Raw genomic sequence first — 54,833 nt, 5'->3', positions numbered from 1 at the left:
CCCTTTGTTTCTATAGCCTCTATAAACTGGTTAATATGTCTATACCTATCTGGCAGTGTTATTGATGTTCCGTTTGATTGGTTTGTTGATAGCTGGTTTAATTATTTTTGGCCCAGTTGTTATTAACGCAGAGACAAAGCAGGAAAGGGTTGTCAATCTTACCGGAGGCGGTCTCTGTCAGAACAGCGCGATAACTATTATGGTAGAAGAGGTTTCCAAGCTTAAGCCAGGAGATATTCTTACCGTAGTAATAGAGACGGATAATAAGCACCTCATTAAGGCTGCCATAGCACTCGAAAAGCTCCCGGTTGTTTATGAAGAAATAACCGATATGGATCTAACCCGTTTTATAATCAAGCTAAAATAAACCGTCCTATTTATAAGCACATTCATTCTTTGCATATTAGGGGATATAGTATTTCCGCTTCATTCTCGACAGGCATCCAGCCTGTCTCCGAAGCTACGACAGCCCGCTTAACCATCCTTGGTACGCCTAGGCTGCCGAAGTCGCTCCAATACTATATCCCCCTATTTTTCAGGCCTAAACTTTTAATTTGACAATATCTTATATTTATAAGTAAAATCTGTCCCAGAAGTTTTAATTTTAGAAGCATAGAGGGGTGATGTCTATAGGGAATATGCAATAAGGGGATAGCACTTCATTCTAAAATTCATTAGCAGGAGGGGATTTATGCGATTATTGAGATTTATATCAGTCTTACTTTTTATTGTATTGCCGATGACGGTATTCGCAGCTCATCATGAGGGGATGAAGAAGGCAAAGACGATAGACGAACTCGCTGCGATGTATGATTCATCGAGCTGCAAGACCTGCCATGAGAAGATTTATCAGGATTGGGAAAAATCCACCCATTCCCGCTCAATTTTCGGAACAGGAAGGACTGCTGCAACAATTAAGACCACAATCGAAGTTGGATTAAAAGGCTGGGATTATTCGGGAGTTAAAAAGCCCGAAGATGTGAAAGTGAAACACTTGATGATATGTGCAAAGTGTCACTTGCCTCAGCTTCAGGATGCTGAAGACAGCGTTGCTCAAGAAATCGTAAAGGCAGTATACGCATATTCTGCTGGAGATGAAAAGGCAGAATCAACACTCAAGAAGCTGAGCATCAACTGCATGGTATGCCATAACCGGAATGCAATCATTCATAAATGGGTTGACGGATTCCCTGAAAAGGGCGTTGTTTACGGCTCAAAGGATGGCGTTCATGCAGACACTGCCAATCCAAAGATGAAGAAGAGCCCTATAATGGGCGAGTCCATTTTATGTGGACAGTGCCATGGACTTGGCCCTAACTTCGAACTTGAAAATCCATCCCAGTGCGGAACGCTCTATGGAAGCTATCTCTGGGCATATCAGGCAGAAGGAGGCACAGAGAAGTGTCAGGACTGCCACATGAGAAAGAGCGGTTTGGGACACAATATGCAGAGCTACAGAGACCCCGGCATGGGCAAGGCTGCTGTGAAGTTCGATGTTGAAGCCTATGGACATTACTGGAGGGACGGTGCAAAGATAGTGCCACAGGCATTTGTTAAGGTTGAAATGACCAACAAGACCGGTCACACAATTCCGGACGGCTGACCAACCCCGAACAGGCTGGTCCTGGAAGTGACCGCAAAGACACCTGATGGAAAAGAAGTTTTCAAGAAGTCAAAGATATATATGCCTGTACCTCAGCAGCTTGGCCGTGGCGACAGAATGGGCAGAGGCCCATACGAAAAGAGCGGTATGATCCGCGAGTCAGGCTTGCCTCCACATAAGACCGTAACAGAAAAGTTCGAAATCAACTTTCCGTTTGAGGATGTAAAAGAAGGCGACAAGAGTGTAAGGAAGATTCTTGCCCACGATATGACCATTGATATAGAACTCTGGTATCTGCCGTTCGGTGTGAAGGACGAAGAAAACTCCTTCCTCTGGCAGAAGGTCACAAAAAGTGTAAGCATCAGTAAAACAGGGAAGTAAGAATTCATGCGGGATAGCCTTCGCTATCCCGCATTTTTAACCAGATCGGAGAGCCTCGCAAATTCTTCGATGCTCAATGTCTCTGCCCTTCTGATAGGCTCTATTCCTGCATTAATCAGGATTTCCTTAATATCTTTTGAGATTGGTTTCAACGAATTTGATAGTGTTTTTCTTCGCTGTGCAAATGCTGTTTTCACTATTCTGAAGAATAACTTTTCATCCGCAACTATTACTTTTGGTTTTTCATATATCTCTATATGTATTACAGCAGAATCGACCTTTGGCACGGGTCTAAATGCACCTTTGGGAATAATGAATTTCAATTCTGGTTTGCCATAATACTGAACAGCAATGGAAAGAACACCATAATCTTTTGTGTTGGGCTTTCTAACAATCCTTTGCGCCACTTCCTTTTGGATTGTAAGGGTCATGGATTTAAGATTTTTTCGTGTCTCGATGAGTCTGAATATTATAGGTGTGGTTATGTAATAAGGAATATTTGCCACCACCTTGAATGGCTCAAGTTCTTCATAAGGGTATTTGAGTGCATCTCCGTGGATAAGTTCTATGTTAAATGGGTAAATGGGTAAATGGGTGAATGGGTGAGAGGATTTTATTTTTTCAATTTCTTCTTTCAGTTTAGTGTAAAGCTCTAAATCCAATTCAATAGCTATAACCTTTTTTGCGACCCCTGCAAGTATTTTGGTAAGTGTTCCAAGTCCCGGCCCGATTTCGACAACAGTATCATTATGCGTAATATCGGCAGCCTCAACAATTCTGTGTAAAATCGAGGGGTCAAAAAGGAAGTTCTGTCCCAGGTATTTTTTCGGCATAGCGAATTACATTTTATCCTGTTTTTGTGATATTTTTAAAAACATGACAAACGACGAAATCACAGAAGTTATTCAAAAGGTACACGAACTCCTTACAAAGAAAAAACTAACCATCTCTGTTGCCGAGTCCTGCACGGGCGGACTTATCAGCCATTTTCTGACAGCCCTTCCCGGCTCAAGTGCATTTTTTGATGCTGGAATAGTGACCTACTCCATTGAGTCAAAAAAGAGTATCCTCGGTGTTTCTTCCGGGACCATATCCAATTATGGAGTGGTGAGTGAGGAGACAGCAAGGGAGATGGCTGAAAAGGTAAGGATACTGACACGGACAGATTATTCCATTTCAGCCACAGGTAATCTTGGGCCAGATGCGCTTGAAGGCAAAGAAAGAGGACTCATTTATATAGCAGTAAGCAGGGAAGGGCAGACATTTTCAAGGGAACTCAGGCTGACAGGAGACAGGGAGGCGAACAAGGAAGAGGCAGCCTTGCAGACATTGATGTTTCTTGTTGAGATGATTGGCGATGACAGGAAAGATATCTGAAGATATAAAAAGAGAGATAGAAAGGCTTGTAAAGGAGCTTAACTATCATTGTTATCGCTATTATGTCCTTGACTCACCTGTCATCTCCGATGAAGAGTACGACAGGCTTTATTTTAAACTGAAGGGGCTCGAAGAAAAGTACGGTTATATCCTCCCTGACTCGCCGACACATAGAGTAGGCGCTCCACCCCTCGATAAATTTGAGAAGGTGAGGCATAAGGAGCCAATGCTCTCACTCGACAATGCCTTTTCTTACGATGAACTGAAGGAATTTGATAAAAGGGCGAAGAGGCTGAGCGGGACTCAAGAAGAGATTGAATACACAGTTGAGCCAAAATATGACGGCCTCGCCATTGAGCTTACATACAGGGATGGACTCCTTTATAAGGCATCCACAAGAGGTGATGGTTATGAAGGAGAGGATGTTACTCCGAATATCAAGACCATAAAATCAGCGCCTTTAAAGATAGAAGGGGTAAGTATTCCTGAAGAAATCGATATACGCGGCGAGGTCTATATGGACATTGAGGATTTTGAGAAGCTGAACAGGGAAAGAGAACAGAAAGGCGAACCGCTCTTTGCCAATCCGAGAAATGCTGCAGCAGGCTCGGTGAGACAGCTCGATTCATCTATAACCTCATCGCGGAAATTGCATCTCGTCTGTTATGGGATAGGGGCAATGAAGGGCATGGAATTTAAAAAACAAAGTGAACTCATAAAGTGGCTTGAAAAGGCACGATTCCCTATCCCTGCCATTATGAGGCAGGTAAAGGGAGTTGACAGCGTTATAGATGTTGCAAAAGAGATAGAGGAGAAACGAAGGACATTCCCTTTTGAGACAGACGGCGCTGTTGTCAAGGTGAATGATTTTAGTTTGCAGCGTCTTTTAGGCATTAAAACGAGGGAGCCTCGCTGGGCTATTGCCTATAAATTCCCTGCCCATCAGGGGACCACAAGGATAAGGGAAATACTGCCCAGTGTAGGCAGGACTGGCGTGATAACACCTGTTGCAATGCTTGAGCCTGTGAGGATTGGCGGCGTTACTGTTTCCCGTTCCACACTGCATAACTGGGATGAGATCGAGAGGAAGGATATAAAGGTGGGAGATTTTGTGGTGGTTGAAAGGGCAGGGGAAGTGATACCACATGTTATAACTGTGATAAAGGAAAAGAGGACAGGCAAGGAAAAAACATTTCCCATTCCCGAGAAATGTCCTGTCTGCGGCTCAAGAGTAATGAGAGAAGAAGGAGAAGTAGCTGTAAGGTGCATTGGTCTGGATTGCCCTGCACAAGTTCAGGAAAGGATAAGACATTTTGCAAGCAGGGCTGCAATGGATATCGAAGGGCTTGGCGAGAAGAATGTGGAATTGCTTTATTCAAAAGGGCTTATAGGCCATTTCATAGATATATACAAGCTGAAAAAGGACGACCTCCTTCAGCTTCCGAGATTTGCAGAAAAGTCCGCCCAGAATCTCATCGATGCCATTGAAAAAAGCAAACACGCTACCTTGTCTAAATTCCTCTATGCCCTCGGCATAGTGCACGTGGGAGAGTACGCTGCAAAGCTTCTATCTGAGAACTTTGAAAGGCTTGAAGGCCTTTATAATATAAAACCAGAGCGAATTATGGAGATAAGGCAGATGGGCGAAAAGATTGCCCAATCAGTGGCAAACTTTTTTAATGACCCTGAGAATCTGAGAACCATCGAGAGATTAAAGGCACTTGGACTCAAGATAACAAACCCTGATTTCAAAGGCAGGAAGAAGGAAAAAAGACCCCTTGATGGCCTTACTTTTGTGATAACAGGTTCGCTGCCTAAACCGAGGAAAGAGGTTGAGGACATGATAGAAAACCTCGGGGGTCACACATCATCCTCTGTTTCGAGGAGTACGGATTATCTCGTGGTTGGAGAGGAGCCAGGCTCAAAACTCCAGAAGGCCCGATCCCTTGGAGTAAAAACTGTTTCCCATGAGGAGTTATTAAAGATCATAGAGGAGAGGAAAAAGTGAGGGTACTATCTCGCAACCGAATACGATTTTACCTTTATCTTTACAATATAATTCTTAAACTCGATTTTTAGCCGCGAATTATACCAGACCGGCTTTGAATTCGAGGGCTGGTTCTGCTGATTGATTTCTTCCGTACTTTCATTATTGCTTTTTGCTGGTACGTCATAAAAGATCTTCAACTCTTCTCCATCATTAAGCTCGATGGTCTGCTGTACCGGCAGCAATGTTTTTTTGCTGATGAGTAATTTCCTGTAAGAGTTTTTTAATTCATATGCGTCTTCTTTTTCCTGCAATGTGTAATCTTTTATATTCCACCAGAAGAAGCTGTTTTTAAGGCCATCGATGAGTATTGTGCTTTTGTTTTTGTCTAATTTCGGCTTGCTCTTGATAATGCCGTTGTCTTCGCTTACTTCGCCTACAAGAAAGCCAAGATAATAGAGCCTGAGATTGAGTTTGTCTTCTGAAACATTCAATGATGCATCACCGCTCATTGTGCTGTCGTTTTTCTCATACTCAACTGATAAAACCGCCTCTATGGATTTGATGTTCTTAAGCTCTGAAAGGGCATTCTCAACGGGAATTCCCTCATAAGAGGGCAATTCCACATGTTTCGGAGCGCAAGAGACGGTAAAAAGTAGAAGGAGTAATGGAGTAATGGAGTAATGGAGTAATGATTTTATACGATGTGCAAATACTCCAACACTCCAATACTCCAACACTCCAGTGTTTTTAAATCCTGATATTCTCAATAACCTCTTCCACATCTTTGACTCCTATGATATTCAGCCCAAAATTATCTTTTAGTCTCTCTGCGTTGCCTTTAGGGATTATCGCCTTTTTAAAGCCTATCTTTGCAGCCTCTTTGAGCCGTGCATCTCCCTGCGCAACAGCCCTCACTTCACCTGATAATCCAACTTCGCCGAAGAGAAATGTTTTTGCATCTATGGGCACTTCCCTGAATGACGATACAATGGCCGAGATTATGCCTATATCTGCTGCAGGCTCGAGTATTTTCAAGCCTCCCACAATATTGATGAATACATCCATTCCGCCAAGATGTATTCCTGCCTTTTTTTCGAGGACTGCTATCAATAGATTCACCCTGTTGAAATCAACTCCCATGCTTGTCCTTCTCGGCATACCGAAGGTTGTTGGAGAGACGAGTGCCTGCAATTCGACCAATAAAGGCCGTGTGCCTTCCATGGTTGCAATCACTGTTGAGCCGGATACACCCAATGGCCTCTCTGACATGAACAACTCAGATGGGTTGGTTATCTCTATGAGTCCCTCATCCGTCATCTCAAAGACGCCGATCTCATTTGTCGAACCAAATCTGTTTTTAATTGTCCTTAATATTCGATAAGGATGCCCCCTGTCTCCTTCGAAATACAAGACCGTGTCAACTAAATGCTCCAATACCCTCGGCCCTGCAATTGCACCTTCCTTGGTTACATGGCCTATCAGGAATACAGGTATTTCCGATCTTTTTGCAAAGAACATGAGCTTTGCTGCAGACTCCCTGATCTGGCCAACGGAGCCGGGTGCTGATGTGAGTTCTTCTGTATAAATGGTTTGTATGGAGTCGACAACCACTGCCGACGGCCTTAAATCCTCGGCAGTCCTGATGATATTTTCGACCAGTGTTTCAGGCAGAAGCATAATATTGTCAGAGTCTATGGAAAGACGCTCTGCACGTAATTTTATCTGCTCAGGAGACTCCTCGCCAGAGACATATAAAACAGTCCGGAGTCCTGAGTCCGGTGTTTGGAGTTTAGTATCTGATATTTGACTCTTGGCTATTTCCGCTACTGCCTGAAGCAGCAGCGTGGATTTCCCGATGCCCGGATCGCCGCCTATGAGGATTATTGCACCGTTTACAAGCCCTCCTCCCAATACCCTGTCGAATTCATTTATTCCGACGGCGGTTCTCTTTTCCTTGCCTCCAATTATCCTGCTTAATGGCTGAGGCTCGGAGGCTCCGAAGGATTTCAAGGTCTTTGGACTCTGCTTTTCTTCGGCAAAGCTGTTCCATGCGCCGCAATCAGGGCATTTGCCGAGCCATTTTGGGCTCGCATATCCGCATGCCTGACATTGAAAAACTGTTTTGATCTTAGACATGAAGCAGCCTCATACCCTTGCCGATGCTATAGGCATTCTTTATGGCAATATCCACAAACTTCTTCGCCTTTCTGGTAGCCTCTATAACAGATATGCCTTTTGCGAGGCAGGCAGTTATTGCAGCAGAAAATGCACACCCTGTCCCGTGATATTCGCCTTTTATCTTTTTGCCCCTTAGACGATGAAATTTTTCTCCGTCATATATTAAATCTAATGTTTCTCCATCGCTTCTGACTTCTGACTTCTGACTTCTGACTTCTTCGAAATGCCCGCCTGTTATTATTACTGTTTCAGTGCCCAATTTTTTTAATTCCATAGCAGCCATTTCCATATCCTTTTCATCCATTATGTTTATGCCGGAAATGGCAGTTGCCTCGTAGATATTCGGTGTTATGACTTTTGCGAGAGGGAATAGGTCTTCCTTGAGTGCATCGAGGACGCCGTTTTCCATCAGGCTCGTGCCTGTGGATGATATGGTTACAGGGTCTATGATCAAATTCTCAAGTTCGTAGCCTTTTATAATTTTTGCCACTGCCTTTACAGCATCTATGGAAAAGAGCATTCCCGTCTTAATGGCATCGGGTCTAATGTCACTAACGAGAGTATTAAGCTGCTCCTCAAGGAATTTCCCGTCAACTTTCAAAATTGCATTCATCTCATATGTGTTCTGTGCTGTAAGTGCAGAGACTGCTGAAAGGCCGTAAACGCCGAAGTAGTTGAAAACCCTGATATCTGCCTGCAATCCTGCCCCTCCTGTTGGGTCAGAGCCTGCTATGGTAAGGGCTGTCTTCATGAAATGTATTATATCAGGCATGAGAGAATGTTGACAAATCTATATGATTTCTATTATCTTATACACTCTTAATTCATCGAATTCAATAGTTAAGGGAAGGCGTATAGATGAAGACGACGAAGTTTGCAAAAAAGGAAGACATTAATCGTAAATGGTATGTTGTCGATGCAAAAGACCAGATCCTCGGCAGGCTGAGCTGCCAGATTGCATCATACCTCCGCGGCAAGCATAAGCCTGTATTTACTCCAAATGTGGATACAGGGGATTTTGTGATTGTTGTCAATGCGGATAAGGTTAAGGTTACAGGCAAAAAGATGACAGATAAAATGTATTACAGGCATAGCGGCTATATCGGAAGCATAAAGGAAAAGGCGCTTAAGGACAGGATGAAAGAAGAGCCTGAAAATGTAATAATGGATGCAGTGTGGGGGATGCTCCCGAAGAACAGGCTCGGCAGGGCAATGATCAAGAAATTAAAGGTATATCGCGGCTCTGAACACGGCCATGCTGCACAGAAACCTGAATTAATACAAATTACAAAATAAGGAGTAAAGATGGCTGCACTACAGTACAACTCAACAGGCAGAAGAAAGAGGTCAATAGCACGGGTTACACTGGTTCCCGGCAAAGGCAAGATTACCGTAAACAACAGGGAATTCGAAAACTACTTCCCGAGGGAAACTCTGAGGATGATTATAAGGCAGCCGTTTCAGGTTGCAGGCGTAATCGGCAAATACGATGTGGAAGCCAGTGTTGAGGGCGGCGGTTTGAGCGGCCAGGCAGGCGCATTAAGGCATGGCATTGCAAGGGCATTGGTTATGGTTGACGCTGATCTGAAGACAAAGCTCAAGAAAGAGGGGCTTCTGACAAGAGACCCGAGAGAGGTTGAGAGAAAGAAGTACGGATTGAAGGGCGCGAGAAGAAGGTTCCAATTCTCCAAGAGATAATAGATACGGTTTGCTCATTGTTAATATAACCGAAAGCCCGTTCCCTGAACGGGCTTTGTTTTTAGCACAAATTATTTATAGGGTTGCAACGAAAAACATGGATAGCAGGTATGCGCTCAAAGCCGCACCCTTTTCGGCACACCTGCTATCCAGTATTAGAAAGTTTCTTTGCGGATTATGAAAAGGCTTATTAATTAAGCAGGTGAAACTATGATAAAAGCAGCGATTTGCGGCGGCAGCGGGTATACGGGTGCTGAGCTTTTGCGTATCCTTTCGGGACATCCTGAAGTCGAGATAACTGCCGTTACATCTGAAAAATCAGCAGGCAAGAAGGTTACAGACCTTTTTCCGCATCTTCACAAGTATTCTTACCTTATTTACGAGCCATTGGATAAAGAAAAAATCCTGAATAAGGCAGATGTATTTTTTATGGCACTGCCTCATGCAGCGTCTCAGGAGGCGGTGGATTATTTCTTTAAGAAGGGCAAAAAGGTTATAGACCTCTCTGCCGATTACCGTTTGTCAGATCCGGCAGTTTATGAGGAATGGTATAAGACAACCCATAATTATGCCGATACATTAAAAAATGCTGTTTACGGCCTTCCTGAGCTTCATCGTGAGAAGATCAAACAGTCAAGTCTTATTGCCAATCCAGGCTGCTATCCGACAAGTGCTATTTTAGGATTATACCCTGCGATGAAAGAAGGCATTATCGATATTGAGAATATTATCGTCGATTCCAAATCAGGTACATCCGGCGCAGGGAGAAAGGCTGATACGGCATTTTCCTATTGTGAGGTGAACGAAGGTTTTAAGGCATACGGTATTGCCGTACACCGCCACACGCCCGAGATAGAGCAGGAATTATCAGCAATTGCAGGCAAAAAGATAACCATAAACTTTACACCCCATCTTGTTCCTATGGACAGGGGGATAATCTCAACTATATATGGGAAGATGCTTAAAAAGATTGATACTGCGGATATTCTTGACGTTTACAAAAAATATTATGATGCAGAGCCTTTTGTTAATGTCCTCGATGAGGGCATTTATCCGAATGCAAAGAATGTCCGCGGCAGTAACTTCGTTGAGATAGGGCTTAAGGTGAACAAGCGCACAAATACGCTGATTATTGTCTCTGCAATAGACAACCTTGTTAAAGGCGCATCAGGACAGGCAGTGCAGAACATGAATATTATAATGGGATTTAAAGAGACCACTGCTCTTGAGTCATTGGCGGTGTTTCCATGAAAGCCATGAAAACGATGGAAAAAGGTACAATATTCCAACCCAAAGGTTTTCTTTTTTCTGCTGTTGAGGCGGCTATCAAGAAGCCCGGCAGGAAAGACCTCGCCCTTATATTTTCCGAAAGAGAGGCTGTTATTTCAGGCATGTTCACAAAAAACAATGTTAAGGCTGCGCCTGTGAAACTCGATATGAAGCGGATTGAATCAGGCAAAGGGCAGGCCATTATCGTAAACAGCGGCAATGCCAATGCATGCACCGGCAAACAGGGAATGAAGGATGCTGTAGAGATGGCAGAAATGACCGCTAAAACACTCGGCGTGAAGACAGACAGGGTCTATGTCTGCTCAACAGGTGTTATAGGTACGCCTATGCCTATGGAACGTATTCGTTCTAAGATCACCGAGCTTGTAGATAATCTCGGAAGGAGAACAATCGATGATGTGGCTGCTGCCATTATGACAACTGATACATTTCCAAAGGCAATAAGCAAAGTGATAAAGATTGACGGCAAGGTAATTACCATTTCAGGCGTATGCAAAGGTGCAGGCATGATATGCCCTAATATGGCGACAATGCTCTGCTTTATCGTGACCGATGCCAATATAGATAAATCAGCCCTTGATAAGGCCTTAAAAAATGCCGTGCAGAAGTCATTCAACAGGATAACTATTGACGGCGACATGTCTACGAATGATACTGTCCTGATTATGGCAAACGGCCTGTCCGGCAATGCCTTAATCAAGAAGAAGTCAAAGGAATTCAATAAATTTGCAGATGCGGTTTCCGATATAACATATGAACTGAGCAAGATGATAGTAAAGGACGGAGAGGGTGCAACAAAGCTTGTGGAAATAGAGGTGAAAAACGCAAAGAATGAAAGAGATGCTGAAAAAGGCGCCTTTGCTATTGCAAATTCTTTGCTTGTGAAGACCGCAATATACGGCAATGATGCAAACTGGGGACGGATAATGGCAGCGCTTGGATACTCAGGGATTGCAATTAAAGAAGGAATGACCGATATATTTTTGAATGGGCTTAAAATAGTCAGTAAGGGTATGGGAACTGGCAAGGATAAAGAGGCGAATGAAAAACTGAAAAATAAAGAGATTAAGATAGTTGTGGACCTTCATCTCCGTAGAGGCGCAGCAAAGGTGCTTACATGCGATCTGACAGAGGATTATGTAAAGATAAATGCGGAGTACAGGACATAAAAACAATGAAGAGTTATGAGTTATGAGAATTTTTGAGTTAAAAAATGAGGCATTGAAATCAGAAAATGGAGAGCATATCCTTGGCTTTAAAGAGACCGGAAGCCATGCCTGTTATATGATATACGGGATTTTAAAGCCGGGAGAAAAAGGAAGGGTGATAAAGCCCGGAGAGGGACATGAGGAAATTGTTCTTGCGATGAAGGGCGATATCGCAGTAACGGGACACTATGCAGGAACTTTGAAGGAAGGCGCTGCCCTTCATATTACAGGAGAGTATGAATGCTTTTTGGAGAATAAAGGCATTTCTGAGGCCATCTATATAATCGCCGGTGGACATTCCGAAGGGAGGCATCACTGAAAGCTTGCAATAGTTTCCTCTTGATAAAATACCCCTCGGTAAGCGATTATAAACAAGAGTTAAAAACGGCGCAAACCTTCTTATTTAACCGGATTCTCTGTCAATCGTTTTTGCCTCACAACTTTTTCAAGGGGTTATAATGTTGTGTTTTGAGTCTGCATTGCCGGAGCTTGTAATTAAAGGTAAAAGAATAAAGGTGCCTATCATTCAAGGCGGGATGGGAGTTGGAGTATCATTGTACCCACTCGCGAGCGCTGTTGCAAAGGAGGGCGGTCTCGGTATTGTTTCAAGTGCCTGTCTTGACAGGCTTGTTTCAAAGAGAACCGGCAAAAAAATACAATTCATACGAGGCTGCATACGAGGAGGTTTCCCTCGCAAAGGGCAGAAGGCGGTTTTGCCGGCATCAATATAATGGGTGCCCTGGTAAGGGATTACAATGATTCGGTCAAGGGAGCGCTTGATGCCGGAGCCGATGCCATTATTTCCGGCGCTGGCTTGCCGCTCACCCTTCCTGCTATTCAGCCGCCCAGGGATACCGCCCTTATACCTATAGTATCTTCTGCAAGGGCGCTTGAGATAATATGCAAAAAATGGGAGAGATTGGGCTACATGCCTGATGCAGTAGTGCTCGAAGGACCTCTTGCCGGAGGACATCTTGGATTTAAAATTGACCAGATAGATATCGAACCCAACAAGCTCGAAAACCTTTTGCCTCCGGTTAAAGACATGGCAAAGAAGTACGGAGATTTTCCCGTCATAGTTGCCGGAGGGATTTACACGTATGATGATATATCAAGATTTATAAAAATGGGGGCTGACGGCGTCCAGATGGGCACAAGATTTCTCGCTACAGAGGAAAGCAGCGCGTCGGGTGAATATAAGCAGGCTGTGATTGCGGCAAAGGAGGAGGATATTGTAGTTGCACACGATCCGGGCTCGCCGTGCGGACTCCCGTTCAGGGTGATAAAGCAATCTCCCATGTATGTCTCTTCACTTAAAAGGCTGAGACCTCCCAAATGCGACAAAGGCTATGTGCTTCTCAAGGATAAAGAAGGTAAGTTTACCATCTGCCCTGCAAAGGAAAGCAATGAGCATCACTTCTGCATCTGCAACGGTCTTCTGAGTTCAGCCGGTTATAACCGTGACAGGGAAGAACCGCTTTATACCGTTGGGACAAATGCATCAAGGATTGACAGGATAGTTTCCGTAAAGGCGTTGATGGATGAATTAACTGGCAAGGCGCCGGCTGCAGTTGTCTAAAAAGCAGGAAGCCTATTTTGCAACGACTTTAATGAACTTCCTTTTCCCTGCCTTGATCAGGTAATTTCCCCTTTTGAAGCCCTTTTGATGGTCTGTGATTTTCTGGTCATCAACGCTTACCGCCCCCTGTTTAATCAGCCTCATTGCTTCGCCGGTGCTCGGCGTGATGCCTGACAGTTTCATGATCTTTGGAAGCCACATCTCCTCCTCATCATCCCATTGAAGTTCAAAGACAGGTATTTCATCGGGAACGCCCTTTTCTTTAAAGATATGGTCGAATTCTTCCTTTGCATGTATTGCCGCTTCTTTGCCCCAATATCTCTCCACAATCTCAATTGCAAGGTTTTCCTTGGCCTTCTTAGGATGGACTTCCCCTGACTTTAACCCTTCCTTAAGGTTATTGAGTTCTTCAATACTGATATGGCTCAACAATTCATAGTATTTGATCATTAACTCATCGCTAATGGACATTAGCTTGCCATACATATCCTTCGGAGATTCCGATATTCCTATATAATTGCCGAGGCTTTTTGACATCTTTTTTACGCCGTCAAGCCCTTCAAGCAATGGCATTATAATTAGAGATTGCGGCTCCTGACCATATTCCTGTTGCAACTCCCTTCCCATCAAGAGATTGAACCTCTGGTCTGTGCCTCCAAGCTCTACATCTATATTGAGCACAACAGAGTCGTAACCCTGAAGCAGCGGATACATGAATTCGTGTATGCCTATCGGGCTATGGCCTGTAAACCTCTGCTTGAAGTCTTCTCGTTCGAGCATTCTTGCGACGGTTTGTTTTGCCTGAAGCCTGACTATATCCATAGCAGTAAGGTTCATAAGCCACTCGCTGTTGAATTTTATCTGTGTCTTTTGCGGGTCAAGGATTTTAAATACCTGCTCTTTGTATGTCTCTGCGTTTTTCAATACATCTTCTCTTGTCAATGGTTTTCTTGTCTCTGATTTGCCTGTGGGGTCGCCGATCATGCCTGTGAAATCGCCGATGAGGAAGATGACCACATGCCCCAGTTCCTGAAGCTGCCGCATCTTTTCAAGAAGCACTGTATGTCCTAAATGTATGTCAGGGGCTGTAGGGTCAAAGCCTGCCTTGATCTTTAAAGGCCGGTTTTCCTTGAAGGACTTCTCCAGTTTGTGGAGAAGCTCTTTTTCGAGGAGGATCTCGACAGTGCCTCTTTTTATTATCTCGAACTGTTTTTCCGGCGAAAGCATAACAAATATGATAAAACAGGCACGGGATTATAGGCAAGGGTAAATCTGCATCCTCTGATGCCTGCTCATCTTAAAATCGAATGGAACAAAAGGGTTTTTATTGCCGCTTTTGCGCATACCCTGACAGCTTCATAGCCTGCTCTATTTCGCCGAGAATGGCGGGGTCGTCAATGGTCGACGGCATGGAATATGCTTCTCCGTCAGCTATTTTCCTCATGATTCCCCTGAGTATTTTGCCAGAGCGGGTCTTCGGCAGCCGGGCAACAATACATGTCTCTTTATAACATGCGATGGGGCCTATGGTGTTGCGAACCATACGGACAAGTTCTTTTTTGATCTCGTCATGGTCTTTGGAAACACCGGCCTTAAGGACTACAAGACCGAGCGGAAGTTGTCCTTTAAGACTGTCATGCACTCCGATGACAGCGCATTCGGCTACGTCCGGATGCGTGGCGACCACTTCTTCCATCTCTCCGGTCGAAAGTCTGTGTCCGGCTACATTAATTACATCGTCAACACGCCCCATGATATAGACATAGCTGTCTTCGTCTATGAAACCGCCGTCGCTGGTGAAATAATATCCCGGGAAAGGAGAAAGATATGACTGGACAAATCTATCGTCCGCATTCCACAGCACAGGCAATGTGCCGGGCGGTAAGGGAAGTTTTATGACAACGAGTCCTTCTTGTTTGCTTGCAAGGCATTTGCCGCTGCTGTCGAGTATTCGCACATCAAAGCCGGGCACCGGTTTTGTGGATGAGCCGGGCTTTACGGGAAAAGGCTCTATACCCATGCAATTTGCCGTAATAGGCCAGCCTGTCTCTGTCTGCCACCAGTGGTCGATGACCGGTTTTTTGAGCAGGTTGTGAGCCCAGTGATAAGTGTCGGGGTCAAGACGCTCTCCGGCGAGGAATAGATATTTGAAGTCTGAGAGGTCATGCTTTTTCATATATTCTCCGGAGGGGTCTTCTTTTTTTTATGGCCGGAGGGCTGTAGGAGCGGTGAAGAGAGTTTTAACGCTGTGCTGTGATATTACCCTCCAGAATGCTCCGGGATCGGGAGTGCCTACAGATTTCCCTTCATAAAGGATCGTGGTGCACCCTGTCAGAAGAGGGCCGTAAACTATGTACGAATGTCCTACCACCCATCCTACATCGGATGCAGCCCAGTAAACATCTCCGGGTTTTGTGTCGTAGATGTGCTCGAGACTCCAGCGCAGGGCTACAGCGTGGCCTCCGTTGTCTCTAACAACACCTTTGGGTTTGTCGGTCGTGCCGGAGGTGTAAAGTATGTAAAGCGGATCTGTCGCTTTAACCGGTTCGCAATCAGCAGGCATGGCATTTTTTAACAGTTCTTCCCAATCAATGTCCCTGCCGTCAATTAGGGGCGCTTTTACAAGGCTCCTCTGGTAAATGATGCATTTTTGCGGCTTATGCTCCGCAAGCTCTATGGCTTTGTCCAGAAGCGGCTTGTATTCAATAAGCCTTTTGACTTCTACAGCGCCGGAGGCTGAGATTACGACTTTCGGCTTAGCGTCGTCTATCCTTATTGCAAGCTCATGTGAAGCGAAGCCTCCGAATACTACCGAATGCACGGCTCCGAGACGGGCGCAGGCAAGCATTGCCACGACTGCCTGAGGTATCATCGGCATATAGATGACAACTGTATCGCCTCTGCCTACGCCGAGGTTTCTCAGTACGCCGGCAAAACGCGCTGTCATATCCCTCAGTTCTTTATAAGTGAATTTTTGTATGGTGTTAGTCACAGGGCTGTCGTATATCAATGCCACCTGATTTGCCCTGCCGCCTTCTACGTGCCTGTCTAAGGCGTTGTAGCAGGTGTTAAGTTCGCCGCCTGAGAACCAGCGGTAAAAAGGAGGATTGGTGTCGTCAAGAACTCTGTCCCATTTCTTATACCACGATATCGCTTCTGCGGCCTCCCCCCCCAGAAGCCTGCCGGATCGTTTATGCTTTTTTGAAAAAATTCCTCGTACCTCCTCATCAAAGCTCTCCTTGATCAATTTGCTTTTATGATTTATTTATCTGTGTGCATTTCACCATATCGAGCTTTTGAAATCTCATGCATCCGTTGCACGATATGCAGTCTGCTTTTTCCTTGCCTTCTTTAAATTTGTTCGGCAGATCAGGCTCCCTGATGAGTGGCCTGGATATGGATATGAGGTCAGCATCACCTTTCTGTAATATGTCTTCTGCCACGGATTTTGAGCGGATTCCACCCACAAGGATTACAGGTATGTTCAATGTCTTTTTGAATAGTCTTGAATTCTCTCTAAAGTATGCCTCCTGCTCTGTCTGCAAGATATTGGGCTGTGCTGTCTTCGGTGCAGACTCATACATGCCGCCGCTCACCTCAATGGCATCTATACCAAGCTCTTCAAGCCTTTTTGCAATCCTGACACTTTCTTCAGGCTTTAATCCACTTTCAATAAAATCATCGGCATTGATTTTTATTAATATGGGGTAATTATCTCCCACCTCTTTTCTCATTGCTTTATAAACTTCTTCGAGGAAATGGAATCTCCTCTCCTCGTCTCCTCCCCAGTAGTCATTCCTTCTGTTGGTATGGGGCGAAAGGAATTCGCTCACAAGATAGCCATGCGCTCCGTGTATCTGTACACCGTCAAATCCTGCATACATCGCCCTTCGTGCAGCATCTCCGAATGCTTCGATGACTTCCCATATCTCTTCATTGGTCATTTCCCTCGGCGTAATCTTTATTGACGGGTCATGGATCTCGGATGGTGCGATGGGCTGCAGACCTCCGAGCAAAGCAGGGAAACACTGCCTGCCTCCATGAACAAGTTGGATTACTATTTTGCCGTCAAGTTTATGGACGGCCTCTGTCAGGCGCTTTAATTTGTCTATGTAATAATCGTTATGTATGCATATCATCTGTGGCACAGAACGGCCTGAGATATGGACCAATGCATTGCCTGTAATTATAAGCCCCACGCCGCCTTTTGCAAGTTCTTTATAGAATTCGATGAGGGCATCCGTAACAAAGCCGTCCACATCAGCCCTTTTTTCATAAGTTGCAGAGCGGACAAGACGGTTTTTAAGCTCTATTCCTGCAAGATTAAATAGTTCGAATAACATATTTACACCTCCCATCACCTTAATGATATCATTTTACCATTTGATTAAATGTTTTTGTCAGTAACAGAGGTTATCTGACAAGGCTTTTAACAATTCTCTCCAACGATTTCATTTCTTCATAGATAACGCTCAGGAGAAAGAGAGCAAGGGTTTGAAAATCGCCTTTATTTGTTTTTTTGCAATGCAGTTATATACTCAGCCCGTCTTATCGGCGGGATAATTACAGGACAGTAACCGTTCTTTAAGGATAAAATATTTAACAAAAGCCTTCCGATTCTGCCGTTGCCGTCTGTAAATGGATGAATTGACTCAAACTCAGCGTGCAGATCAGTTGCCCATTCAAGGATATGTTTACCTTTTACATCACTGTTCAGGTTCTCAATATGTTTTTCATTAGTTCAGGAACTTTCTGGTAATCAGGAGGCAGATAATCGGTTCCGGTGATAATAACATTCCTCTGTCTGTATCTGCCTGCATTCTCAGAATCTATCTGCTGAAAAAAGAGTCTGTGCAAAAATAAGACATCTTCTTCGGATATAGGCTTATCCAGCAGAGAGTAAATATGGTCATAAGCCTTTGCATGACCTATGGCCTCGTAATGCTCCCTCAATGATTTTCCGCCAATTGTTATTTCGTCTTCGATGATAACCTTTGTCTCAGACTCGGTAAGAGTATTCCCTTCAATCGCATTGGATGAGTATGTCATCCCTATGCGGTAATAGTCTTTGAGTTGTTTGACAACATGGTCGGGAAAAGGACGATAGCCGTCGAGGATGGATTTGAGAGAATCGATTTTATTCAAAACATCCTTATTTTCAGCGAAATGCGATTTCATGTTTTCTGTGTTCCACTTTAGATTGCGTTATATATTCTTCAAAGATATTTTAGATTTTGCATTGCTTTTTTTAGCATAAGATTTTTTTGTTCTTTTATAAAGCTCAATTGAGTTTCTGGAAGTTGATAAATATCTTTGTTTGCCTCTTTAAATTCAGACATGCCGGTCGTTCTTGCGGCTGCGGTAACTTCGCCCCAACTAATAAAATATTCGTCAAAATAATCAATAGGGAATTTACTAAGTTTTGAAACGTCATCTCTAGTAGGCATTCGTCCAAGTTGTTTAGATATATTCTTAACTTCAAGTTGAAGCATTTTTTTTGCTTACCTCGTACTTTTGTTTTTTCAACCTTTCAACAGGGCTGTTTTTTGCTTTGGGAGTGCCGCCATTCTTTCTGAACGGATTTAGACCAAGGTTTAGTTCCTTATGTCTTTCAGATGCAATTTTGCAGTAATACTCTGAAAGTTCAATACCAATATAGCGCCTGTTTAATATCTGTGCAGTTAATGTTGTACTTCCTACCCCATTGAAAGGATCAAGAACTATTTCATTTTCATGTGTAAACAATGATATTAAACGATACATGAAGTTCGGCGGAAGCTGGCAAGGATGATCAACTCTCCGACTGTTATGTTTTAACCGGTGAATATCCCACCAAAGATTTGATGCTATTTCAGTATCATTATGTTTTAATCGTTTTCTAATTTTCATGCAGGTAGGCCTAATACAATAATTTTCTGACAAGGTTTCAAGTGCTTTCCTTTCAAGAAAGGAATGGGTTTGACGTGCAAACCCTGGCATTGGTCTTGGCTTGCCTTTTGAAAAACAAAGTATTGAATAATGGGCAGGCATTATCATTCGTACAGGCATGCTCAACCCTTCCCAAACTATCCAGTCTTGGTAATCCATTATGGTTTTTAGATGCTTAAAATGCCGTATACACCATTGAGGTATATTTATCACTGCAAGCGTCCTGCCGGGTTTCAATATTCTTGCTAATGAACTCAGCCATTTATCGCACCACTTAAAGTAAGCTTGAATATCAATCCCATCGTTCCAGTTTTCATATTTTTTGTTAAGGTTATATGGAGGGTCTGCAAAACAAAAATCAATGCTATTGTCAGGAATATTGTCTAATTCTTCTAAACAATCTCCATTTATAAGGGAAGAATGCTCTGGATATTGATTTTCGATGATAGGATATTTCTTGTAATTGTGTTTTGTATGCAAGACCGGTTTGTAATAATTTCTTTGGTCATAGACATTTACAGCTTCATATTCTGACAAACCGAATAAATCTTGCAATCTTCTTACGATATCATAAGGATAAGATGAAAAACTTACCGTTATGTCGCGCCATACATCTGACATTAACGTGCCAAATTCATGATAGAGATGTTTTTTGCCGCCGTAATCTTTTGTGGTTCTATGACAAGAAGGACAATAAGTATAGGCAATTCTTGTTTTTGTATGTCTCAAACTCCCTTTGTAACGGGTAAAAATGAGCAAGGCAGCGTGGCTTTGAATTAACCCCCTTCTTTTGAATAAGAGTGTTCAAGCTTAACTGCTATCCAAAGCTTGAGATGAAGATGATTATTATTTAGCTCCGAACAAAAATCGGATGCAAGCACAGGGGAGGTTAAAATCGCAATAACAGAATCCTGACTTGCCATGCTGGAAAAGTAGTGAATGTCTTCATACAAATCACTTCTGTTTGGAATTTCCTCAAGAGTTTTGAAGAAAGGCAAAATAATAAACTCCACATTTGCTCGATGTGGTGAACAGTCTCTAAGTCTACCAACTATTTTTTCCTCTTTCAAAGGAATCGTATTTTCGCTTGAATGAGCCATGCCGCACCTAATTTTTGTCAATGCTTTTAAGGAATGCTAAAAGCCTATCGAGTTCGCTATCTTCGAAAGTAACAGTACAATCGCTGAACTGGCATATGGTTTTTAAGGCCGATGCTCGCTCAAAATTGCCTGCTCCATCAATGACATAAGCTATTCTATGTCCATATTTGTGAAGTAGTCTTTGTCTTGCTTGAGCCTGTCCTGCTTTTCTTTCAATGGTGCTATTGGTTGTTACCTGAAAGCTAATTTCAATAGCACAGTACTTGCCTTTGGGAGAAGAAGCCACAATATCGAATGAGAGCGAGGTTCTATCATTCTGACTGATTTTTGGAATCTGTTTTTTAGAAAAATCCCAAGAAGGAAGCATATCTTTGAGGTAATCAACGACATATTTTTGAGCTAAATTCCCCAATGCATTTGCGGTAGCACCACCGGTAATTCTGCTAACCCAAATGTAACGTTGCCTGACAAAAGAATCCAATTCCTTTTTATGTCCGATTAAGGTTCCGATCATGCATTTTTCCATAATGTCTGGCGGTAGATTTACCGCAATAGCTGCGCCGCCGAATAAAATCAAATTGATTACATCTTCCATCATTGGAGAAAGCGCTTCATTTTTTTGATAGGCCCTTGCCGTCAACCTTTAAGTGGGGATTGCTCCAAGTCTTTGCATTCTGGAGCGTTTGAAATTTATAACTATGATTTGCGCCATTCCATATGAATTCCATTGTTAAATCAAGGAATATTGACGGTAATTCTTTCTTAAAACGCATAAGCTTCTCACCGCCTATATCGGAAAGAACAACAAGATGCTTTAAGAACAGATTAGCCTGCAACTTCTTTGAAGCAGAAAGCACATTTTTCCAAGCAAAGGGCGTGGCATCGGCAATGTTTAGTAAACTTATGAATTTATCTTGAGTCTCAATAAGTTTGGGGATTATGCTTGAATTACGCTCTATTTCAGCTATTCTTTCAGGCCAGAATTTGAGAGCATTAGCTTCTAAGTCTTTTAAATTTCGCATTTATAACCATCTCCCTATTTTATATTTACTATACCATAATCCCTGCTGCGTCTTTTCAGATATACTCCTAAAAAACTATTCCCTAATTAGTCCTGAGCCTTACTGCCAGTTTTATTGCCTCTATCATGCTCGATGGATTGGCAATTCCTTCCCATGCAATATCGTAGGCAGTTCCGTGGTCAGGAGAAGTCCTGATTATTGGCAAGCCAATTGTAACATTAACGGCTTTGTCAAAGGCTATCATCTTAAGAGGGATTAGCCCCTGGTCATGATACATGCATACAATTATATCAAATTCGCCATTATATGCCCTGTGAAATAGGGTGTCTGCCGGATATGGGCCAGAGGCAGAAATGCCTGATGCCTGTGCTTCATTAACAGCCGGAATAATTTCTTTTATCTCCTCATCTCCGAATATGCCTGCCTCTCCGGCATGGGGATTCAATCCTGCAACAGCAATTCTGGGATTATCAATGCCCATCATATCGCACGCCTTTTTAGCGAGCATGATTGTTTGTAAGACCTTTTCCCTTTTTATTAAATCAGGAACATTTCTTAATGCTGTATGGATTGTTACGAGGATTAGTTTTAATTTATCGCTGTAAAACATCATTGCATAGTCTTTTGTGGTTGTTAGCTCTGCCAGCATTTCGGTATGTCCGGGCCATATAAAACCAGCCATTTTCAATGATTCTTTTGAAATAGGTGCTGTCACAATTGCATCAACTTCTTTATTCAATGCAAGCTCAACAGCCTTCTTTATGTAGCTTACGCAAGCCCTGCCGCCTTCGGCAGTGGGTTTGCATCGCTGAAAGTTCCTGTCTTTGATTTCGCCGGTATTTATTATTTTGAGACTATTCAGGTCTACCGGTATGTTCAGTTTCTCAACTGCCTCCTCAAGAACAGCGATGTCCCCGATGATAATAGGTTCGCGTAATCCCGCGATTTCATGCGACATGATCGCTTTCAATACTATCTCAGGGCCTATGCCTGCCGGGTCTCCGATGGTTACAGCGATTTTTTTGAGGGTGGTCATCCTACTGCTGTAGAACACTCACCCCTTCGGGTGGTGAGAATTCAAAAAGTTTATCCTTCAGTTCGGTATTGATTTTTACATCCTTTAAATAGATATCAATTCTGTTGGATAAAGTATCGATAATGGTGAGAGATTCTATCGGAAATTCTTCGCTGGATGTGGTGATTTCCACAGAAACTATATTGCCCATAGGTTTTTTAGGTTTCAGCAAAAGTCGGCGATCAGCTTTTGTCGAAACATCGAATTCGTTTTTTATATTTCCGAAACCGCCCAAAAGGGCTATGGGAGCCTGCCCATAGGTCGCCCTGTCGAATTTTGCCTTGAATGCCTGCTTTTCTTTTTTCTGGTAAATTATTATATCGTCGCCAGTGATATACACAATCTGGGGCTTGTCTCCCTTGTATTCCCATCTCATCTTTGGAGACTTTATAAGAAATTGTCCTTTGTAAGTATCGGTTCTTTTCAGGTCTTTTATATAGCTTTTCTGGATGAAACTCCCCTTGATGTCTTTTATATTCTCGTAAGCCTTCTGGATTCTTATTACCTCATCATCAGATTGTGAGGCAAAAGCAATAGAAGATGAAAGACAAAAGATAGAGAATATCCAAATAACGAGAGTTTCTAACAGAAATACTTTGTCAGGCAGGGCATTGTATTGTAGCGGTTTTTTTCGCCGCCCGCGAAGACAGGAGTCTGAGCAGGCGGAAACCTCGGAGAAAGGCTTGGATGCCTTTCGAGAATGAGCGGAAATACTATACCCTGCCATGACTACCCTCATCTTCTTCCCAGAAAATCCCTCGGCTTTCCCGCGCCCTTTGGAGGCCCTACGAGGCCGTCTTCCTCAAGGAGTTCCATCATCCTTGCTGCCCTGTTGTAGCCGATCTTGAATCTTCTCTGTATCGAGGATATGGAAACCTCCCCGACAGACTCTGCAAATTCTATTACCCGTTGATACATCTCGTCCCTTTCTCCTGAGATGTCTATTCCCTTTTCCTGTTCATCTGCGACAATAATATTCTCAAAGGATGAGTAGTCAGGGGTCCCCTGCGATTTCACGAATTCTGTTACTAATTTAACCTCAACGTCGCTTACATATGCACCGTGAATTCGCATGATTTTAACGCCAGGTAACATAAAGAGCATGTCCCCCATCCCCAGAAGCTGCTCTGCTCCCTGTGCATCGAGGATAGTCCTTGAGTCTATTTTTGATGTCACCTGGAAGGATATCCTCGCTGGGAAGTTTGCCTTTATGAGCCCTGTAATGACATCGACCGACGGCCTCTGCGTAGCGAGAATAAGATGAATACCCGATGCCCTTGCCATCTGTGCGAGCCTTGCAATGGCATTTTCAACATCGCTTGGCGCTGTGAACATGAGGTCTGCGAGCTCATCTATAAATACCACGATATATGGAAGCCTTTCTGATTGAGATGCCTGCCTGTTGTAATCTTCTATATTCCTTGCACCCTTTTTAGCAAGGAGCCTGTATCTCCTCTCCATCTCAAAAACAACCTTTTTCAATGCATCCGAAGCCTCTTTGGGACTCGTTATCACCGGCGCAATTAGATGGGGTATATCGCTGTACGCCGACAATTCGAGGAGCTTCGGGTCGACCATCAACATCCTGATCTCATCCGGCGTGGCCTTATAAAGAAGGCTCATTATCATGGCATTTATGGAAACGCTTTTACCTGAGCCTGTTGCACCTGCTACTAATAGATGCGGCATCCTTGCAAGGTCTGTAATCACCGGATTTCCGAATATGTCTTTTCCGAGGGCGAGTGTAAGAAGGGAAGGACTTCTCTGGAAAATTTCTGATGAAATTATCTCTTTGAGGGAGACTACTGCTCGCTCATTATTCGGGACTTCTATGCCGATGGTCGCCTTTCCTGCAATGGGATATACCCTGATGCTCGGCGCACGGAGGGCGAGGGCAAGGTCGTCTGATAAAGAGACTATCCTGTTTATCTTTACTCCAGCAGCAGGTTCGAATTCATACATTGTTACCACGGGACCTGGATGGGCCTGCTTTATTTTTCCATTGACACCGAAGTCAGAGAGCTTCTTTTCAAGGCCCGATGCTGCTGCATTGAGCTCTTCCTTTGTCGGCCCTGATACACCGTCTGCATCTTTCAGGAAATCAATGGATGGAATGTTGTAACCGCCAGTGGTTTCCCGTACCGGCTTTTCCCTCGGAGGTTTTTGTTTCGAAGGGGTTTTAACTGGTATCGCCCTATTGTGAGGTTCGCTGATGATGATACCAGAATCGTAATCTTCATCGATCTTTGCATCCGCTGATTCCTCTTCGCTTGTTTTCCGCTTTTTCCTGTCCGCAAGATAAGAAAAGATCGAGACAGGACTCATGAGGATTATGGAAACAATAATGATGGCGATGCTCAGTATATATGCACCGATGCTCGAAAGCAGGCCTTCGAAGATGCCGGATAAAAAGAGGCCTATGAGTCCACCCGGAGGGTCGATTTTCAGTGCTGTGGTTTTGGATAAAAGGTGCAGGAGCATCGATAAGGAAGGCAGGAAAAGAAATGCGCCGAGCATATGAATCCTGTTTCTTTCTTTTCCCATAATCTTCCTGACTCCATAAATTATGAGAAAGGCGGGTATTAAAAGGCCAGAAAAGCCTATGGTCGAAAATATGATATCGGAGAGGTATGCACCCACAATGCCGCCGTAATTCTTTGGCGGTGTATTGGAAAATGTGAGCAGCGACCTGTCCCATTTGTGGTACGTAAAGAGGGAGAGGGCGAGGTATAGTCCTCCAAGGACTGCAATAACGCCTGCTATCTCCTGCAGCCGACTGCTTCTGTTAGTAGAAACGATGCCAATCTCTTTCTGCATTTTTCAAATTTTACCATTTTCTACAGATAGTAAAAAAGTATAACCGTGCCGAAGATAATACGGTATATCGCAAAGGAGTTGAAGGTATGCCTTGTAACGAATCCTAAAAACGCCTTTATAACAAGCAGTGCAGAGAAGAAGGAGATAAAAAAGCCGGTCGCAAAAACAGGCATATCGCTTAAGTTTAGATTATGAATGCTTTTTAATAGATCGTACGATGTTGCAGCAAACATTGTCGGTATTGCTAAAAAGAAGGAAAACTCGGTGGCCGTTTTCCGATCCAGACCAAAACACATGGCGCCCATTATTGTAGCACCTGCCCTTGAGACACCGGGAAAGAGGGACAATGCCTGTGCCAGACCTATGCCCAGTGCCCGTTTAAGAGATACTTCATCTATATCCATGACAACAGGGTTTCTGACAATCCTTTCGATGACAAGCATAGCAATACCGCCGGATATGAGTGCGAAGGCAACGGTTAGAGGATTAAACAAGTAATGCTTTATAAGGGAGTGTGTCAGAAGCCCAAAAAATGCAGCAGGCAGAAATGCTATGAAAAGATTTAATAAAAATTTGTTTGACTTTTCCGTGCCGATCCCCTTTATGGACGATAATACCCGCTCACGATACATCCATACCACGGCAAGGATCGCTCCGAGCTGTATGAATACCTCAAAGGTCTTTGCCTTATCACCGGTGAAATCAAGTATATCCCCTGCAAGGATCAGATGGCCTGTTGAAGACACAGGTAAAAATTCGGTAATGCCCTCTACTATACCCAGTATTATCGCCTTAAATATCAAATTTATCATTTTCAGCGAGGGCCTTGAGGTCTGCTGTTATCTCCTTTGAGAATGGGTTCAGCTCCCATGCCTTTTTAATGACATCGATTGCCTTGTCCTTAACACCCATCTCGAGGAAGGTCTTGCCCATGCTGTAATATGCATGGGCATTATTGGGATTTATTTTAAGGATTCCCTTATATATCTCTATTGCCTGTTCAGGCTGCCCCACTTTTCTGTATGCCTCTGCAAGGCTCTGCATTATCGACGTATCCGAAGGATTCTTTTTATATGCCTTAACGAGTATCTCCAGTGCCTTCTCGTTTTCATTTTTTGCCAGATACATCTCTCCCATCAAATGCCCCAATGTGGAAACATCCTGTCTGACATCGGATACGGCGTCCTTCAATATGTTCTCTGCCCTATCTGTCTCTCCTGCCTTGTTATAAAGCTTGCTCAGCGTAATAAGCCTGTCGGTGTTTGAAGAACTTATATTGTGGGCGGCCTCATAATACTTGATTGCAGACTGTACATCACCCATGTCTTCATATATCTCCCCGATGGCATCGTATGCCTTTACAAAAAGGGGTTTTTTAGCGATGGCATTTTTGAAGGATTCGATTGCTTTGTCTGTCTCTCCTTTGGCAAGGTACAACTGACCAAAGTTGTAAATGATTGTTGGAGACTCGGGCGCTATTTCCGATGCCTTTTTAAGTTCATTTTCCGCCGACTGCAAGTCCCTGCCCTCCAAATATTGCTGGAAATTTTTCAGGTGCGTCTCGATGGAAGAGGGCTTGAACTTTTTGCTTAACACTCCTGCTATTTTATCTTCAAGCGTGGCCATGACAAAAGGCTTTATGATATACCCAGCTCCTCCTTCTTCTGCAGCCCTTGCCACTGTATGTCTTCTTGCCTCTGCCGTGACGAATATGAAAATTATATTGCTGTATTTTTTATTTTCTCGTACGGTTTTGAATAATTCAAGCCCTGTCATTTCAGGCATGTTAATGTCGCAGATAACGAGGTCTATCTTTGATGTTTGAATAATAGTGAAGGCCTCTTTCCCATCCACAGCAGTGATAATGTTTTTAAAGCCCATCCTCGTCAGCATGTTGCTTACTGTTTTGCGCATGGACGATTCATCATCAACAACAAGACAGTTTATATGAAGATATTCCATGGGGATTGCTATCAGTGTATTCCCTCCTTTAGAGTCTCTGGCAGGGTAAAAACAAACCTCGCTCCACGGTCTTCGGAATCTTCAACCCATATATCTCCACCGTGTGCATTCACCACGAGTTTACAGAATGTCAATCCAAGCCCTGTACTTGTCTTTCTCTGTTTGGTCTCTCCTTCCACCTGGAAGAATTTGTCAAATATTTTCTCTTTAAGGTCATCAGGAACGCCCTTGCCCTGATCGGCTATGCTGACCCTTGTCTCTTTTTGGCTGTCATGGTATTGAATGTTCAACCTGATTTTCCCTCCATCAGGAGAATGTTCTATGGCGTTTCTCAAAAGATTTGTTACTACCCTCCCTATGAGGTTTTCATCGATATAACAGATGTGGGAACTCCCCTCGAATGCAAGCTCGATATTCCTGCGTGACAGCACATTCTTGAGGGATGTTATCTCCCTTTTGACCAGGGTGTAAATGTCTGTTTCCTCCCTGTATATCATTATTTTCCCTTCTTCCAGCTTCAGTACGTCGAGGATGTTCATGACCATGTTCTGCATTTTGTAAACATCTTCTGTAGCAAGATTGACATACTCAAACTGCTGTGGTGTGAGCGGCTCATAATTCAACATGTCCAGGTTAGCCATGATTGTGGTGATCGGGCCTTTGAGGTCATGCACGATAAAACCTACAAGGTTTGTCCTTAGTTCATCCAGTTTCATGAGCCGTTTGTTTGTCTCTTCGAGTTTTCTTACCTTTCTTTCCAGCACATCCTTTGTTTGTGCAGCATAGATGTAAGGCGCCAGATGTTCCACGATATCTATTGCCGTAGCCTCTTGTTTTTTTGTAAAAGACTTTCCATCTTCGGAATCCGTGAGGTTTATTACGCCAAGCTTTTTGTCCAGATACTTTATGGGAATACTGACCGAGAACTCGGAAGAATATTGCGAAGAGTCAAGGGGCGTGAAAAACGATCGTCTCTTTTCATCAGAATAGAATGGCGTGTCGTCTATCAATGCACGGGTGGAGATGGTGACATCGCAGAGTTTTCTCTTAAGGCCTATAATCTCATGGTTTGTGGCTGCCTTTACTTCCAGTGTCAGGTCGTCAGGGTTGATTATCATTATGGAACATCTCTTTACACGAAGGCATTTTGCTAAAATATTGACCACGTCCTGCAGTTTTTCATCGAATGAAATATCCTGCCGCAGGAGGGTCTTGCCGATTTTGTATTTTTCGCACAGGTCGTATGACATGACGGTATTAATTATATCACAAGATAAAAGAATTATTTAGCTGTCAGGACACCCTTTAGATCATAGTCAAAGGCATCCATTATCTCGACAGTCACAAGGTCTCCAACTATTAGTGCTGATTGCTGACTACTGATTGCTGACTGCTCTATAATTACCACCCCATCTATCTCCGGGGCATGGGAATAAAGCCGTGCAATAGCTATATTGCCATCTATTTCATCTACAATAGCCTCGTATCTTCTGCCGATAAGTTCTTTGTTTTTTTCAAGGGATATGGCTGCCTGCCTTCTCATGATCTCATCAAGCCTTCTCATTTTAACCTTTTCAGGGACATGTCCCTTCAGTTTCGACGAAGATGTGCCTTCTTCCTTCGAATACGTAAAGACACCGAGCCTGTCGAATCTTATCTCTTCGATGAAGTCAACGAGGCCATGAAAATCATCTTCTGTCTCGCCCGGAAATCCCACTATGAATGTTGTTCTTAAGGCAACACCGGGAATTGTTTTCCGTATATTTCGTATCAGCTTGATATATTCTTTTCTTGTCCCTCTTCTTCCCATTAATCTCAAAATCTTGTCTTCGGAGTGCTGGAGAGGAATATCGAGGTATTTCTGAATCTTATCTTCTTTTGCTATAAGCTCCAGTAATTCGTCGGTTATCTCTGTTGGATAAAGATACAGAAGTCTGATGCGGAAGTCGCCTTTTATTGAAGCGAGGTCTTTTAATAGAGATACAAGATTGTATCCAGCCAAATCCTTGCCATATTTTGTGATGTCCTGCGCCACAAGTATTAACTCTCTGACGCCGTTTTTGATATGTTCCTCTGCTTCTTTCAATATTCTTTCAGGCGGAATGCTTCTGAACCTTCCCCTGATGGAAGGTATAACGCAGAAGGTACATTTTTTATCGCAGCCCTCGGCGATTTTGAGATAAGCATATGACGAGGCGATAGGCGATGGGCGATAGGCAACAGGTATTTTAATATCTCCTATAGCCTCTTGCCTCTTGCCTGTTGCCAAACCTTTACAGTATGCGATTATGCTGCTATCTTCTCCGACTCCAAAGATTGCATCCATCTCAGGGATTTCCTTCATAAGCTCATCCCTGTATCTTTTTGCAAGACAGCCGAATACGATGAGTTTCTTTTGACCCTTGACCCTTGACCCTTGACCCCTTTTAATTTTTGCGAGCTTGAGTATCTCTTCTATGGATTCTTCCTTTGCATCCCTGATAAATCCGCATGTATTTACAAGGATGATGTCCGCATTGTTTGGATCATCCACATGGACAAAGCCTTCTGATTCAAATCTTCTTGCCAGATGTCCTGAATCGACAACGTTTTTCGGACAGCCGAGGGTTGTGATGTTAATCTTAGTCAATACTTATTCCTCACTGAAATGCTATTCCATTGAAATATAACTATTTATAATAACATGAATCCGGCGGTGAAGGTGCTGAGACCGGAGGTGTTCCTGAGTGCATTGAGAAGAGGGGTTTTTGTAGTTGCATCTGTATGGAAAAATATGGGATATGTTCCTTCCCGAATTTATGTATCCCTTCACGAATTCTCTCCCTAATAAGCGGATTCCATTGAACCCTGACTGTGATATAATTAAAAAATCATGAATATGCAGGACGATTTAAGGCGTATTACCGATTACTTTAAGGACAGGGATGAGGTTTCCGCCCTCTATATATTCGGCAGCGCCGCAAGAGGCAAAGAAACAGCCGAAAGCGATATAGATATTGCTGTCTTGATAAATGACCGCAAAAAAGGGCGAAAGACCTACGAGTCGCTGAAAAAAGCATATTACTCCGCCTCTCCGAAATTTTCTCTGCGCCCCATAGACATTGTAGTGTTGAACACAGCCCCGCCTTTTCTGAAACACCGTATTATCAAAACCGGCAAAGTGCTTTTTGACAGAAACAGGCGGCTGAGGGTCAGGTTTACCACTCAGGCAATTATTGAATATCTTGATTTTAAGCCGATAGAGGAATTTTTTGCTAAAGCTATTGCAAAGCGTTTCCGAAAGACGGCTGCTGCTAAACGGACATGAAGATTGTGCATGCTGTCTGAAAAAAACATAGTGCCGATATAGAGAGATTTTGCAGGGCGGTAGCGGGAAAATATAAACTGCAAAGAAACCCGTGCGAACTGCCGAATTGTTGCGCTTTATCGCCTTTTTCGTATAATTTTTCTAAGTGTAATCAATAACGGGGTAGAGGTTAAATTATGGTTTCGATAGAATTTGATATGATCGTTTTTAAAGAAAATGACACTTATGTTGCTTATTGTCCTGAACTCGATATCTCAAGCTGCGGGAAAAGTGTCGAACATGCAAAGGAAATGCTAAAGACTGCAGTAAGACTATTTATTGAGGAATCGGAGAAAATGGGAACTCTTGAGGATATCCTTGAAGAAGCAAATTATAAAAAAGACTCAAGCGGCAAATGGCTCCCTCCGAGATTGGTTGCTACCGAATTGGTGAGCACATAATGTATACCTAAGATAACGCCTCTTCCTTTGGTAGCGATGACAAGAAATGTGACATGGTTTACATTAATAAAGACGATGGGATTGCAGTTGTATTACAATGTCATTTTTCAACAAAAGAGAAAGAAGAAGCTCCCGCAAATAAGGCAAGCGATTTAAACACTGCAATTAGTTGGCTTCTTCAACGCCCGATAGAGGAACTGCCTGAGAGAATATTATCATCTGCTAAAGAAATTCGTGATGGTATAAATTCTGGCGACATCAATAGCTTACATATTTGGTATGTGCATAATCTGCCCGAATCTAAAATGTGGAAAATGAATTGATGACGGTTGAAGCAACTGCCAATTCTGCTATACATACATATTTTTCTGGAAAGCGAATTGCGATCAAGGGGTTAGAAGTTGGTCGAAAAAAGCTTGAAGAATGGTATACAGAAACACAATCTCCTATTTTTGTAAATGATCAGTTTATGTTCACAATTCCGCAGGGATATGAGATTGCAGGGCCAGAATGGAAGGCAGATGTCATGGCTATTCCGGCGAGATTTCTGTATCGCCAATATAAGAAATACAAAACAAAATTGTTTTCTGCAAATGTTCGAGATTATCTTGGCTCAAGGCTTAGCGATTCTAATATAAATAATGGGATTAAAAAATCAGCTGAAAATGATGCTGATAATTTCTGGGTTTTTAATAACGGGTTGACGATCTTAGTGAATAGCTATGCCCTTGAAACTAAAAGCAAGAAAAATTATCTTAAGATTCAGGGAATATCAATTGTAAATGGTGCACAGACCACAGGTGCTATTGGTTCATTGTCACGTTTGCCATCTGATACGGTGTCAGTTCCAGCTCGTTTTGTGCAAACCGATAACCAAAACCTGGTTCACAGTATTATTCAATTCAATAATAGCCAAAATAAAATAACTGCTTCAGATTTTCGAAGTACTGACAAGATTCAAAAGAAATTAAAAGACCAAATAAGCAAAATTCCTGATGCAGAATATGAGGGCGGTCGTAGAGGTGGCTACAGCGATGCAATAAGAAGAAGACCAAAGCTTTTGCCCTCTTACACAGTTGCTCAGGCCCTTGCTTCTTTCCATGGAGATCCTGTTATTGCATATAACCAGAAGGCCAATATCTGGGCAGATGATCGCCTTTATTCAAAATGTTTTAATGACGACACAAAAGGTGCACATATAGTATGTGCATATGCCCTATTACGTGCAGTTGAAGAAAAGAAATTGTCTTTGGTCAACAAATCAAAGAAAAGCGAAGGGAGCTTAACGACTACAGAGGAACAACAGCTTCAATTTTTTAGAAAACGTGGCTCTACATATCTGTTGGCTTCTGCAATGGCAAGTTGCTTGGAAACATTTATTAGTAGAAAAATCCCTAATAGATTTCGCATATCTTTTGGGGATAATACCTCGCCTAAAAAAGCACAGGACTATTGGACTTCAATCGTGAATATTAATGTTCCGCTGTGCACTCAATTAGAAGATGCCCTGACAGATGGATTGAAAAGTATGGAAAGAGTAAACAAGGCTATTCAAACATTTCAAAGCCTTGTACAAGTTACAGTGGAAGCTAATCGGCAGATATATAATGATTTTTCTTCAAAGGTCGTTATGCTATAGTGGAAGTGAGAAGGCCTTAAATCAAAATCAAGCCCGTAGGTCTCTATGATATTCAGACAGGCACTTTTATGACAATCTTTTTAACGGCTTCCGGTTTGTCCGCATATTGCGCCTGCGGCATATGCCCGTCGTGGGGGAAAAATATCGCGAACAGACCCGGCGTCAGATTTATAAAAGCGACTTCGCCGTGCAATTTCTGAAAATCCCTGCCCTCGTCGTATGTCTCTTCCGTGCAATCTTTTTTGTTGCAGACCCCGATTTTTTCCCGTCCGGTTAAGGTTATCTGTATGTCTATGTATCTGCGGTGGCATTCTATAAAGCACTGGGAAATCTCTTTCGTTTCATATTCGCTGACAAGGGCAAACACGCCACTGTTGCCGATCTCGTATTTCCCCTGCGGCAGTTCGGTTAAATCCTGCCTGCTGGTGAATTTGGACGCATCTGTAAAACCCTGATGAATGCAGAGATATTTATTGAAATTGTCGAGAGAATCTAAAATCATTCGATTATTGTATCACATACAGGCGGTAAAACATTAAAGCTCTTTAAAATTGTTATAATGGTATAGACTATGCTTGAATGGACAGGATACATAAAGATTTTTACCACCCTGCTGGCGATAGTGAACCCGCTCGGGGTAATCCCGATATTTGTCAGCCTTACAGGCGATTCTACTGACTATGAACGCAGGCATATCGCCCGAACTACAAGCATAACAGTTGCTGTTGTATTGGTTGTGGCCACTTTGATAGGAAAGCCCCTGCTGAATTTTTTCGGAGTCAGCATTGCGTCGTTCAAGGTCGGCGGCGGCATTCTCTTAATGTTAATGGCGATCGCCATGATGCAGGCCAAGCACACACAGAGCAAACAGACCCCGGAAGAGGCTGAAGAAGCTGAAGAGAAGGAGAGCATTGCAGTAGTGCCGATCGGTATGCCTTTATTGGCGGGGCCAGGCGCTATATCTACAGTGATAATCTACGCGGATGCATCGTCTCAGCCAATGCATATCGGCTTGATCATTATCAGCAGCCTTTTGGTAGCGATATTGACATGGGGCTCGCTGAATATCGCCAACCCGGTCAGCAAAATGCTGAGCAAGACCGGGATAAATATCGTAATCCGTCTTATGGGACTGCTGCTGGCCGCCATTGCCGCAGAATTCATTGCAGGCGGCCTGCTTCAACTGCTTCCGGGACTGGAGAAATAGGGAGAGCAACTTATGGATGGGACCAGACGTGCGGATATAAGGCCGGGATTGCGTGTTTCGATAGTATTAAAGAAAGACCAAAAGACCGGCAAACTGACGGAAGGGATTGTAAAAGACATTTTAACCAATTCGCCTTTGCATCCGCATGGGATTAAAGTCCGTCTGCAAAGCGGAGAAGTGGGACGCGTAAAGAAGATATAAGGAAATATGAGAAAGCCGCTGCGCAATAAAATAAATGTTTCGCCGTATATCACACCCGAAGGGCAGAGACAATTGAGCGAAGAACTGTCATATCTGTGGAAGGTTAAACGCCCCAGGTTACTCAGGCTGTTGCTGAAGCTGCTGCTATGGGAGATCGTTCTGAGAACGCAGAGTATATTTATGGTAAGAAGCAGTTAAGGCAGATTGATTCTCGTGTGCGTTTTCTTACAAAGAGATTGAGCGAGCTTATTGTAGTGAACAGGATACCCGATGATACTTCGAGGGTATTTTTTTGGTGCATGGGTTGAAATTGAGGATACTGACGGGAACGCGTACCAGTATCGCATTGTCGGTCCTGATGAATTCGATCCTGATAAGGGTTTTATCAGTATTGATTCACCTATGGCTAAAGCATTGTTACGCAGGACAGAGGGTGATGAAGTTGTTGTGAGCAGACCTAACGGTACTGCTGTTTTTGTTGTGACATCAATCCGTTATTAAGTGCAATAGCGCAAAAGCATTCAAGTGCGGAAGTGCAAAAGTTCGAAAGTACGGAAGCGCGAAGTCCGGAAGTACGATAGATAAGGAGTTTGATGCGAAGCGCCGAAGAGGCGCTTTTTATTTTACTCCTGCCTGCTTCTCATTGCTGCCTGATAGATTATGATATAGCCTGCTATTGCTGACAGAAGACCGAGCAGGGTGGTTCCAAAGACAAAGGGCAATAAAAGATGGCTCATCTCATTTAAGAGATAGTTAAAACTTATATTATTCCAATCAATGGCCGGAATTATCTTCTTTACACCCAGTAATTTTGCGCCGAACCATGTGGCAAATGTATATATTGGCACGATAGTCCACGGATTGGTTACATAAACGCCGATAATGGTCACGAACTTATTCAGCCTGAAAATCCATGCAGCTGCAATGCCCAATACAGTGTGCAGCCCCAAAATCGGCGACATGCCGATAAAGACTCCCACTGCAAAGGATATTGCTATCTTTTTTGGAGAGTCCTTAACGCTGAAAATCGCTGCTAATTTATCCCGAAGTGCCAAAGTGCTGATACCCCTCTGTCTTTAAGGCAGATTCTTTGCCTGATTTGTCCACAACAATCCTGTCCTTTTCGATGATTTCACCTATACAGGTTGTCTTTAAAATTTCGAATTTCGAATTTCGAATTTCGAATTTAATTTCCGGCGGCGCTGTAAATAAAAGCTCATAATCTTCACCGCCTGATGTTGCAAGGTGTATTGGGTCTAATTTCATAATCTCTGCTGTTTTTTTCATCTCATCAGACATTGGTATTTTATTGAGATAAACCCTTGCTCCCACATTGCTTTCATCGCATATCCTGCAAAGGTCAATAAATAGTCCATCGCTTATGTCTATCATGGATGTGGCATAATTCGCAATTTCAGCAGAATCTCTCGCCACAGGCATGAGATGCCTCCTGATTAAAGGCTCTGCAATATTCCAATCAATTGTATTGGAGTACGGCGATGGGGTAATGGAGTGATGGAAATACAACTTTTCGATTATGTCTTTGCTTTTCAATACTCCAATACTCCAATACTCCAGATTTTTGATTATCTCCTTTGATTCGTCTGTGAGCCTTTTCAATATTTCCAATCCGCATGCAGAATCACCCACGGTTCCCGTGACATAAATCTTATCGCCCGGAGACGCACCGCTTCTTGTGATAGTCTTATCGCCTGCACCGATTATTGTAGCAGAAAGGACCATATCATTTTCTGCAGCACACAGGTCTCCACCCACCAAGCTCACTCCATAGATATTCATTGCACTAAAAATCCCTTCGTACATCTTCCAGAATGTATTTTCATCCTCGTCTTTCTTCATTGCTATATCCAGGAAAAGGTGCTTTGGTCTGCCGCCCATGGCAAATATATCGCTTACATTGACGGAGACCAATTTAAAACCGAGATGGAAAGGGGAAGTAAAGCTCAGATCAAAATGAATCCCCTCGTTCATCATATCTGTCGTGACAAGGATTTTTTCCTTTTGAGGGGCAATAACAGCAGCATCATCGCCGATGCCGACTATGATGCTGCTGTCTGTGGAGCTAAACTTTTTTCTTACCTCTTGTAGAAGTTTTAACTCTCCTATTTGACGGAGTTTCATTTTTTATGCCTGGCTTTACCTTTAATCCTTTTATGCTGCGAATATTCTTGTTATTTGCCGGCGAAGCTGCCATTGCCTTTGCTGTTGTAACTGCTACTTTTCCGGTCTTTGCACCCTTTTTATCTCTGCGTATAGATGTTTTTAAGACATCATCCATTGTCTCGGCGAGGATAAAATTCATCCCTTTCTTGACATATTTTGGAAGGTCTTCGAGATCCTTCTTGTTCCTGTGAGGAATTATAACGGTCTTTATCCCCATCCTTTTTGCAGCTAATGTCTTCTCCTTAAGTCCTCCTATGGGGAGAACCCTGCCTCTCAATGTCACTTCTCCTGTCATGGCAACGTCTTTTCTAACGGTTTTTCCTGTAAGTGCCGAAGCTATGGCAGTTGCCATTGTTATACCTGCAGACGGCCCGTCTTTTGGAATGGCACCTGCAGGAACATGGATATGCAGATCAACCTTTGAGAATGTGTTTTCGCTTATGTTCAGTTGCTTTGCCCGCGACCTTACATAGCTCAATGCAGCCTGTGCAGATTCCTTCATGACATCTCCAAGCTGCCCTGTGAGGGTAAGGCTTCCCTTGCCTTTCATGGTTGTGGCTTCCACATATATGACATCACCGCCTGCCTCTGTCCATGCAAGACCTGTAGAGACTCCAACCTCGTCCTTTTTCATCTCCTCTTCAGGGAGATATTTGGGCACACCGAGATATTTTTGAACATTGCCTGCAGTGATATTGAATTTCTTTGCCTTTCCCTCTGCAACCTGCTTTGCTACTTTTCTGCAGAGGTTGGCTATCTCACGCTCGAGGTTTCTGACCCCGGCCTCCCTCGTGTAGTGCGATATTATTTGCGAGATGGCAGAGTCGCTCAGCTTTAATATCTTCGATGTTATGCCGTGTTCTTCAAGCTGTTTTGGGATAAGGTATTTTTTAGCTATCTCCAGTTTTTCTTCTTCTGTATAACCGGAAAGATATAATATCTCCATCCTGTCCCTTAACGGCCCGGGTATGGTATCTGCAAGATTCCCTGTTGTTATAAACATTACATTGGACAGGTCAAAGGGAACTGCCAGATAATGGTCCATGAACGAATTGTTCTGCTCGGGATCGAGTACTTCTAAGAGTGCAGAAGACGGGTCTCCCCTGAAGTCCATGCCGATCTTGTCTATCTCATCGAGCATGAATACGGGATTGTTTGTCCCTGCCTGTTTTATTCCCTGTATTATCCTGCCGGGGAGGGCGCCCACATATGTCCTTCTGTGTCCCCTGATTTCCGCCTCGTCACGAACGCCTCCGAGGGACATCCTCACAAACTCCCTTCCGAGGGAGCGGGCTATGGAACGGCCGAGGGATGTCTTTCCAACGCCTGGAGGCCCGATAAAGCATAGAATGGGGCCCTTCATTTTTTCCTTAAGCTTCCTGACACTGAGATATTCGAGTATCCTTTCTTTGACCTTTTCGAGGTCATAGTGATCCTCGTTTAAGACCTTCTCTGCCATCTTTATATCGAGCTGGTCTTTTGTGCTCTTAGACCACGGCAGCTCTGTAAGCCATTCGAGGTATGTCCTTATTGTTCCTGCCTCTGCGCTGTCCGGATGCATCTTTTCCAGACGCCTTAACTGTTTTTCCGCCTCTTTCGTCACCTTTTCCGGCATCTTTGCTTCTTCTATCTTTTTCCTGAACTCCCTTGCTTCCTCTGCACGCTCGTCTATCTCACCCAGCTCCCTTTGTATTGCCTTAAGCTGTTCACGCAGGAAGTATTCCCTCTGGGTCTTGTCTATTTCCCCACGCGCCTCTGTCTGTATCTTCTGCTGTATGGTTAATAACTGTATTTCTCTGGTCATTATTTCGCTTATCTTTTTCAACCTCTCGATGGGATCGGACATCTCGAGTATTTCCTGTGCCTGGTCTGTTTTCAGGCCGAGGTTGGATGCAATCAGGTCTGCGAGCCTGCCGGGGTCGTCTATATTCTCTATGACTACCATCACATCGGGCAGAATGGTTCTTCCGAGGGATACTGCCTTATCTATCTGCTCCTTGACATTCCTTATCAATGCCTCGTTCTCAAGGGTCATCTCCACCGCTTTTTCTTCTGCCATCTTTTCTATCTCAGCCATGAAGAACGGTTCCTGCTGCGAGAAATTAACCACTCTTGCCTTGCTCAGCCCCTGTGCAAGTATCTTTACCCGTCCATCCGGGAGTTTCAGCATCCTCATGATCATGCATACAGTACCCATGGAATAAAGGTCATTAGGCGTGGGCGCTTCCACATTCGGGTCTTTCTGTGTAAGCAGCAATATTATCCTGTTTGTATTGAGGGAGTGGTCGATTGCCTTTATCGATACATCCCTCCCTACGAACAAAGGGAGTATCATGTAAGGGAAAACCACAATATCCCTTGCAGGCAGCACCGGCAATGTATCAGGAATCTCTATCTGCTCTTTATCGTTACTCTTATTTGCTTCTGCCATCTATATTTCCTCCAATTGTGTAAATGAGCGAGGTCTTTTAACCCATTCACACATTAACTCATTCACTCATTTACTTATTCTCTCTATTTTAATTTTTATCAACTTGCCCTTCAGCTTTGGGAATTTTACCGTCATGACGCCGTTGCTATAAAATGCATCTCCTGCCACGGTATTGACATGGACGGGTATCTTCATTACACGCCTGAATTCCTTTAAGCCTCTTTCCATGCATAAATACTTTAACCCGCCCGACGGCAATTCATTATCAGTGTCGGTCATTATCCCTTCAATAATAAGCAAATCCTCATAGACCCTGATGGATAGATTTGTCGGGTCTATCCCCGGAAGGTCGACCTCAAAAACAAGGTCATCTCCGGTCTCATAAATGTCTATCGGAGGCCCCGTGCAGGTCTCTGCCTCATAATAAAACAAGCCTTTTAAGACATTTTTCATGGTAAATCTTTGACTTTTTCAACCAGATACTTCTTAAAGCCCTCTGATAATTCCTTATTCTTAAGGGCAAAGTCAACCGTTGCCTGCAGATACCCCAGTTTATCGCCAGCATCGTATCTCTTTCCTTTTATCAGATAGCCGTAAATGGGGGTCTTTTTCACAATGCTCTTTAATGCATCGGTCAATTGTATCTCGCCTCCAGCCCCCGGCTTCTGCTTTTCGAGGATATTAAATATTTCTGGCGTCAGGATGTATCTTCCTATTATAGCTAAGTTTGAAGGGGCTTTGTCAGGAGCAGGCTTTTCTACCATGTTCTTAATTTTATACACAGCACCTTCCGGTTTGGCGTCGACAATGCCATAGCGGTGAACTTCCGACCCCGGGACCTCTTCCAGCGCAATCACAGGACATTTTTTCTTTTCATAGACCTTAATCATCTCTTTCAGGAGCGGGTATTCAGGGTCTATAACATCATCACTTAAAATAACAGCAAAAGGCTCATCCTTAACAAATGGCCTGGCGCACAGTATTGCGTGACCAAGGCCGAGGGGAACCCTCTGCCGTATGTATGCAAGATTGATGTTATTTAACTTATTGAGCTCTTCCAGTATCGTTTCTTTACCCGATGCCCTCAATTTCTCTTCTAATCTATATGCAGTATCGAAGTGGTCTTCGATTGTCCTTTTGTATTTGCCTGTGATAATAATGAAATCCTCTATGCCGCAAGATAAAGACTCCTCCACTGCATACTGGATCAATGGTTTATCGACTATGGGCATCATCTCTTTTGGAGATGCCTTGGTGGCAGGCAGAAATCTCGTGCCGAGACCAGCTGCGGGAAGGATAGCTTTTTTAATAGTTGTTTTCATAAATTCCTTAAGTGCCGGAGACGAGACTCGAACTCGTACAGGTCAGAGACCCGAGGGATTTTAAGTCCCTTGCGTCTACCAATTCCGCCACTCCGGCATCCTCATAAGATACTAAAAAACAGCCTGAAAGTGCAACTTAACCTTGAATAATCTTGCCTTCGGACATAATGAGCATGACGCCGCCAAGCCTTTCTGCCTGCGACATGTCATGGGTGGTAATAACGAAGGAAAATGAGCAGCCATTTAAGACAAATTTTCCATCATAGCTTTTATAAATATCTGACACCACTAATTTCAAATTCATATATTTACTTCACCATGCCTTTTTTCTGGATGAGATGCAAAACAATATTTACAGCCATTGAGATAAAAAGGAGAACTATGCCCAGTGCAAGGGCGAGTTCGAAATTCCCCTTATCCGTTTCGAGGGCAATGGTGGTTGTCATAACCCTTGTATAACCGGCAATGTTTCCACCGACAATGAGTATTGCGCCAACCTCTGCCATAACCCTTCCAAATGCTGCGATAACACCCGACATTATCCCGTATCTTGCCTCTTTTATTATTGTTATTGTTATTTGAAAAGGTGTTGCGCCGAGGGTCATTGATGCCTGCCTGATTATTGGATCAACCCCGACAATGGCCGAATGGCAAAGAGATACCACAATGGGAAATGCAAGAATTGTCTGCGCAATGACCATTGCTGAAGGCGTATAGAGCAATCCCATAAAACCGAGAGGTCCGCTTCTTGAAAGCATGATGTAAACGAAGAGTCCGACAACAACAGGCGGAAGCCCCATAAATGTGTTCGTGAGGCTTATGACGAAATCTTTTGCAGGGAATCTCTTTAAACCTAAGACGGCGGACAGGGGAATGCCTATGGCGGTTGATATTACAAGGGCAATGCCAGAGACTTTAAGGGATAGGAATATAATGCCTAAAAGATCTGTGTTAAGAGTAATTATAAGGTGAAATGCCTTTATAAAGCCTTCTGTTATTGAATCCACCCAACCCTGTCTCTTCCCGCGTTCTTTGCCTTATACAGGCCGCTATCCGCTCTTTTTACAATATCGTCTATGGATTCGTCTTTATCCTGTATGACAGCCGCGCCCAAGCTCACTGCTACATTTATATCCTCTATCGGATTTTCTTTAATAATGTTTCTTATTCTTTCGGCGTGGAACAAATTTAATTTGCTTCTTCTGTCGGAAAATGTTAGCGCAGGCTGTTTAGTAGGAGAGAGCATGATATTTAATAAGATCTTTTCATTAAACCTTAAATTAAAGTTCGGGATTGGCTATCTGTTTATGACTATCACTCTTTTAATTCCCTTTATTATGACGTGGCATGCCGCTGAAACGGCGGTCGGAAAATACGAGTCTGCCTTGAAGACGCAGACATCGCAGAAAACTGCCGCTGAAATCTCGGCGCTGAGAGAAGAGTTTATCTCCGCAAAGAATCTGTCCATAACGGTAACGGTCGTTATTTTCACCGGTGCGATTGCGGTCTCATTCGGATTTTTGAATAATATATTTATTCGTCCCTTGAAAAATCTCCGCATCTTTGCCGGGCGTTTAGGCAGAGGCGATTTTTCTTATTCCGCGGAAGTGAAATACATGGATGAGATAGGCAGGATTACCCACGATCTTAACGAGTCCTCGGTAGCTATTAACGATTTTCTTAACTCGATAAGTCGTTATATTGACTTCCTGAAAAGCCGCGATATGACTCAGGTTGACAAGATCGTCGAAATAGCGTCCGGCGGCAGCGGGAAGGACGGCATTTATAAGTTTGCGTCCGAATTTGGAGAGGTTGTGAACCTGATAGCCTCGGATTTGAAGGTTGTCCAAAAATCTTTAATAAATACGTCTACGGAAGTGGCTTCCGTGATGGGTCAGATCAACGATCTCGGCGCATCAACCCACGGACAGGCCGGAGAACTTTCTCAATCCATGAGGTCTATAGAAGAAAACACGAGGACGATAAACCACATCGCGGGTGTCGGCGCGCAGACAAGGAGGAGCGTGGATAAGATTGTCGAAACCATAGGCGAAAGCGCCGGACAGATGGCGACGCTTTCGGATTCGATCCAAAAAATACAGGACAGCACAAAGCAGATAACCGGCATCATTACAGTCATAAAGGACATAGCGGAACAGACCAATCTGCTCGCCCTCAACGCTGCGATAGAAGCGGCGCGGGCCGGCGAACAGGGGAAGGGATTTGCCGTTGTCGCGGACGAGGTGCGAAAGCTGGCGGAAAAAGTAGCAAAGGCGACTCAGGACGTAGTAGGGCTTATCAAAGAGACCGAGGACAGGGTGGTCGCGGGAGTAGATATTGTGAATAAGTTCGTCAAAGCCAATTCCGCGCTGACAGATCAGACGGTCCAGATCAAATCCGCGATCGACAGCCTCGTTTCCGCGGTCGAGCAGCAGAGCGCTTCGATGGAGCAGCTTCAGTCTTCATTGCTGAAAATATCGCAGGGGTCCGAAAACATTACTGCAACGACCGGAGAGATAACCGAGACGGTGCTTAGAATGGTAGGCTCTATGGACGAGGCGTCGGAAATAATAAATTCATATAAGATATGAATGGGAGGGCGAACATGACGGAAAAACCTAAATTAGCTATGTATTGGGCGGCTGCCTGCGGCGGCTGCGAGATTTCTGTGACGAATCTTCACGAAAAGATACTCGATGTGGACGCCAATTTCGACTTTATGTTCTGTCCCTGCCTGCTCGATACGAAATATAAGGACATAGAGGCTATGCCGGACAAAAGCATTTTTATCACGCTTTTCAATGGGGCCATACGAACCGCCGAAAACGAGCACATGGCGCGTTTATTGAGAAAAAAATCCCAAATCCTGATAGCGTTCGGTTCATGCGCTTATGAGGGGTGCATCCCGGGCCTCGGCAACCTGTATTCAAGAGAAGATATTCTTAAAACCGTATATCTCGATAATCCTTCTATTGATAACCCTTCCGGCGTTATTCCAGCGCCAGAAAATAAAATGCCCGAAGGCGTAATTACCATACCCGAATTTTACGACAAGGTCAGAACCCTTGCGGACGTCGTGGATGCGGACTATTTTATTCCGGGATGCCCGCCCGAGCCTGAGCAGATATGGAATGTTGTGAGCGCGGTTATAGAGATCTTAAAAGAGGGCAAGTCTCTGCCTCCTCAAGGCGCAATACTGGGGGCGGGAAATTCATCCGTATGCGACGAGTGCGAACGAAAAAAAGAAGAAAAAAAATAGAGAGATTTTATAGGACGCACGAGATCATACCGGACAGGGAAAAATGTCTGCTCGAACAGGGAATAATCTGCATGGGCATAGCTACGAGAAACGGCTGCGGCGCTCTTTGCCCCAAGGTGAACATGCCCTGCACCGGCTGCTACGGCCCGCCCGAGGGAACGCTCGATCAGGGAGCTAAAATGGTGGGAGCGCTCGGCTCGATAATTGACATCGGAAATACAAAAGGCATGTCCGAGGAGGAGATTGACACAAAGATTGACGGAAAGATCAATGCCATACCGGATTTTGCCGGAACTTTTTATAAATACAGCCTACCCGGCTCGATATTAAAAGGGAGGATTAGATGAGTCGCATAACTATCGATCCAATCACAAGACTCGAAGGACACGGAAAGATCGAGATATTTCTTAATGACGAAGGAGACGTCGCAAACGCCTATTTTCAGGTTCCCGAATTAAGGGGATTCGAGCAGTTCTCTGTCGGCAGGCTCGCCGAAGACCTGCCTGTCATAATGAACAGGATCTGCGGGGTCTGACCCGAGGCGCATCACATGGCGTCCGTGAAGGCGCTTGACGGGGTTTTCGGAGTCAAACCGACATCTGCAGGAGCAAAAATTCGCGAGCTTGTTTACATGGCTTTTTTTATTACGGATCATGCAACGCATTTTTACGCGCTCGGAGGCCCGGATTTTATCGTAGGCCCGGACGCGCCTCCTTCGGAGAGAAATATACTCGGCGTTATCAGGAAAGTAGGGCTCGATATCGGAAAGCAGGTTATTAACTGCAGGTCGCGAAATCACCATGTGATTAAAATGCTCGGAGGCAGGGGCATACATCCCGCTGCAGGCCAGCCCGGAGGATGGAGCAAGCCTGTTTCGGAGGAAGAGCGCAGAGAGATAGAGCAGATAGCAAAAGACAATGTAGAGTTTTCGCTGTTCTCTCTTAAAGCCTTTAACGATATCGTTCTTAAAAACCCGGATTATCTAAATTTGGTGACATCCGATATTTATCTTCACAAGACTTACTACATGGGAACTGTTGACGATAAAAACCGGGTCAATTTTTATGACGGCATGATCCGCGTCGTTGACCCTGAAGGAAAGGAGTTTCTTAAATATCATCCTTCCGAATATACAACGCATATAGCTGAGCGCGTAGAGCCGTGGACATACCTGAAATATCCATATCTTAAAAAGGTCGGATGGAAGGGATTTGTTGACGGCATTGACAGCGGCGTATATTGCGCTACTCCTCTTGCGAGGCTTAACGTATCCGACAGCATGGCGACTCCAAAGGCACAGGAGCATTTCGAGAGATTTTTTGAAACATTCGGATGTAAAAAAATAAACGGCAGGTACCAGCCCGTTCATCACCGTCTCGCAACGCACTGGGCAAGGCTTATCGAGATGCTTTATGCCTCGGAGCATATGCTCGAGCTTGCAACCGACCCCGAGATCACATCGCCTGAAGTCAGAACAATACCCGAAAAGATACACGGAGAGGGCATAGGCTGCGTTGAGGCTCCGAGAGGAACCCTTACCCATCACTATATAACCGATGAAAAGGCCGTAATCAAAAAGGTGAATCTCGTAGTCGCCACGACAAATAACTATGCCTGTATGTCCATGTCTATAAAGAGAGCGGCAGAGAAGCTCATCCAAAAGGGCAAAATTATCGAAGAAGGAATACTTAACAGGATAGAGATGGCATTCAGGTTATACGATCCTTGTTTGTCATGCGCTACTCATTCCCTGCCGGGTAAAATGCCTATGATCGTTAATATACGCGGCAGTAATGGAGAGGTCTTAAAAACGTTAAGAAGGGATTAATGAAAAAAACAATAATCATAGGGCTTGGCAATCCGATACTGACCGACGACAGCGTTGGGATTAAGGTGGTCCGGTTATTAAAAGACCGTTTGAGCAGTTTAAACGGTTCAAACGGCTTGAACTGTTCTGTTGATGTGATCGAGCTTTATGCCGGAGGCATCAGGCTGATTGACGTCCTTGCCGGATATGACCGCGCTCTGATAGTGGACGCAATGGTAACCGGAGACCATGATTACGGGACTGTTCGTTTTTTTGCGGAGTCCGAACTTAGGAACACCAGAAACACCATATCCATGCACGATATAGATCTGCCCACGGCGCTTGAGATGGGCAGGATGCTCGGAATCAAAATGCCTTGGGATATAACAGTCCTCGGCATCGAGGCAAAGGACGTGGAGACATTTAGCGAAGATCTGACAGCCGAAGTGGCAAAGGCAGTGCCTGCGGCGGTCGCCAAAATAATTAACGACTTATCGAATAATTTACCTGTTAGGGGGCAGTTATGAAGATCGGCGTATATTTTTGCAATTGCGGCACGAACATTAAGGACAAGATCGATCCCGAAAGAGTGAGAGAAAAGACGCCTGCGGATGCGCATTTCAAAACGGTTGATTTCCTGTGCTCCGAGGACGGCAAGGCATTTTTAGAGAGCGATATAAAAGAAAACGGCGTAGAGCGCGTTGTCATTTCCGCGTGCTCTCCGAGGGAGCACGAGAATACGTTTATGCGCGTTTTGTCAAAGGCCGGAATAAACCCGTATCTCATGCAGATGGTCAATGCAAGGGAGCAGATCGCATGGGTGACGGACGATAAGGAAAAGGCCGTAAGCAAGGCGGCGCGATACATAAATGCCGCGATAAAAAGGATAGCTCTTCACGACCCTCTCGAAAAGAAAGAGATAGACGTAAGTCAGGATGCTCTTATTATAGGCGCCGGGCCTGCCGGGCTGAAGGCCGCGCTGAGCCTTGCAGAGGCAGGAAGAAAGGTAGTAATAGTCGAAAAAACTCCCGTTATCGGCGGCATGCCGGTAAGATACGAAGAGCTCTTCCCGAACATGGAATGCGGTCCGTGCATGCTCGAACCGCTGATGGGAGAGATCCTTCACGGAGAATATTCCGAAAATATCGAGCTCTTGACTCTTTCGGAGGTTGTGGAAGTAGTAGGCTCTTACGGCAACTTTACCGTAAAGATTAAACGGCGGCCGAGATGCGTTGATATTCATAAATGCATAGGATGCGCGGAGTGTATAGAACCCTGTCCCGTTTCCGCAAAGAACGAATTTAACTGCGGGCTTAATGAAAGGAAGGCCATATCGTTTCCTTTTGCGGGCGCTTTGCCGAACGCGCCGTTTATAGACGACGGCGTCTGTTTGAGAGCGAAAGGAGATGAGTGTAATCTCTGTAAAAACGCATGTCCCGTGGAGGATGCGATATTATTCGACGACAAGGAATCTGTAGTAGAAAGAAACGTGGGCGCGATCGTTATCGCAATCGGTTCGGATATATACGACTGCCGTAATATCCCTAATCTCGGCTTAGGCGCGATTGACGGCATTTATACCGCCGTAGAATTCGAGAGAATAATCGCCTCCAACGGTCCGACAGACGGAGAGATAAAGATGCCGGACGGCGAACCCCCAAAGTCCATCGCTATTATCCACTGCGTAGGCAGTCTCGACGAAAGGCACAAGGGGTATTGCTCCGGCATATGCTGCGGGTATGCGTTCAAGTTCAACCATATCATAAGCAAGAAACTTCCAGATGCAAAGATATATCACCTGTATAAAGAGCTGGTTATTCCGGGCAAAGAGGAGTTTTCGCTGTATCGCCGTGCTCAGGATAATATGAATTCATTTTTTATAAGATACAGAAATATTGACGACCTCGAGATTGCCGATCGGCAAGGCAAAAAGATTATCAGGAATAAGACGCTTCCTGCAGAGGCCGGAAGCATAGAGTCCGACATGGTCATACTCTGTCCTGCCGTGGTCCCCTCCGATAAATCGGCGGAGCTGAGCAGGATATTTGAAGCGCCTCTGGACAGGTTCGGTTTTTTTGAAGAGCTTCACAACAGGATGGATTCGGCGCAGAGCAAGATAAGGGGAATATATCTTGCCGGAACGTGCCAGTCTCCGATGGACATTCAAAAGGCGATGAATCAGGGAATGGCAGCGGCGGGCTATATACTTTCCGGTCTTGCCGCAGGCAGAAAATTAGAGATAAGCCCTGTTACGGCCGTAGTTGACGCGGACAGATGTTCAGGATGCGGGGTCTGCATAAGCGTATGCCCTTATAAGGCCATATCGTTCGATGCGGAGAAGGAGGTATCCGTCGTCAATGAAGTCCTTTGTCAGGGCTGCGGCACATGCGTTTCTGCCTGTCCGTCCGGAGTGATTAAAGGTAATCACTTTACGAATGAAGAAATATTGGCGGAGATAGCGGAGGTGCTGCAGTGAAGGCAGAAGTGAGAAGTCAGAAGTCAGAAGTCAGAAGTGAGGGAAGTTTTGAGCCTAAGATAGTCGGGTTTCTCTGCAACTGGTGCTCGTATGCGGGAGCGGACAAGGCAGGCACGGCTCAGAGCGCTTATCCGTCTAATATTAATGTTATAAGGGTCATGTGCAGCGGAAGGGTTGACCCGCAGTTTGTGATGAAGGCGTTTGAAAACGGGGCAGACGGTGTTATAATACTCGCGTGTCACCCCGGGGACTGTCATTACAAGGAAGGGAATTACAGGGCTGTTCAGAGATACCGTATGCTTTTAAGGCTTTTGGAGCAGATGGGCATCGTCAAAGAGAGATGCAGGTTCGATTATGTGTCCGCCGGAGAGGGAGATAAATTCGTAAAGATCATAACGGAAATGGTCGAGACAGTGAGAGGGCTTGGCCCTTTAAAAACGAAAACTGCTCAAACCGTTTAACCTGTTCAAACCGTTCAAACGGCTTGAACGGTATTTTAGACGAGGAGGGATGAGAAATGGCGGTTCAAACATTGGATGCAAGGGGTCTTAAATGTCCGCAGCCTACATTGAAAATAACTGCGATGGCGGTGAAAATGAAGGCCGGCGACGTTCTTGAGGTGACGGCGGATTGCCCGACATTTGAAAAAGACGTGCGCGACTGGTGCTCCCGCTCAAAAAAGATATTGCTATGGGTAAGGGACGAGGGCGGGGCAAAAAAGTGTCAGATACAGTTTTAGAGCGAACCTGCAACTCGAATAAGGGGAATAAATCTGGGACAGATAAGTCTGAGAAAAATACTACATAAAAAAGACGTTCTTCCGGTCATACGCGGCATTATAAACGCTATAGGCTCTTCCGTTACGATAGAATGATGAAGGCGGCGCTGCGCTGCTGACGGCCAATGAAGGAAGCGACGATACGGACAGATATCCGATCAGGGTATCCGGAGACATTATAGGATGGGCGACAGGCAGCGAAAAGATCGCGCCTGTCGCCTCGATGCTTTCATATGTCGCGGAAAAAGAGGCGGAGCGAAAAACGCTTGCGCATGAGACTTTAAACAAATATAAAGAAATAACCCTTTTGTATAACCTGTCCGAGAGAGTCTCCTCATGTCTCAATCTCGATGAAGCGGCGGCGCTGGCAGTAGACGAGGCTAAGAAATTCATAGAATGCAGCGGAGCGTCTTTAAGGCTCTTAAACGAGACGGGAGAATTAGATACTATCACGGCCTATGGCACGGAATGCAATGCCGACGCGCCGATAGCGATAGGCAGGGGAATAGAAGGAGGCATTTTTGCCGCAGGCAGGGCCGAGATAGTAAACGACGTGCCTGCCGATACGCGCCGCGCTGCCGGCGAAGCTAACGCAAGCTCGATGATATGCTCTCCGCTCAAGACAAAAGATAAGGTTATCGGAACCATTAAGGTAAGCAGCGGGATTCCGGTTAATTATACGGCGGAGCATCTTAAAATCCTTAACACTATCGCATCGCAGAGCGCCGCAGCCATAGAAAATGCGAGGCTCTATGACGAGCTGAAAGAGACTTTTTTCATGGCGGTCTCCACGCTTGCGGAGACCATAGAAAAGAGGGATCCTTATACCGGCGGCCATACAAAAAGGGTCATGGAATACAGCCTTGCGATAGGCAGGGCGCTTGCCCTGCCCGAAGAAGATATGACAAGGCTCAAGCTCTCCGCGATACTGCACGACGTGGGGAAGATAGGGGTGAGCGACAGCGTGCTGCTTAAACCCGGGAGGCTTACGGACGAAGAGTTCGACGAGATAAAAAAAGCATACGGTATACGGCGCTGAGATACTTAACCATATTAAGCAGTTTAAGGACATTATACCCGGCGTAAAGCAGCACCACGAAAAATACGACGGCAGGGGTTATCCTGACGGACTCAAAGGAGACGAGATAGATATCGCCGCCCGTATTATCGCGGTGGCGGATTCTTTCGACGCTATGACGTCCAACAGGCCTTACAGACAGGGATTGAGCCTCGATACGGCTTTTGAAGAGCTGCGAAAACACGCTGGCGCGCAGTTCGACCCCCAAGTCGTTTCCGCCTTTTTCACAGCCGACGTTATGGAGGCTTTTTTTGAAGGCAACTCTCGGGGGAAGCTTTTTATATAGAAATTTACCCCGTTAGAAGGACGAAGGTCTTCTAACGGGGTTTATAACGGAGGAGGAAGCGATGCATAAAATATTGATAGTGGACGACGAACCGCACATAAGGCTTCTTTTGGAGCAGACGCTCGAAGAGCTCGAAGACGAGGGCGTGGAGCTGCTCGGTTGCGACAACGGAGCGGACGCTCTCGATATGATAAAGAGCGAAAGGCCTAAGCTTGTATTCCTCGACGTCATGATGCCCAAAATGAGCGGATTTGACGTCTGCCATACAGTAAAAAACGACCTCGGAATGAAGGAGGTTTATATTATACTGCTGACGGCAAAAGGACAGGAATTCGATAAGCAGCGCGGAGCGGACGCCGGATGCGATATTTATATGACAAAACCGTTCAATCCCGACGAAGTTGTGGCAAAAGCCAGAGAGGTATTAGGGCTGCAATAACTTATGGACGAACAGAAACATAAGATCCTTCTGGCAGACGACGACATGTTCGCGAGAGAAATGCTGTCGGTAGTGCTCGAAGACAAGGGGTATGTCGCGAAAGACGCCGAGGATGGAAAGCCGCGCTTGAAAAATACATTGCCGATTCCTCCATAGATTTAATTATAACCGACATGAACATGCCCGAGATGGATGGGCTGCAATTGATAAGGGAGCTCCGCCGCAATACGCTTAACGTGCCGATTATAGTTCTGAGCAGCAATAAAGAGATAGATATAGTCCTTGACGCGCTGAACAGCGGCGCTGACGATTACCTTATCAAAGACGAGTTTATACAGGACACGATAGATATTACCGTAAAGAAGACGCTCGAAAAGCAGCATCTCCGTCGGGTCAATTTGCAGTTGATCGCCGATCTCTCGCGCAAGAAGGAAGACCTCGAAAACACCCTTTCGTATCTGACGGCTATTATTAACACCATGCCGGACGGTCTCTTGGTTACCGATGAGAGAGGCAAAATAACTCTTGCTAATCCGGCTATAATTTCGCTCTTTAATTTATCCGACAATGCGATCGTAGATAAAGATTATAGAGAGGTGTTTGGGGATCTGCTTACCGGACTTATTGATGAAAGCCGCAGAAACAGGGATGACGTCTGTCTTCTCGATATAGAGCTTCCTTCCGGCAGAATAGGCCGGGCGGTTGCCGCTTCCATAAAGAAACAGCACGCCGCGATAGACGCGGACGGCGGACATGTCGGATCGCTTGTTATAGTGCGCGATATTACTTTTGAAAAAGAAGTAGACAGGATGAAGAACGACTTTATTTCCGTTGTGTCTCACGAGCTCAGGACTCCGCTTACTTCTATAATAGGCTTTGCCAAGCTCATTAAAGATAGACTGGAGGACGTGCTTTTCCCTCGTATTGCCAAAGACGACGCAAAAGTCGGCAGGGCGATGGAGCAGGTAACCGGCAATATAGACATTATGATATCGGAAGGAATGCGTCTTTCATATCTGATTAACGACGTCCTCGATATAGCGAAAATGGAAGCTGGTAAAATGGACTGGAAAGAAGAGACCTTCAATGCGGCCGATATTATTCAACGGGCAATAGACGCTATGGCCCCGCTTTTTGCGCAAAAGAGGCTTAAATTGAAAACGGATATAATGGATTCTCTGCCGGATATTACCGGGGACAGAGATCGTTTGCTTCAAGTGCTCATAAACATTATTTCCAATGCCGTGAAATTTACGGACGACGGTTCGGTTACGGTGGGGGCGCGTATGGTTTCCGAAAAAGACGGTACGGGCGGCGATGATAAGCGCGTTATTGAAATAAGCGTTGCCGATACGGGCATCGGCATTGCGCCCGAGGATATGGAAAAAGTGTTTGAAAAATTCAAGCAGGTCGGCGAGACCCTTACAGGCAGGCCGAGAGGCACGGGTCTGGGGCTGTCGATCTGCAAACAGATAGTGGAGCATCACGGCGGAAGGATTTGTGTCGAAAGCAGGCTCGGCGCGGGCAGCCGATTTAAATTTACGCTGCCGGTAAGAGGAGTGAAATGCGTTTAAAGGGGGATTTGTAAAATGGGATCGGAAACCGTAAGAGATAAATTAAAGGCGCTAAGGGAGAGCTATATCAAGAGCCTGCCTTTAAAGCTGAACGATGCAGACGATATCTACGGCAGGATAAAGGATGGAGCGCACAGCGACGCCGATATTGCGAATATGCACAGACTCGTTCACAGTATATAAATAACACCATAATTGCATGAGACTTATTATAAATATTTTCTTTATTGAAATAACTTTTTGTTCTTTTCCTTCTAAATTTTGAATAATAACCCAAATAAAAGGCGAGAAGACCTATTATGGCTGCCAGAAGGGATAAATCAAAATATTTGCCACCTGAATAAAGGTGCCTTAGTGTAACAAGATCTTCATCTAATAGAATTAAAATAGGTTTTACGAAAAAGGCCATGAAATACAAGAACAGAAAGACATTAATGGCTTCGAAAACATCAATTTTTTTGGTGTGTAAACTTATTGCGATAGGAATAGAAATAAGTAGAAAAATGATACCGAGAAGAAAAATTCTAAAGTTGAAAAATAATTAGAACTGAACGATATGAAATATCCAATAAAAATAGCTAATAATGATGGTACAAGCAAAGAACTGATTTCCTTTCGTAAGTTTTTAATCATCTTCTATTTTCCTTAAAATGCCCACAATTGTGATATTAACAATAGTGATGACGGCGTGTAGATAATTAGAAAACTTAAAATAAGATGGCTAACCAACATAGATTTTCATTACCTTACTTCAAGTAAATTTCATGTGATGGCCTAACCCCGGGAAACCACTGTATATTCCTTTTTAAAATTCTGATTCTTTTATCTATTCACTATTTTCGCTTCCTTGCCAAGACTTCAATAACAGGTCCCCGTCCAATTAAAGCACCTACCTTATAAAGAATTTTTTTAACAAGTTGGCCTCCAACTCCAAATCTGGTGCTTTGAATTGGCATATCTTCGTTCAGAGTTCTAATATAAAGAATCTGAAATTGAGACCTTTCCAATATTTTAATTAAAGAGTCCTTTGTGAAAAAAAATGTGTGGTGTATAATTGGTCCTTTGTAAAAATTATACAACCGATTATACCACCATTTTCTCACCCTAGCTACTAAAAACATTAGCTGATCTAGTTCATTAGGAACTTCAATTAATATCAGCCCCTCCTCATGTAATATTTCCGATATCATCTTGATGGCACCACTTGGACTAGGAAGATGTTCAAGCACATGGTTCAAGGTAACAACGTCAAATCCCACCCCCCAAGTTCCTGCTACTTCTTCTAAATTTATATTCCTTATATCCAAGTTGAAATTTCTTCTGCCATAATCAGCAGCCCATTTTGAGAGTTCAATCCCATATACTTCCCAACCTCTATCCTTTCCAATCTTTAAGAAATGTCCCGTGCCACAGCCTATGTCCAAGAGTTTCCCTTTGCTCTTTAAGTGCCTCTCTATTAAGTTGTACTTATTTATATATTCCTTACCTTTTTGCTCAACTATTTTCAAATAATTCCAGTTAATGAGAGAATAATAATTCGAATCATAGTAAGTTTCATACTCCTTTTCTGTCATTCTTGGATTTTGATATACCAAACCACATCGAGTACACTGCACCACCTTAAAGGGAGAAGGTAATTTAAATTCCTCTACCCTATCCTGGAGGATACGTGACTCCCATGACCCACATAGATCACATGAAATATTTTCAGGCATGTCTAAGGACCTTTAATTATTACTATTTTGTTAACTATCTCTGTAATTATTGCTTTTTCTCGATGAGAGACTCCACCTGTAAAAAATAGGACAAAGAGATAAATTGCTATTCCAAATAGGCTTGTCCAAAGGATAGCTAACAGTCCATTCATCTTTAGCATATTACTTATACCATATATAGTAGCGAACTGTCCACACATACTTGATGCGACGATGTCTAAGATACATATTACTTATACCATATATAGTAGCGAACATTGCCAAGGAAGAGACTATCTGAGAGAAATTATCTTTAAGTTGAAAAGCCTGATAACCTGAACGGTGGGCAGTAAATACATAGAATGCAAATGAAACACCACCTACTGATGATAATGCCAAGATAGCGCCTTTTAAACCCCATATAGATATTAAAAAAAGTTTATAATAATGCTTACAATAGTAGTGTAAACTGCTATCTTCGCCACTATCCTCTGTTTATCGATGGCAAGTAATAAATGCATCGACATTCCCAATATAGCTGTTAGCAAAATATAAGGGGCCATTGCCTTAAGGCCCCAGGTCGCCTCTAAGTAGTTTTTTCCATAAATGAAAGCTATAATCTCTTCTGAAAGAAACAAAAAGATAACAAAACACGGTAAAACAATATTTAATAGCATTTTTGTACCAAAATGGTATAGATTTGTAATGCTGTCTTTATCAGAAGTTGCGAAGCGAGATACAATAGAAGGGTATATGCTCTGAATTAATACCGTGCAGATTAATATGGGAACCAAAGCTACCTTATAGGCTGATTGGAAAAGGCCTGCAGCAGTATTCCCCCAAAATGTAGTTAAGAGGACAGGAGGTATATACATACCTAACATGTGTTCGAAGCTGCAACCATAGCAACAGGGTAGGATTCTTTCCACAAATTGTTCATAAAGATTTTACTACCAGACAGTTTCAATCTGCCAAAGTTTTGAATATAAAAGAAAATAGCTGTAATTAATGAGATAATTCTTGCTATTAAAATAACGATGATTAACTCGTCTATACCATAACCTGCATTAAGTACCAGAAAGCCAAAGACCAACATTATCACCCTATCAATACCTAAGAATATAGGTTCATAGACCATTCGTTCCACACCACGAAAGATATAAGCTATATATACGGTAATACTTCTTAATACCTCAGACAAGGAAAGAATTAAAATCAGGAAGGCTTCTTCTCTTATACCAAAAATCAGAAATGAAGAGTTTGTTGTAATCACAAATATACCTGACATTATCAATCTCAAGGAAAATCCTGCGTTGATGTAATTATTCCTATTAGATTGGTTCTTGGCAACTGATTTTGCAATACCCAAGGAAGTACCCAAATCGGCTAAGAGCGAAAATAATAAGACGTATGATGTAACATATGTCAACCTCCCAAATCCTTCCACACCTAAAAGTCGTGCAGATAAAACATTAAAAAGAAAAAGAACCATTACTTCAAAGA

At 43.9% G+C, this 54,833-nt stretch carries 63 protein-coding genes, 1 tRNA gene and 2 pseudogenes; 32 read left to right on the top strand and 34 right to left on the bottom strand.

Annotated features, from left to right (window positions below):
- The first annotated feature begins 64 nt into the window (after positions 1 to 64).
- Both V7L97_RS02475 and extKL read left to right on the top strand, forming a co-directional pair.
- A complete protein-coding gene (locus tag V7L97_RS02475; RefSeq protein ID WP_333653148.1) occupies positions 65 to 367 on the top strand; it encodes a hypothetical protein in 303 nt (100 codons plus the stop codon).
- Positions 368 to 691: 324 nt separating this feature from the next.
- Complete coding sequence (extKL, locus tag V7L97_RS02470) at positions 692 to 1,984, top strand: multiheme c-type cytochrome (seleno)protein ExtKL (RefSeq protein WP_333653147.1); 1,293 nt, start codon at positions 692 to 694, stop codon at positions 1,982 to 1,984.
- Between the two features lie 23 nt (positions 1,985 to 2,007).
- On the opposite strand, the gene rsmA is transcribed toward extKL, so the two are convergent.
- Complete coding sequence (rsmA, locus tag V7L97_RS02465) at positions 2,008 to 2,817, bottom strand: 16S rRNA (adenine(1518)-N(6)/adenine(1519)-N(6))-dimethyltransferase RsmA (protein WP_333653146.1); 810 nt, start codon at positions 2,815 to 2,817, stop codon at positions 2,008 to 2,010.
- Between the two features lie 43 nt (positions 2,818 to 2,860).
- On the opposite strand from rsmA, the gene V7L97_RS02460 reads away from it, so the two are divergent.
- Positions 2,861 to 3,361, top strand: a complete 501-nt coding sequence (locus V7L97_RS02460) for a CinA family protein (RefSeq protein ID WP_333653145.1) — start codon at positions 2,861 to 2,863, stop codon at positions 3,359 to 3,361.
- Entirely contained in the window at positions 3,342 to 5,369 is a 2,028-nt protein-coding gene (ligA, locus tag V7L97_RS02455; protein WP_333653144.1) for an NAD-dependent DNA ligase LigA, read from the top strand. Before V7L97_RS02460 ends, ligA begins: the two co-directional genes overlap by 20 nt.
- A gap of 5 nt (positions 5,370 to 5,374) precedes the next feature.
- Here ligA and V7L97_RS02450 read toward each other — a convergent pair whose 3' ends face one another.
- Genes V7L97_RS02450 through thiD form a run of 3 tightly spaced genes read right to left on the bottom strand, consistent with a single transcriptional unit; the run spans position 5,375 to position 8,301 of the window.
- Complete coding sequence (locus V7L97_RS02450; RefSeq protein WP_333653143.1) at positions 5,375 to 6,133, bottom strand: hypothetical protein; 759 nt, start codon at positions 6,131 to 6,133, stop codon at positions 5,375 to 5,377.
- Positions 6,099 to 7,487 carry a DNA repair protein RadA gene (radA, locus tag V7L97_RS02445; RefSeq protein WP_333653142.1) on the bottom strand — a complete coding sequence of 463 codons (1,389 nt, stop codon included), beginning with the start codon at positions 7,485 to 7,487 and terminating at the stop codon, positions 6,099 to 6,101. Before radA ends, V7L97_RS02450 begins: the two co-directional genes overlap by 35 nt.
- Positions 7,480 to 8,301 carry a bifunctional hydroxymethylpyrimidine kinase/phosphomethylpyrimidine kinase gene (gene thiD / locus V7L97_RS02440; RefSeq protein WP_333653140.1) on the bottom strand — a complete coding sequence of 274 codons (822 nt, stop codon included), beginning with the start codon at positions 8,299 to 8,301 and terminating at the stop codon, positions 7,480 to 7,482. Before thiD ends, radA begins: the two co-directional genes overlap by 8 nt.
- Positions 8,302 to 8,387: 86 nt before the next feature.
- Between thiD and rplM the strand changes: the two genes are divergently transcribed.
- From rplM to V7L97_RS02405, 7 genes are all read left to right on the top strand, one after another.
- Positions 8,388 to 8,825, top strand: coding sequence for a 50S ribosomal protein L13 (gene rplM, locus V7L97_RS02435; RefSeq protein WP_333653138.1), 438 nt, complete (start codon positions 8,388 to 8,390; stop codon positions 8,823 to 8,825).
- A 9-nt stretch (positions 8,826 to 8,834) separates the two neighbouring features.
- Positions 8,835 to 9,227, top strand: coding sequence for a 30S ribosomal protein S9 (rpsI, locus tag V7L97_RS02430; protein WP_333653135.1), 393 nt, complete (start codon positions 8,835 to 8,837; stop codon positions 9,225 to 9,227).
- A 210-nt stretch (positions 9,228 to 9,437) separates the two neighbouring features.
- Entirely contained in the window at positions 9,438 to 10,478 is a 1,041-nt protein-coding gene (argC, locus tag V7L97_RS02425) for an N-acetyl-gamma-glutamyl-phosphate reductase (RefSeq protein ID WP_333653132.1), read from the top strand.
- Positions 10,475 to 11,686 (top strand): bifunctional glutamate N-acetyltransferase/amino-acid acetyltransferase ArgJ, encoded by a 1,212-nt coding sequence (argJ, locus tag V7L97_RS02420; protein ID WP_333653129.1) that lies wholly within the window; start codon positions 10,475 to 10,477, stop codon positions 11,684 to 11,686. Before argC ends, argJ begins: the two co-directional genes overlap by 4 nt.
- 22 nt (positions 11,687 to 11,708) lie before the next feature.
- Entirely contained in the window at positions 11,709 to 12,044 is a 336-nt protein-coding gene (locus V7L97_RS02415; RefSeq protein WP_333653126.1) for a hypothetical protein, read from the top strand.
- 139 nt (positions 12,045 to 12,183) lie between these two features.
- The gene (locus V7L97_RS02410; RefSeq protein ID WP_333653124.1) at positions 12,184 to 12,456 is read left to right on the top strand and encodes a nitronate monooxygenase; all 273 of its coding nucleotides are present in this window, start codon (positions 12,184 to 12,186) and stop codon (positions 12,454 to 12,456) included.
- Positions 12,456 to 13,304 carry an NAD(P)H-dependent flavin oxidoreductase gene (locus V7L97_RS02405; RefSeq protein ID WP_333653122.1) on the top strand — a complete coding sequence of 283 codons (849 nt, stop codon included), beginning with the start codon at positions 12,456 to 12,458 and terminating at the stop codon, positions 13,302 to 13,304. Before V7L97_RS02410 ends, V7L97_RS02405 begins: the two co-directional genes overlap by 1 nt.
- Before the next feature lie 12 nt (positions 13,305 to 13,316).
- Here V7L97_RS02405 and tyrS read toward each other — a convergent pair whose 3' ends face one another.
- From tyrS to rimO, 17 genes and pseudogenes are all read right to left on the bottom strand, one after another.
- Positions 13,317 to 14,531 (bottom strand): tyrosine--tRNA ligase, encoded by a 1,215-nt coding sequence (tyrS, locus tag V7L97_RS02400; protein ID WP_333653119.1) that lies wholly within the window; start codon positions 14,529 to 14,531, stop codon positions 13,317 to 13,319.
- Positions 14,532 to 14,628: 97 nt separating this feature from the next.
- Positions 14,629 to 16,532, bottom strand: a pseudogene (locus tag V7L97_RS02390) (propionyl-CoA synthetase).
- Positions 16,533 to 16,558: 26 nt separating this feature from the next.
- On the bottom strand, positions 16,559 to 17,647 hold the full coding sequence (locus V7L97_RS02385; protein WP_333653116.1) for an NADH:flavin oxidoreductase: 1,089 nt from the start codon (positions 17,645 to 17,647) through the stop codon (positions 16,559 to 16,561).
- Positions 17,648 to 17,811: 164 nt separating this feature from the next.
- Entirely contained in the window at positions 17,812 to 17,973 is a 162-nt protein-coding gene (locus V7L97_RS12830; RefSeq protein WP_442891728.1) for a Fic family protein, read from the bottom strand.
- A 44-nt stretch (positions 17,974 to 18,017) separates the two neighbouring features.
- The gene (locus tag V7L97_RS02380; protein ID WP_333653114.1) at positions 18,018 to 18,482 is read right to left on the bottom strand and encodes a Fic family protein; all 465 of its coding nucleotides are present in this window, start codon (positions 18,480 to 18,482) and stop codon (positions 18,018 to 18,020) included.
- 38 nt (positions 18,483 to 18,520) lie between these two features.
- Entirely contained in the window at positions 18,521 to 18,796 is a 276-nt protein-coding gene (locus tag V7L97_RS02375) for a hypothetical protein (protein ID WP_333653111.1), read from the bottom strand.
- Positions 18,783 to 19,853 (bottom strand): DNA-methyltransferase, encoded by a 1,071-nt coding sequence (locus tag V7L97_RS02370; protein WP_333653109.1) that lies wholly within the window; start codon positions 19,851 to 19,853, stop codon positions 18,783 to 18,785. Before V7L97_RS02370 ends, V7L97_RS02375 begins: the two co-directional genes overlap by 14 nt.
- Before the next feature lie 155 nt (positions 19,854 to 20,008).
- On the bottom strand, positions 20,009 to 20,332 hold the full coding sequence (locus V7L97_RS02365) for a hypothetical protein (RefSeq protein ID WP_333653107.1): 324 nt from the start codon (positions 20,330 to 20,332) through the stop codon (positions 20,009 to 20,011).
- A 7-nt stretch (positions 20,333 to 20,339) separates the two neighbouring features.
- A complete protein-coding gene (locus V7L97_RS02360) occupies positions 20,340 to 20,930 on the bottom strand; it encodes a hypothetical protein (protein WP_333653104.1) in 591 nt (196 codons plus the stop codon).
- A 13-nt stretch (positions 20,931 to 20,943) separates the two neighbouring features.
- Positions 20,944 to 21,354 carry a hypothetical protein gene (locus tag V7L97_RS02355; RefSeq protein ID WP_333653101.1) on the bottom strand — a complete coding sequence of 137 codons (411 nt, stop codon included), beginning with the start codon at positions 21,352 to 21,354 and terminating at the stop codon, positions 20,944 to 20,946.
- An 82-nt stretch (positions 21,355 to 21,436) separates the two neighbouring features.
- Positions 21,437 to 22,408, bottom strand: coding sequence for a 4-hydroxythreonine-4-phosphate dehydrogenase PdxA (pdxA, locus tag V7L97_RS02350; protein ID WP_333653099.1), 972 nt, complete (start codon positions 22,406 to 22,408; stop codon positions 21,437 to 21,439).
- Positions 22,392 to 23,156 carry a LolA family protein gene (locus V7L97_RS02345; protein ID WP_333653149.1) on the bottom strand — a complete coding sequence of 255 codons (765 nt, stop codon included), beginning with the start codon at positions 23,154 to 23,156 and terminating at the stop codon, positions 22,392 to 22,394. The genes pdxA and V7L97_RS02345 overlap by 17 nt, the downstream gene beginning before the upstream one ends.
- A gap of 8 nt (positions 23,157 to 23,164) precedes the next feature.
- Entirely contained in the window at positions 23,165 to 25,246 is a 2,082-nt protein-coding gene (locus V7L97_RS02340; RefSeq protein ID WP_333653096.1) for a DNA translocase FtsK, read from the bottom strand.
- Positions 25,247 to 25,266: 20 nt separating this feature from the next.
- Entirely contained in the window at positions 25,267 to 26,058 is a 792-nt protein-coding gene (locus V7L97_RS02335; RefSeq protein WP_333653094.1) for an undecaprenyl-diphosphate phosphatase, read from the bottom strand.
- Positions 26,039 to 27,208, bottom strand: a complete 1,170-nt coding sequence (locus V7L97_RS02330; protein WP_333653092.1) for a tetratricopeptide repeat protein — start codon at positions 27,206 to 27,208, stop codon at positions 26,039 to 26,041. Before V7L97_RS02330 ends, V7L97_RS02335 begins: the two co-directional genes overlap by 20 nt.
- An 11-nt stretch (positions 27,209 to 27,219) precedes the next feature.
- Entirely contained in the window at positions 27,220 to 28,458 is a 1,239-nt protein-coding gene (locus V7L97_RS02325; protein ID WP_333653090.1) for a GAF domain-containing sensor histidine kinase, read from the bottom strand.
- A gap of 32 nt (positions 28,459 to 28,490) precedes the next feature.
- Positions 28,491 to 29,837, bottom strand: a complete 1,347-nt coding sequence (gene rimO / locus V7L97_RS02320; RefSeq protein WP_333653088.1) for a 30S ribosomal protein S12 methylthiotransferase RimO — start codon at positions 29,835 to 29,837, stop codon at positions 28,491 to 28,493.
- A 249-nt stretch (positions 29,838 to 30,086) separates the two neighbouring features.
- On the opposite strand from rimO, the gene mntA reads away from it, so the two are divergent.
- The 4 genes from mntA (at position 30,087) to V7L97_RS02300 (ending at position 32,594) form a co-directional block, all read left to right on the top strand.
- Positions 30,087 to 30,515, top strand: coding sequence for a type VII toxin-antitoxin system MntA family adenylyltransferase antitoxin (gene mntA / locus V7L97_RS02315; protein WP_333653086.1), 429 nt, complete (start codon positions 30,087 to 30,089; stop codon positions 30,513 to 30,515).
- A 176-nt stretch (positions 30,516 to 30,691) separates the two neighbouring features.
- The gene (locus V7L97_RS02310) at positions 30,692 to 30,955 is read left to right on the top strand and encodes a type II toxin-antitoxin system HicB family antitoxin (protein WP_333653083.1); all 264 of its coding nucleotides are present in this window, start codon (positions 30,692 to 30,694) and stop codon (positions 30,953 to 30,955) included.
- Between the two features lie 53 nt (positions 30,956 to 31,008).
- Positions 31,009 to 31,278: a hypothetical protein gene (locus V7L97_RS02305; RefSeq protein WP_333653081.1), complete on the top strand. Its 270-nt coding sequence runs from the start codon at positions 31,009 to 31,011 to the stop codon at positions 31,276 to 31,278.
- A complete protein-coding gene (locus tag V7L97_RS02300; RefSeq protein ID WP_333653079.1) occupies positions 31,263 to 32,594 on the top strand; it encodes an AIPR family protein in 1,332 nt (443 codons plus the stop codon). The genes V7L97_RS02305 and V7L97_RS02300 overlap by 16 nt, the downstream gene beginning before the upstream one ends.
- A 52-nt stretch (positions 32,595 to 32,646) precedes the next feature.
- Here V7L97_RS02300 and V7L97_RS02295 read toward each other — a convergent pair whose 3' ends face one another.
- Positions 32,647 to 33,096 (bottom strand): YhcH/YjgK/YiaL family protein, encoded by a 450-nt coding sequence (locus tag V7L97_RS02295; protein ID WP_333653076.1) that lies wholly within the window; start codon positions 33,094 to 33,096, stop codon positions 32,647 to 32,649.
- A 69-nt stretch (positions 33,097 to 33,165) separates the two neighbouring features.
- Here V7L97_RS02295 and V7L97_RS02290 point away from each other — a divergent pair, with 69 nt between their 5' ends.
- The 3 genes and pseudogenes from V7L97_RS02290 (at position 33,166) to greB (ending at position 34,503) form a co-directional block, all read left to right on the top strand.
- Positions 33,166 to 33,801, top strand: coding sequence for a MarC family protein (locus V7L97_RS02290; protein WP_333653073.1), 636 nt, complete (start codon positions 33,166 to 33,168; stop codon positions 33,799 to 33,801).
- 12 nt (positions 33,802 to 33,813) lie between these two features.
- On the top strand, positions 33,814 to 34,002 hold the full coding sequence (locus V7L97_RS02285) for a YwbE family protein (protein WP_333653071.1): 189 nt from the start codon (positions 33,814 to 33,816) through the stop codon (positions 34,000 to 34,002).
- A gap of 6 nt (positions 34,003 to 34,008) precedes the next feature.
- Positions 34,009 to 34,503, top strand: a pseudogene (gene greB, locus V7L97_RS12825) (transcription elongation factor GreB).
- Positions 34,504 to 34,625: 122 nt separating this feature from the next.
- On the opposite strand, the gene V7L97_RS02275 reads toward greB, so the two are convergent.
- The 9 genes from V7L97_RS02275 to V7L97_RS02235 form a co-directional block, all read right to left on the bottom strand.
- Positions 34,626 to 35,057 (bottom strand): DUF2062 domain-containing protein, encoded by a 432-nt coding sequence (locus V7L97_RS02275; protein WP_333653065.1) that lies wholly within the window; start codon positions 35,055 to 35,057, stop codon positions 34,626 to 34,628.
- Complete coding sequence (locus tag V7L97_RS02270; RefSeq protein WP_333653062.1) at positions 35,041 to 36,144, bottom strand: thiamine-phosphate kinase; 1,104 nt, start codon at positions 36,142 to 36,144, stop codon at positions 35,041 to 35,043. The genes V7L97_RS02275 and V7L97_RS02270 overlap by 17 nt, the downstream gene beginning before the upstream one ends.
- On the bottom strand, positions 36,086 to 38,617 hold the full coding sequence (gene lon / locus V7L97_RS02265; RefSeq protein WP_333653060.1) for an endopeptidase La: 2,532 nt from the start codon (positions 38,615 to 38,617) through the stop codon (positions 36,086 to 36,088). Before lon ends, V7L97_RS02270 begins: the two co-directional genes overlap by 59 nt.
- Positions 38,618 to 38,683: 66 nt before the next feature.
- Positions 38,684 to 39,070 carry an Hsp20/alpha crystallin family protein gene (locus V7L97_RS02260; protein WP_333653058.1) on the bottom strand — a complete coding sequence of 129 codons (387 nt, stop codon included), beginning with the start codon at positions 39,068 to 39,070 and terminating at the stop codon, positions 38,684 to 38,686.
- Positions 39,067 to 39,939: a UTP--glucose-1-phosphate uridylyltransferase GalU gene (gene galU, locus V7L97_RS02255; protein WP_333653056.1), complete on the bottom strand. Its 873-nt coding sequence runs from the start codon at positions 39,937 to 39,939 to the stop codon at positions 39,067 to 39,069. Before galU ends, V7L97_RS02260 begins: the two co-directional genes overlap by 4 nt.
- A gap of 12 nt (positions 39,940 to 39,951) precedes the next feature.
- A tRNA-Leu gene (locus V7L97_RS02250) sits at positions 39,952 to 40,036 on the bottom strand.
- 39 nt (positions 40,037 to 40,075) lie between these two features.
- The gene (locus V7L97_RS02245; RefSeq protein WP_333653054.1) at positions 40,076 to 40,243 is read right to left on the bottom strand and encodes a hypothetical protein; all 168 of its coding nucleotides are present in this window, start codon (positions 40,241 to 40,243) and stop codon (positions 40,076 to 40,078) included.
- A 4-nt stretch (positions 40,244 to 40,247) separates the two neighbouring features.
- A complete protein-coding gene (locus tag V7L97_RS02240; RefSeq protein WP_333653052.1) occupies positions 40,248 to 40,946 on the bottom strand; it encodes an ABC transporter permease in 699 nt (232 codons plus the stop codon).
- Entirely contained in the window at positions 40,934 to 41,125 is a 192-nt protein-coding gene (locus tag V7L97_RS02235) for a diguanylate cyclase (RefSeq protein ID WP_333653049.1), read from the bottom strand. The genes V7L97_RS02240 and V7L97_RS02235 overlap by 13 nt, the downstream gene beginning before the upstream one ends.
- A gap of 58 nt (positions 41,126 to 41,183) precedes the next feature.
- On the opposite strand from V7L97_RS02235, the gene V7L97_RS02230 reads away from it, so the two are divergent.
- The 14 genes from V7L97_RS02230 (at position 41,184) to V7L97_RS02165 (ending at position 51,819) form a co-directional block, all read left to right on the top strand.
- Positions 41,184 to 42,530 carry a methyl-accepting chemotaxis protein gene (locus tag V7L97_RS02230; protein WP_333653046.1) on the top strand — a complete coding sequence of 449 codons (1,347 nt, stop codon included), beginning with the start codon at positions 41,184 to 41,186 and terminating at the stop codon, positions 42,528 to 42,530.
- 14 nt (positions 42,531 to 42,544) lie between these two features.
- The gene (locus V7L97_RS02225; RefSeq protein ID WP_333653043.1) at positions 42,545 to 43,198 is read left to right on the top strand and encodes a hypothetical protein; all 654 of its coding nucleotides are present in this window, start codon (positions 42,545 to 42,547) and stop codon (positions 43,196 to 43,198) included.
- On the top strand, positions 43,168 to 43,545 hold the full coding sequence (locus tag V7L97_RS02220) for a hypothetical protein (RefSeq protein WP_333653040.1): 378 nt from the start codon (positions 43,168 to 43,170) through the stop codon (positions 43,543 to 43,545). Before V7L97_RS02225 ends, V7L97_RS02220 begins: the two co-directional genes overlap by 31 nt.
- Positions 43,542 to 45,026, top strand: coding sequence for a Ni/Fe hydrogenase subunit alpha (locus V7L97_RS02210; RefSeq protein ID WP_442891724.1), 1,485 nt, complete (start codon positions 43,542 to 43,544; stop codon positions 45,024 to 45,026). The genes V7L97_RS02220 and V7L97_RS02210 overlap by 4 nt, the downstream gene beginning before the upstream one ends.
- Positions 45,026 to 45,532 (top strand): hydrogenase maturation protease, encoded by a 507-nt coding sequence (locus tag V7L97_RS02205; RefSeq protein ID WP_333653034.1) that lies wholly within the window; start codon positions 45,026 to 45,028, stop codon positions 45,530 to 45,532. The genes V7L97_RS02210 and V7L97_RS02205 overlap by 1 nt, the downstream gene beginning before the upstream one ends.
- The gene (locus V7L97_RS02200) at positions 45,529 to 47,481 is read left to right on the top strand and encodes a CoB--CoM heterodisulfide reductase iron-sulfur subunit A family protein (protein ID WP_333653031.1); all 1,953 of its coding nucleotides are present in this window, start codon (positions 45,529 to 45,531) and stop codon (positions 47,479 to 47,481) included. Before V7L97_RS02205 ends, V7L97_RS02200 begins: the two co-directional genes overlap by 4 nt.
- Positions 47,478 to 47,942 (top strand): hydrogenase iron-sulfur subunit, encoded by a 465-nt coding sequence (locus tag V7L97_RS02195; RefSeq protein WP_333653029.1) that lies wholly within the window; start codon positions 47,478 to 47,480, stop codon positions 47,940 to 47,942. The genes V7L97_RS02200 and V7L97_RS02195 overlap by 4 nt, the downstream gene beginning before the upstream one ends.
- 56 nt (positions 47,943 to 47,998) lie before the next feature.
- Positions 47,999 to 48,220, top strand: coding sequence for a sulfurtransferase TusA family protein (locus V7L97_RS02190; protein WP_333653027.1), 222 nt, complete (start codon positions 47,999 to 48,001; stop codon positions 48,218 to 48,220).
- Between the two features lie 262 nt (positions 48,221 to 48,482).
- Entirely contained in the window at positions 48,483 to 49,298 is an 816-nt protein-coding gene (locus V7L97_RS02185) for an HD-GYP domain-containing protein (protein ID WP_333653024.1), read from the top strand.
- Between the two features lies 1 nt (position 49,299).
- Positions 49,300 to 49,623 (top strand): HD-GYP domain-containing protein, encoded by a 324-nt coding sequence (locus V7L97_RS12820; protein ID WP_442891727.1) that lies wholly within the window; start codon positions 49,300 to 49,302, stop codon positions 49,621 to 49,623.
- A gap of 61 nt (positions 49,624 to 49,684) precedes the next feature.
- The gene (locus V7L97_RS02180) at positions 49,685 to 50,062 is read left to right on the top strand and encodes a response regulator transcription factor (protein ID WP_333653022.1); all 378 of its coding nucleotides are present in this window, start codon (positions 49,685 to 49,687) and stop codon (positions 50,060 to 50,062) included.
- A gap of 3 nt (positions 50,063 to 50,065) precedes the next feature.
- Positions 50,066 to 50,218, top strand: a complete 153-nt coding sequence (locus V7L97_RS02175; protein ID WP_333653020.1) for a hypothetical protein — start codon at positions 50,066 to 50,068, stop codon at positions 50,216 to 50,218.
- Between the two features lie 23 nt (positions 50,219 to 50,241).
- Positions 50,242 to 51,636 carry an ATP-binding protein gene (locus V7L97_RS02170; RefSeq protein WP_333653018.1) on the top strand — a complete coding sequence of 465 codons (1,395 nt, stop codon included), beginning with the start codon at positions 50,242 to 50,244 and terminating at the stop codon, positions 51,634 to 51,636.
- Positions 51,637 to 51,651: 15 nt separating this feature from the next.
- Positions 51,652 to 51,819, top strand: coding sequence for a hypothetical protein (locus V7L97_RS02165; RefSeq protein WP_333653017.1), 168 nt, complete (start codon positions 51,652 to 51,654; stop codon positions 51,817 to 51,819).
- A gap of 650 nt (positions 51,820 to 52,469) precedes the next feature.
- Here V7L97_RS02165 and V7L97_RS02160 read toward each other — a convergent pair.
- The 3 genes from V7L97_RS02160 to V7L97_RS02150 form a co-directional block, all read right to left on the bottom strand.
- Positions 52,470 to 53,351 (bottom strand): class I SAM-dependent methyltransferase, encoded by an 882-nt coding sequence (locus V7L97_RS02160; protein ID WP_333653014.1) that lies wholly within the window; start codon positions 53,349 to 53,351, stop codon positions 52,470 to 52,472.
- A gap of 407 nt (positions 53,352 to 53,758) precedes the next feature.
- Positions 53,759 to 54,214: an oligosaccharide flippase family protein gene (locus V7L97_RS02155; protein WP_333653011.1), complete on the bottom strand. Its 456-nt coding sequence runs from the start codon at positions 54,212 to 54,214 to the stop codon at positions 53,759 to 53,761.
- On the bottom strand, positions 54,208 to 54,833 hold a 626-nt coding region (locus V7L97_RS02150), incomplete at its 5' end, for an oligosaccharide flippase family protein (protein ID WP_333653008.1). The genes V7L97_RS02150 and V7L97_RS02155, both read right to left, overlap by 7 nt.

The organism is Dissulfurispira sp., from assembly GCF_036745535.1.
In the GTDB taxonomy this organism is placed as follows: domain Bacteria; phylum Nitrospirota; class Thermodesulfovibrionia; order Thermodesulfovibrionales; family Dissulfurispiraceae; genus Dissulfurispira.
Note: the sequence above shows the minus strand (reverse complement) of the source record. Positions and strands in the feature narration are given on the sequence as shown.

What these genes read in the sequence shown, in the direction of transcription:
- V7L97_RS02290 (WP_333653073.1), top strand. Translation starts at nt 33,166, where the DNA reads ATGCTTGAATGGACAGGATACATAAAGATTTTTACCACCCTGCTGGCG.
- V7L97_RS02405 (WP_333653122.1), top strand. Translation starts at nt 12,456, where the DNA reads ATGGGTGCCCTGGTAAGGGATTACAATGATTCGGTCAAGGGAGCGCTT.
- V7L97_RS02365 (WP_333653107.1), bottom strand. Translation starts at nt 20,332, where the DNA reads ATGGCTCATTCAAGCGAAAATACGATTCCTTTGAAAGAGGAAAAAATA.
- rpsI (WP_333653135.1), top strand. Translation starts at nt 8,835, where the DNA reads ATGGCTGCACTACAGTACAACTCAACAGGCAGAAGAAAGAGGTCAATA.
- mntA (WP_333653086.1), top strand. Translation starts at nt 30,087, where the DNA reads ATGCAGGACGATTTAAGGCGTATTACCGATTACTTTAAGGACAGGGAT.
- V7L97_RS02160 (WP_333653014.1), bottom strand. Translation starts at nt 53,351, where the DNA reads ATGCCTGAAAATATTTCATGTGATCTATGTGGGTCATGGGAGTCACGT.
- lon (WP_333653060.1), bottom strand. Translation starts at nt 38,617, where the DNA reads ATGGCAGAAGCAAATAAGAGTAACGATAAAGAGCAGATAGAGATTCCT.
- V7L97_RS02245 (WP_333653054.1), bottom strand. Translation starts at nt 40,243, where the DNA reads ATGAATTTGAAATTAGTGGTGTCAGATATTTATAAAAGCTATGATGGA.
- V7L97_RS02460 (WP_333653145.1), top strand. Translation starts at nt 2,861, where the DNA reads ATGACAAACGACGAAATCACAGAAGTTATTCAAAAGGTACACGAACTC.
- V7L97_RS02360 (WP_333653104.1), bottom strand. Translation starts at nt 20,930, where the DNA reads ATGATGGAAGATGTAATCAATTTGATTTTATTCGGCGGCGCAGCTATT.
- V7L97_RS02410 (WP_333653124.1), top strand. Translation starts at nt 12,184, where the DNA reads ATGTTGTGTTTTGAGTCTGCATTGCCGGAGCTTGTAATTAAAGGTAAA.
- radA (WP_333653142.1), bottom strand. Translation starts at nt 7,487, where the DNA reads ATGTCTAAGATCAAAACAGTTTTTCAATGTCAGGCATGCGGATATGCG.
- V7L97_RS02415 (WP_333653126.1), top strand. Translation starts at nt 11,709, where the DNA reads ATGAGAATTTTTGAGTTAAAAAATGAGGCATTGAAATCAGAAAATGGA.
- V7L97_RS02205 (WP_333653034.1), top strand. Translation starts at nt 45,026, where the DNA reads ATGAAAAAAACAATAATCATAGGGCTTGGCAATCCGATACTGACCGAC.
- V7L97_RS02310 (WP_333653083.1), top strand. Translation starts at nt 30,692, where the DNA reads ATGGTTTCGATAGAATTTGATATGATCGTTTTTAAAGAAAATGACACT.
- V7L97_RS02450 (WP_333653143.1), bottom strand. Translation starts at nt 6,133, where the DNA reads ATGTGGAAGAGGTTATTGAGAATATCAGGATTTAAAAACACTGGAGTG.
- V7L97_RS02375 (WP_333653111.1), bottom strand. Translation starts at nt 18,796, where the DNA reads ATGCTTCAACTTGAAGTTAAGAATATATCTAAACAACTTGGACGAATG.
- ligA (WP_333653144.1), top strand. Translation starts at nt 3,342, where the DNA reads ATGACAGGAAAGATATCTGAAGATATAAAAAGAGAGATAGAAAGGCTT.
- V7L97_RS02475 (WP_333653148.1), top strand. Translation starts at nt 65, where the DNA reads ATGTTCCGTTTGATTGGTTTGTTGATAGCTGGTTTAATTATTTTTGGC.
- V7L97_RS02200 (WP_333653031.1), top strand. Translation starts at nt 45,529, where the DNA reads ATGAAGATCGGCGTATATTTTTGCAATTGCGGCACGAACATTAAGGAC.
- V7L97_RS02230 (WP_333653046.1), top strand. Translation starts at nt 41,184, where the DNA reads ATGATATTTAATAAGATCTTTTCATTAAACCTTAAATTAAAGTTCGGG.
- rplM (WP_333653138.1), top strand. Translation starts at nt 8,388, where the DNA reads ATGAAGACGACGAAGTTTGCAAAAAAGGAAGACATTAATCGTAAATGG.
- V7L97_RS02180 (WP_333653022.1), top strand. Translation starts at nt 49,685, where the DNA reads ATGCATAAAATATTGATAGTGGACGACGAACCGCACATAAGGCTTCTT.
- V7L97_RS02225 (WP_333653043.1), top strand. Translation starts at nt 42,545, where the DNA reads ATGACGGAAAAACCTAAATTAGCTATGTATTGGGCGGCTGCCTGCGGC.
- thiD (WP_333653140.1), bottom strand. Translation starts at nt 8,301, where the DNA reads ATGCCTGATATAATACATTTCATGAAGACAGCCCTTACCATAGCAGGC.
- argC (WP_333653132.1), top strand. Translation starts at nt 9,438, where the DNA reads ATGATAAAAGCAGCGATTTGCGGCGGCAGCGGGTATACGGGTGCTGAG.
- tyrS (WP_333653119.1), bottom strand. Translation starts at nt 14,531, where the DNA reads ATGCTTTCGCCGGAAAAACAGTTCGAGATAATAAAAAGAGGCACTGTC.
- V7L97_RS02165 (WP_333653017.1), top strand. Translation starts at nt 51,652, where the DNA reads ATGGGATCGGAAACCGTAAGAGATAAATTAAAGGCGCTAAGGGAGAGC.
- argJ (WP_333653129.1), top strand. Translation starts at nt 10,475, where the DNA reads ATGAAAGCCATGAAAACGATGGAAAAAGGTACAATATTCCAACCCAAA.
- rsmA (WP_333653146.1), bottom strand. Translation starts at nt 2,817, where the DNA reads ATGCCGAAAAAATACCTGGGACAGAACTTCCTTTTTGACCCCTCGATT.
- V7L97_RS02190 (WP_333653027.1), top strand. Translation starts at nt 47,999, where the DNA reads ATGGCGGTTCAAACATTGGATGCAAGGGGTCTTAAATGTCCGCAGCCT.
- galU (WP_333653056.1), bottom strand. Translation starts at nt 39,939, where the DNA reads ATGAAAACAACTATTAAAAAAGCTATCCTTCCCGCAGCTGGTCTCGGC.
- V7L97_RS02260 (WP_333653058.1), bottom strand. Translation starts at nt 39,070, where the DNA reads ATGAAAAATGTCTTAAAAGGCTTGTTTTATTATGAGGCAGAGACCTGC.
- V7L97_RS02385 (WP_333653116.1), bottom strand. Translation starts at nt 17,647, where the DNA reads ATGTTATTCGAACTATTTAATCTTGCAGGAATAGAGCTTAAAAACCGT.
- V7L97_RS02325 (WP_333653090.1), bottom strand. Translation starts at nt 28,458, where the DNA reads ATGTCATACGACCTGTGCGAAAAATACAAAATCGGCAAGACCCTCCTG.
- V7L97_RS02270 (WP_333653062.1), bottom strand. Translation starts at nt 36,144, where the DNA reads ATGAAACTCCGTCAAATAGGAGAGTTAAAACTTCTACAAGAGGTAAGA.
- V7L97_RS02380 (WP_333653114.1), bottom strand. Translation starts at nt 18,482, where the DNA reads ATGAAATCGCATTTCGCTGAAAATAAGGATGTTTTGAATAAAATCGAT.
- V7L97_RS02370 (WP_333653109.1), bottom strand. Translation starts at nt 19,853, where the DNA reads ATGTCAGATGTATGGCGCGACATAACGGTAAGTTTTTCATCTTATCCT.
- V7L97_RS02155 (WP_333653011.1), bottom strand. Translation starts at nt 54,214, where the DNA reads ATGTTAGGTATGTATATACCTCCTGTCCTCTTAACTACATTTTGGGGG.
- V7L97_RS02175 (WP_333653020.1), top strand. Translation starts at nt 50,066, where the DNA reads ATGGACGAACAGAAACATAAGATCCTTCTGGCAGACGACGACATGTTC.
- V7L97_RS02305 (WP_333653081.1), top strand. Translation starts at nt 31,009, where the DNA reads ATGGTTTACATTAATAAAGACGATGGGATTGCAGTTGTATTACAATGT.
- V7L97_RS02345 (WP_333653149.1), bottom strand. Translation starts at nt 23,156, where the DNA reads ATGGCAGGGTATAGTATTTCCGCTCATTCTCGAAAGGCATCCAAGCCT.
- V7L97_RS02340 (WP_333653096.1), bottom strand. Translation starts at nt 25,246, where the DNA reads ATGCAGAAAGAGATTGGCATCGTTTCTACTAACAGAAGCAGTCGGCTG.
- V7L97_RS02285 (WP_333653071.1), top strand. Translation starts at nt 33,814, where the DNA reads ATGGATGGGACCAGACGTGCGGATATAAGGCCGGGATTGCGTGTTTCG.
- V7L97_RS02330 (WP_333653092.1), bottom strand. Translation starts at nt 27,208, where the DNA reads ATGGAATATCTTCATATAAACTGTCTTGTTGTTGATGATGAATCGTCC.
- V7L97_RS02170 (WP_333653018.1), top strand. Translation starts at nt 50,242, where the DNA reads ATGCCCGAGATGGATGGGCTGCAATTGATAAGGGAGCTCCGCCGCAAT.
- V7L97_RS02185 (WP_333653024.1), top strand. Translation starts at nt 48,483, where the DNA reads ATGCTTTCATATGTCGCGGAAAAAGAGGCGGAGCGAAAAACGCTTGCG.
- V7L97_RS02355 (WP_333653101.1), bottom strand. Translation starts at nt 21,354, where the DNA reads ATGCGAAATTTAAAAGACTTAGAAGCTAATGCTCTCAAATTCTGGCCT.
- V7L97_RS02295 (WP_333653076.1), bottom strand. Translation starts at nt 33,096, where the DNA reads ATGATTTTAGATTCTCTCGACAATTTCAATAAATATCTCTGCATTCAT.
- V7L97_RS02335 (WP_333653094.1), bottom strand. Translation starts at nt 26,058, where the DNA reads ATGATAAATTTGATATTTAAGGCGATAATACTGGGTATAGTAGAGGGC.